Source organism: Enterobacter cloacae complex sp. OE43NF (assembly GCF_023544405.1).
Lineage (GTDB): Bacteria > Pseudomonadota > Gammaproteobacteria > Enterobacterales > Enterobacteriaceae > Enterobacter > Enterobacter cloacae.
This window is the reverse complement of sequence record NZ_JAMJFW010000027.1, coordinates 1-56,194: the sequence shown is the minus strand read 5'-3', so window position 1 is coordinate 56,194 and position 56,194 is coordinate 1. Positions and strand designations below refer to the sequence as shown.

Below are 56,194 nucleotides of genomic sequence, written 5' to 3'. Positions count from 1 at the left end.
AGGCGGTGGCGCAACCAAAGAGCGCGTAACCGAAGCGTTCAAAATCATTCTCTCTGACGACAACGTGAAAGCCGTTCTGGTGAACATCTTCGGCGGTATCGTACGTTGCGACCTGATCGCAGACGGCATCATCGGCGCGGTAGAAGAAGTGGGCGTTAACGTTCCGGTTGTTGTGCGTCTTGAAGGTAACAACGCTGAACTCGGCGCGAAAAAACTGGCTGACAGCGGCCTGAATATTATTGCAGCGAAAAGTCTGACGGATGCAGCTCAGCAGGTTGTTGCCGCAGTGGAGGGGAAATAATGTCAGTTTTAATCAATAAAGATACCAAGGTTATCTGCCAGGGCTTCACCGGTAGCCAGGGGACTTTCCACTCCGAGCAGGCGATTGCCTACGGTACGCAGATGGTTGGCGGCGTAACCCCAGGTAAAGGTGGCACCACGCACCTGGGCCTGCCGGTGTTCAACACCGTGCGTGAAGCCGTAGAAGCGACGGGCGCAACCGCGACCGTTATCTACGTTCCGGCACCGTTCTGCAAAGACTCCATTCTGGAAGCGATCGACGCAGGCATCAAACTGATCATCACCATCACTGAAGGTATCCCGACGCTGGATATGCTGACCGTGAAAGTGAAGCTGGACGAAGCGGGCGTGCGCATGATCGGCCCGAACTGTCCGGGCGTGATCACCCCAGGCGAATGCAAAATCGGCATCATGCCAGGTCACATTCACAAGCCGGGCAAAGTGGGTATCGTTTCCCGTTCCGGTACGCTGACCTATGAAGCGGTTAAGCAGACCACCGACTACGGCTTCGGCCAGTCCACCTGTGTGGGCATCGGCGGTGACCCAATCCCTGGCTCTAACTTCATCGACATCCTGAAGCTGTTCCAGGAAGATCCACAGACCGAAGCGATCGTCATGATCGGTGAGATCGGTGGTAGCGCGGAAGAAGAAGCGGCTGCTTACATCAAAGAACACGTAACCAAGCCAGTAGTCGGTTACATCGCAGGTGTGACGGCGCCGAAAGGTAAGCGTATGGGTCACGCAGGCGCGATTATCGCCGGTGGTAAAGGTACGGCTGATGAGAAATTCGCAGCGCTGGAAGCCGCAGGCGTGAAGACCGTTCGCAGCCTGGCGGATATCGGCGAAGCACTGAAATCCATCATTAAGTAAGTCCTCTCTGCGCCCTGAAAGGGGCGCGTTGAAATAAAAAATGTCCGTTTCGACATGGTTGGCCGCTGTAAAGCGGCCTTTTTTATTGCCTGCGTTTCGCCACGAGGGTGAATTTGTAATCGTCGGTATTGAACACGTTGCGGCTGTATTCGAAAACCCGGCCATCTTTCAGGAAACCGCGGGAGACTTTTTCCAGGATCGGTTTTGCCGGATCGAGCGCCAGCGCGGCAATCGCCTCTTCTGAGGGCATGACCGGCACCAGCTCCTGTTCACTGCGATCGATGACCAGCTTTTTGATCTGTTCAACGTAGTGGTATTTCGACTTTTCCATCACTTCCCAGGTGAGGTCGGGGAACATCGCCAGCGGCATCCAGGTTTCTTCCAGGTTTACCGGCTTCTGCTTGATGAAGCGTACGCGCTTGACGTGCCAGACCTTATCATCCTCGCCAATTGCCAGCGTAGCCGCGAGTCTTGTATCGGCTTTTACCACTTCAAAAATTTTAACGTCGCTGTGCGTATCAACGTTGCGATCCGCCAGTTTTTCGTAAAAGCCGGTGAGCTGGTAAATGTCGTAATTGACCCGCTCCTCTTTCACATATGAACCACTGCCCTGGATGCTTTCGATGATCTGTTCGTCGGCAAGCAGTTTCAGGGCCTGCCGGACGGTGACGCGGCTGACGCTAAACGCCTCCTGAAGGCTGGATTCCGTTGGTAGCGCGTCACCCGGTTTTAATTCTCCGGCGTTAATTTTTTCGCGGAAGACATCCGCTATCTGCCGGTATCGCGGTTTATTGCCCATTTTATCGCGCCTGATTAATACCTTTTCTGAGAATTATGCATTCAACTAATGATTTGTAAATAATACAACTTAAATACAAATGTTGATGTTAGTGAAAATGATCACATAAATGTATTATCCGCTCTGCCACAATCTTCCGCAGACTATAACGATGCAACTGTGAGGATCTCTATGAACCTGACGACCCTGACCGATCCGTGTGCTGTCTGCGTTCAGGCGCAGTTTTCCCGCCGTGATGAGGCAATACGTCAGCTCGCGATGCGGCTGGAGGCGCTGGGAAAAATCACTGACGCCGAGGCTTTTCTGGTGGACGTTTTTCAACGGGAATCGCTTGGCCCAACCGCGCTGGGTGAGGGGCTGGCTGTGCCCCATGGCAAATCGGCCACGGTAAAAGAGGCGGCATTTGCCGTCGCAACGCTGTGCGAGCCGCTGGAATGGGAAGGGGTGGACGGGCCGGAAGAGGTCACGCTCATTTTCCTGCTCGCGATCCCTCCGGCGGAGGCCGGATCAACACATATTGAGGTGTTAACGGCGCTCACGTCTCGCCTGGCGGATGACGATCTCAGGGCCCGCGTAATGGCGGCGACCACGGCAGAAGGTGTGCTGACCGCGCTGGACGCCGCGCCCGGGGAGCAGGCCGACGCCATCCAGGAGAGTACCCCGACTATTGTCTGCGTTACCGCCTGCCCGGCCGGGATTGCCCACACCTATATGGCGGCGGAGTACCTGGAAAAAGCGGGACGCAGGATGGGCGTCAACGTGGTGGTGGAAAAGCAGGGGGCGAACGGCATTGAGGGACGCCTCACGTCGCAGCAACTGCAGGAGGCCAGAGCATGTATCTTTGCCGCAGAAGTGGCGATCAAAGAGAGTGAACGCTTTGCGGGGATCCCCACCGTTTCCGTACCCGTTGCGGAGCCACTACGCCATGCTGAAGCGTTAATAGAACGTGCGCTGGCGTTAAAGCCTGCCGACGCTGCGCGTCATGCGACCGTCGATACCGAAACTAAAAAGAGTGTCAAAACCGAGCTCAAACAGGCGCTCCTGAGCGGCATCTCCTTTGCGGTGCCGTTGATTGTTGCTGGCGGTACAGTGCTGGCCGTGTCGGTATTGCTGGCGCAAATCCTGGGGCTGCAGCACTTATTCGATCAGGAAAATTCGTGGCTGTGGATGTACCGCAAGCTTGGCGGCGGCATGCTCGGCATGCTGATGGTTCCCGTTCTGGCGGCGTATACCGCTTACTCACTGGCGGATAAACCGGCGCTGACGCCGGGTTTCGCTGCTGGTCTGGCTGCCAATATGATTGGTTCCGGTTTTCTGGGTGCCATCGCAGGCGGGCTGATTGCGGGCTACCTGATGCGCTGGGTGAAAAATCACATTCGCCTCAGTAGCCGCTTCAACGGCTTCTTAACCTTTTATCTTTATCCGGTTATTGGCGTACTGGGCGCAGGCAGCCTGATGCTGTTTGTGATCGGCGAACCGGTGGCCTGGATAAACAACGCGCTCACCGCCTGGCTTAATGGTCTATCTGGCGCGAATGCGCTGCTCCTGGGCGCGATCCTTGGCTTTATGTGTTCGTTCGATTTGGGCGGGCCGGTCAACAAAGCCTCCTACGCGTTCTGCCTCGGGGCGATGGCCAACGGGGTGTATGGCCCCTATGCAATTTTCGCCTCCGTCAAGATGGTCTCGGCCTTTACCGTGACGGCGTCAACGATGCTGGCGCCGAGATTGTTTAAACCGTTTGAAATTGAAACCGGCAAATCAACGTGGCTGCTTGGCCTCGCGGGCATTACCGAAGGGGCAATACCGATGGCGATTGAAGATCCCCTCCGCGTCATTGGCTCATTTGTGCTGGGCTCCATGGTGACAGGGGCGATTGTTGGCGCGATAGGGATCGGCCTGTCCACGCCGGGCGCAGGCATTTTCTCGCTCTTTTTACTTCATGATGCAGGGCTGAGCGGTGTGGTTGCAGCGGCAGGCTGGTTTGGCGCGGCGCTGGTGGGGACCGCTATCTCCACATTTATTCTGCTGCTCTGGCGACGTCAGGCGGTCAAAACGGGCAAATACATCACTGAAGACGCCATACCGTAAAACGCACAACACAGGAAACGAAGATGAAAGCTGTATCTCGCGTTCATATCACGCCGCATATGCACTGGGACCGTGAGTGGTACTTCACCACCGAAGAGTCGCGTATTCTTCTGGTCAATAATATGGAAGAGATCCTGACCCGTCTGGAGCAGGACGAGGCCTATAAATATTACGTTCTCGACGGACAGACGGCAGTGCTGGAGGATTACTTTGCCGTCAAGCCCGAAAATCGCTCGCGGGTGAAGGTGCTTGTCGAGCGCGGAAAACTGATTATCGGCCCGTGGTATACCCAGACCGATACCACGATCGTCAGCGGCGAGTCGATTGTCCGCAACCTGATGTACGGTATTCGCGACTGTATGGCGTTCGGCGAGCCGCTGATGATCGGTTATCTGCCGGATTCGTTTGGGATGTCAGGCCAGCTTCCGCATATTTATAACGGGTTTGGCATTACCCGCACGATGTTCTGGCGCGGCTGTTCTGAACGACACGGTACCGATAAAACCGAATTTCTCTGGCAGAGCCAGGACGGCAGTGAAGTGACGGCACAGGTGCTGCCGCTGGGCTATGCGATTGGTAAGTACTTACCTGAGGATGAGGCCGGGCTACGAAAACGGCTCGACAGTTATTTCGAGGTCCTGGAAAACGCCTCCGTCACCAAAGAGATTTTGCTGCCCAACGGCCACGACCAGATGCCGCTGCAGCAGAACCTTTTTGCGGTGATGGAGAAGCTTCGTGAAATCTATCCGCAACGTCAGTTTGTGATGAGCCGCTTCGAGGAGGTGTTTGACCATATTGAGGCGCGGCGCGATGAACTGGCGACGCTGAAAGGGGAGTTTATCGACGGGAAATACATGCGCGTGCACCGGACAATCGGCTCCACGCGCATGGATATTAAAATCGCCCATGCGCGTATCGAGAATAAAATCGTCAACGTGCTTGAGCCGCTGGCGACGCTTGCCTGGACTCTCGGTTTCGACTATCACCACGGTCTGCTGGAGAAAATGTGGAAAGAGATCCTCAAGAATCACGCCCATGACAGCATCGGCTGCTGCTGCAGCGACAAGGTGCATCGCGAGATTGTCTCCCGCTTTGAGCTGGCGGAGGACATGGCAGACAACCTGGTGCGCTTCTATATGCGCAAGATTGTCGACAACATGCCGCAATCCGACGCCGATAAGCTGGTGATGTTCAACCTGATGCCCTGGCCGCGTGAAGAGGTGATGAACACCACGATTCGGCTGCGCGCCAGCCAGTTTCGTCTGCGTGATGAGAAAGGCAACGAGATCCCGTATTTCATTCGCAGCGCGCGCGAGCTCGACCCTGGTCTCATTGACCGGCAGATTGTCCATTACGGCAACTACGAACCGTTTATGGAGTTTGATATCCAGCTCAGCCAGATCCTGCCGTCGATGGGCTACCGTACGCTGTTTATTGAACCGCACGTAGCCGGAAAGGTGCTCTCTCCGGCGCAAAACACCGGTGCCTTACTGGAAAATGCCTTCTGGCAGATTGATATAAACGACGACGGTACGCTGCGTCTGCGCGACAAAGAATCCGGGCTGATTTACGACCGGGTACTGGAGATAGAAGAGAGTTCGGATGATGGCGATGAGTACGACTACTCGCCTTCACGGGAAGAGTGGAGACTCACTTCAGCACAGGGCGAGCATCAGGTTGACGTCATACACGAAGCCTGGCAGAGCAGGGCGGTGATCCGCCACCGTATTGCTGTACCGGCAAACCTCTCTGAACGCGCTGCACGTCAGCGAAAGGGTTCTCTTGAGGTGGCATTTGACATTACGCTCAGCCACAACAGCAGACGTATTGATGTGGCGGTGCGTCTGGATAACCAGGCGGATGACCACCGCGTTCGGGTGCTGATCCCCACACCGTTTACGACTCAGCATGTGCTTGCGGATACGCAGTTTGGCACCATTACTCGCCCCGTGCAGGACGCTGCGATGCAACGCTGGCAGGAAGAGGGCTGGAAAGAAGCGCCCGTTCCTGTCTGGAATTTGCTCAACTATGCCGTGCTGCAGGAAAAGCGAAACGGGCTTGCGCTGTTTACAGAAGGACTACGTGAATTTGAAGTGGTGGGCGATACCAAAAAAGCCTTTGCGCTGACTCTGCTGCGCGGCGTGGGGTTACTCGGAAAAGAAGATTTGCTGTTGCGCCCTGGCAGACCTTCGGGGATTAAGATGCCCGTCCCGGATTCCCAGATGCGTGGTCCGTTAACCTGCCGTTTTAGCCTGTTCAGTTTCAGTGGCACCCCTGAAAGCACGGGTGTCGCGCAGCAGGCTAAGGCGTGGTTAACGCCGGTGCAGTGCTATAACAAGATCCCCTGGGATGCGATGAAATTAAACCGTGCGTCGTTCACCACGCCGGAAAGTTACAGTCTGCTGGCGCTTTCCCCGACGGGATGCGTGCTCAGCGCGCTCAAAAAAGCGGAAGATCGTGATGAACTTATTCTTCGCCTGTTCAACCCTTCGGAGTCCAGCGTCTGCGAGACGACGTTATCCGTTAACCCGGCGTTGAAACGGTGCGGCGAAACGGACCTGAATGAACGGTTACTGGATGCTCGTGAAGAGCAGGGGATTACCGGCACGTTCAGACCGGGGCAGTCACGAACCTTTAGCATTCTTCTTGCCTGAAAAACGAAAAAAGGCTGCCAAGTGCAGCCTTTTTTCATTAAATAGTCACGCTACGGTGTTAACTTATAGAGCGTGAAAAGTAAATTAAATGTAATTTCGAAGGGTTGCAGTCAAACTCTGGAAAAATAACCTGGCCCGACTACGCTTTAAGGATTGCCCCGCGTCGAAAAGGTGTTTTTCTTTTGCGTTAATTAAAATCACTTCTGTTTATATTTTTTCCCTTCTTCGATAACCAATCACAGCTTTGTATGCACATATCGTTAACATGGTTTTCACCATTCTTACCGCGTTTAAACATGGTTAACATCGGTCGTTGTTTTTGATTTAAATCAAAGTTTAATCCTTGGAAAAAGGTGCTTAAAAGCGCTAAATTGTCCCCGATCAAAATGGTCGAAAAGTGGTAATTTTGCTATAAATTGATCGCCGTCGAAAAACGTAAATATGATTCAATAAAAACCTGTTTATTGTAAGGGTTTTGCAGCGTATTATATTTGCGGGACCAATTTGAGTTTTTTATTAACGTATTTGTAACCTTTCATCACTGCTTTTTCATTCTGTAGAGAATAGGCAACGAAGAAGGGGAGCAGATAACTTTGTATTGGGGCATGCGTGTGGATCCTTTTCCTGGGGTTCACTCTCGGAGTCTTCATGCGATGAGCAAGGAGTCATAATGTTAGACGTAGTCGAACTGTCGCGCTTACAGTTTGCCTTGACCGCGATGTACCACTTCCTGTTTGTGCCGCTGACGCTCGGTATGGCGTTCCTGCTGGCCATCATGGAAACGGTATACGTTCTGTCCGGCAAACAGATTTATAAAGATATGACCAAGTTCTGGGGCAAGTTGTTTGGTATCAACTTCGCACTGGGCGTGGCTACCGGTTTGACCATGGAGTTCCAGTTCGGGACTAACTGGTCATATTATTCCCACTATGTAGGGGATATCTTCGGTGCGCCGCTGGCCATTGAAGGTCTGATGGCCTTCTTCCTCGAATCCACCTTTGTAGGTCTGTTCTTCTTCGGCTGGGACCGTCTGGGCAAAGTCCAGCATATGGCGGTGACCTGGCTGGTGGCATTAGGGTCTAACCTGTCCGCGCTGTGGATCCTGGTGGCAAACGGCTGGATGCAGAACCCGATTGCGTCTGATTTCAACTTCGAAACCATGCGTATGGAGATGGTCAGCTTTGCCGAGCTGGTCCTGAACCCGGTTGCTCAGGTTAAATTCGTCCACACCGTGGCCTCTGGCTATGTGTGCGGCGCGATGTTCATTCTGGGCATCAGCTCCTACTATATGCTGCGTGGTCGTGACTTCGCCTTCGCTAAACGTTCCTTTGCTATCGCTGCAAGCTTCGGTATGGCTGCCATCCTCTCCGTTATCGTGCTGGGTGATGAATCCGGTTATGAAATGGGTGACGTACAGAAAACCAAGCTCGCCGCAATCGAAGCTGAATGGGAAACCCAACCGGCCCCGGCTGCCTTTACCCTGTTCGGTATTCCGGACCAGGACGCCCAGGAAAACCGCTTCGCCATTCAAATTCCTTATGCGCTGGGTATCATCGCCACCCGTTCTGTTGACAAACAGGTGACGGGGCTGAAAGAGCTGATGGAGCAGCACGAAGGCCGTATCCGTAACGGTATGAAAGCCTACGCTCTGCTGGAACAGCTGCGTGCCGGTTCTACCGACCAGGCCGTTCGTGACCAATTCAACGACGTGAAGAAAGATCTGGGCTACGGTCTGCTGCTGAAACGCTATACCCCGAACGTCTCCGACGCGACGGAAGCGCAGATCCAGATGGCAACCAAAGACTCTATTCCACGCGTAGCGCCACTCTACTTTGCATTCCGCATCATGGTAGGCTGCGGCATCATCATGCTGCTGATCATTGCGGCGTCCTTCTGGTCTGTGATTCGTAACCGCATCGGCGAGAAAAAATGGCTGCTGCGTACGGCGCTGTATGCTATCCCGCTGCCGTGGATCGCAATTGAGTCCGGCTGGTTTGTTGCGGAGTATGGACGTCAGCCATGGGCGATTGGTGAGGTGCTGCCAACGGCGGTGGCCAACTCCTCGCTGACAGCAGGCGATCTGATCTTCTCAATGCTGCTGATCTGTGGTCTCTACACCCTGTTCCTGGTAGCTGAACTGTTCCTGATGTTCAAGTTCGCGCGCCTTGGCCCAAGCAGCCTGAAAACCGGTCGCTATCACTACGAGCAGTCCGGTGTGACTACTCAGCCGGCACGCTAAGACAGGAGTCATCAAATGATCGATTATGAAGTATTGCGTTTTATCTGGTGGCTGTTGATCGGTGTTCTGCTGATCGGTTTTGCTGTCACGGATGGTTTCGACATGGGGGTGGGGATGCTCACCCGTTTCCTCGGTCGTAATGACACCGAGCGTCGAATCATGATCAACTCCATCGCCCCGCACTGGGACGGTAACCAGGTGTGGCTGATCACCGCAGGCGGCGCGCTGTTCGCTGCCTGGCCGATGGTTTACGCGGCTGCGTTCTCCGGTTTCTACGTGGCGATGATTCTGGTTCTGGCGTCTTTATTCTTCCGTCCGGTCGGTTTTGACTACCGTTCCAAGATTGAAGACACCCGCTGGCGTAACATGTGGGACTGGGGCATCTTCATTGGTAGCTTCGTTCCACCGCTGGTGATTGGTGTGGCATTCGGTAACCTGCTGCAGGGTGTACCGTTCCACATGGACGAGTACATGCGTCTTTACTACACCGGTAATTTCTTCCAGCTGCTGAATCCGTTTGGTCTGCTGGCAGGCGTAGTCAGTGTGGCGATGATCATCACCCAGGGCGCAACCTATCTGCAGATGCGTACTGTTGGTGAGCTGCATCTGCGTTCTCGTGCAACGGCTCAGGTTGCTGCCCTGATCACACTGGTCTGCTTCGCGCTGGCAGGTGTTTGGGTGGTCTACGGTATTGATGGTTACGTGGTGACGTCTGCGATTAACCACGTCGCGCCGTCTAACCCGCTGACCAAAGAAGTGGCGCGTGAGGCCGGTGCATGGCTGGTGAACTTCAACGCGATGCCTGTGCTGTGGGCTATTCCGGCGTTGGGTGTGTTGCTGCCGCTGCTGACGGTTCTGACGTCTCGTCTGGAAAAAGGCGCTCTGGCGTTCGTGTTCTCATCACTGACGCTGGCGTGCATCATCCTGACTGCAGGTATCGCTATGTTCCCATTCGTGATGCCATCCAGCACCATGCTGAATGCTAGCCTGACCATGTGGGATGCAACCTCCAGCCATATGACGCTGAACTTAATGACTTATGTTGCTTGCGTGTTCGTTCCGATTGTTCTGGCCTACACCATCTGGTGTTACTGGAAAATGTTCGGTCGTATCACTAAAGAACATATCGAAAGCAACACCCACTCTATGTACTAAGTAAGGAGCTGAATATGTGGTATTTCGCATGGATTTTAGGGACGCTTCTTGCCTGTGCTTTTGGTGTCATCACTGCCCTGGCGCTTGAGCACGTTGAAGCGACCAAAGCGGGTGAAGAAAAACACTAATGAATATTATCGCAACGTTATATGCGGTAATGGATAAGCGCCCGTTACGGGCGCTTTCTTTAGTGATGGCATTACTGCTGGCAGGGTGTATCTTCTGGGACCCTTCGCGTTTTGCAGCGAAGACCAGCGAGCTTGAGATCTGGCACGGTTTTCTCATTATGTGGGCGGTGTGCGCAGGTGTGATCCACGGCGTAGGCTTTCGTCCGAAAGCGATTCACTGGCAGGGCATTTTCTGCCCGCTTATCGCCGATATCGTGCTGCTTGCTGGATTGATTTTCTTCTTCTTCTGAATAAGAAATGTCCGTTAACCATATGGGCTTACCCGAGCCCATAAAAATTTACTCTCCGTTTACTTTCTCCCATTCCAAACCATCATTCCCGCGCGTATAGTAGCGAAGTTTAAAGCATAAACTTTTGTTGCATTACCGGGATGTAAAGTGAATACAACGCTGTTTCGATGGCCGGTTCGTGTCTATTACGAAGATACCGATGCCGGTGGTGTGGTTTACCACGCCAGCTACGTTGCTTTTTATGAACGGGCACGCACAGAGATGCTGCGCCATCATCACTTTAGTCAACAGGTACTGTTGGCTGAGCGAGTTGCCTTTGTGGTACGCAAGATGACGCTTGAGTATTTTGCGCCTGCCAGACTCGACGATATGCTCGAAGTCCAAACTGAAATTACATCAATGCGCGGAACCTCGCTGGTTTTCACGCAGCGGATAGTCAATGCAGAGAACACCGTACTGAACTCAGCTGAAGTACTGATTGTCTGTGTTGATCCAACCATAATGAAGCCTCGTGCGCTTCCTAAGTCTATTGTCGCGGAGTTTAAGCAGTGACTGACATGAATATCCTTGATTTGTTCCTGAAGGCAAGCCTTCTGGTTAAACTTATCATGCTGATTTTGATTGGTTTTTCAATCGCATCCTGGGCCATCATCATCCAGAGAACGCGTATTCTCAATGCGGCTGGCCGTGAAGCGGAAGCGTTTGAAGATAAGTTCTGGTCGGGTATCGAACTGTCCCGTCTGTATCAGGAAAGTCAGGGTCGTCGCGATAGTCTCGCTGGCTCCGAACAAATTTTCTACAGCGGATTCAAAGAGTTTGCCCGTCTGCATCGCGCGAACAGCCATGCACCTGAAGCGGTGGTGGAAGGAGCCTCGCGTGCGATGCGTATCTCCATGAACCGCGAGCTGGAAAATCTTGAAACGCACATTCCCTTCCTGGGAACGGTGGGGTCCATCAGCCCGTATATCGGCCTGTTTGGTACGGTGTGGGGGATCATGCATGCCTTTATCGCGCTGGGCGCAGTGAAGCAGGCGACGTTGCAGATGGTTGCACCGGGTATTGCAGAAGCACTGATTGCAACCGCTATCGGTCTGTTTGCGGCAATCCCGGCGGTGATGGCTTACAACCGTCTGAACCAGCGCGTGAATAAACTGGAACTGAACTACGACAACTTCATGGAAGAGTTCACCGCGATTCTGCACCGTCAGGCGTTTACCAGCACCGAGAGCAACAAGGGGTAAACCATGGCCAGATCGCGTGGACGAGGTCGTCGCGAGCTCAAGTCCGAAATCAATATCGTTCCGCTGCTGGACGTACTGCTGGTGTTGCTGCTGATCTTTATGGCGACAGCGCCCATCATTACCCAGAGCGTGGAAGTTGATCTGCCGGATGCGACAGAATCACAGGCGGTAAGCACCAATGACGATCCTCCGGTCATCATTGAGGTTTCCGGCGTAGGGCAATACAGCGTCGTGGTAGAGAAAGATCGTATGGATCAGCTACCGCCGGAGCAGGTGATTGCTGAAGCGCAACGACGCCTGGAGTCAAATCCGAAAACGGTCTTCTTAATCGGTGGGGCGAAAGATGTGCCTTACGATGAAATTATTAAAGCGCTGAACTTGCTACATAGTGCGGGTGTTAAGTCGGTTGGCTTAATGACTCAGCCTATTTGATCATCCGCGTAGTTTTTGGGAACCGATAGTGTCAAAGGCAACCGAACAGAACGACAAGCTTAAGCGAGCGATAATCGTCTCCGCAGTGCTGCATGTGATCCTTTTTGCAGGGCTGATCTGGAGTTCGTTCGACGAGCATATTGATGCATCAGGCGGCGGTGGCGGTTCTTCTATCGACGCCGTCATGGTGGATCCCGGTGCGGTCGTGCAGAACTATAACCGTCAGCAACAGCAGCAGGCGAGTGCAAAACGGGCTGAAGAGCAGCGAGAAAAACAGGCGCAACAGCAAGCGGAGGAACTGCGTGAAAAGCAGGCCGCCGAGCAGGAACGTCTGAAGCAGCTTGAGAAAGAACGTTTGCAGGCGCAGGAAGCCGCGAAAGAGCAGGCACAACAGCAGAAGCAAGCCGAAGAGGCCGCGAAGAAAGCCCAGGAACAGCAAAAGCAGGCGGAAGAGGCGGCAGCGAAAGCCGCAGCGGATGCCAAAGCACAGGCTGATGCCCAGGCGAAATTAGCGGCAGAAGCGGCGAAGAAAGCCGCTGCCGACGCCCAGAAGAAAGCGGAAGCGGAAGCCGCGAAGAAAGCCGCCGCTGATGCTCAGAAGAAAGCGGAAGCAGAAGCCGCGAAAAAAGCCGCTGCTGATGCTCAGAAGAAAGCGGAAGCCGAAGCCGCGAAAAAAGCTGCTCAGGAAGCCGAGAAGAAAGCGGCTGCCGAGGCTGCGAAGAAAGCCGCCGCTGCCGAGAAAGCTGCCGCAGAAAAAGCCGCCGCTGCTGAAAAAGCGGCTGCGGAGAAGAAAGCTGCCGCCGAGAAAGCGGCTGCCGACAAAAAAGCTGCAGCTGAGAAGGCTGCTGCCGATAAAAAAGCGGCTGCTGAAAAAGCTGCAGCGAAAAAGGCTGCTGCAGAGAAAGCTGCTGCCGCTGCGGGCGTTGACGATCTGCTGGGCGATCTCAGTTCCGGTAAGAATGCGCCGAAAACAGGCGGTGGGGCGAAGGGGAGTGGTCAGCCGTCTAAAGACAGTGGTACTTCGGGTGCCAACGGTGGTGCGACGGGGGCGGATATCAGCGCTTACGCTAAGCAGATTCAGGTGGCTATTCAGAGTCGCCTGTTTGATGCAGGCCTTTATCAGGGTAAACAGTGCGTGCTGCATATCAACCTTGCGCCAGACGGCCGGTTGAAAAATGTGACGTCTGAAGGGGGCGATCCTGCGCTTTGTCAGGCAGCATTGGCCGCAGCAAGATCGGCGAACATTCCTAAACCGCCTAGTGAGGCTGTTTATGAAAAGATAAAAGATGCCAAACTGGACTTTAAGCTGTAATCGACTCTCCTTACGGAAGTATGGAAAACAGTCTATTGTCGTAACCAGGGTTTAGTAGTTTTGTCTATTTGGGTTTGTTAACATTCTGCTAAATTATCGTGGGTAAGGTTACCCAGATAAGGGAGATATGATGAAGCAGGCATTACGTGTAGCATTTAGTTTCTTAATGCTGTGGGCAGCTGTACTGCACGCAGAAGTACGTATCGAGATCACCCAGGGGGTGGACTCGGCACGCCCAATCGGTGTAGTTCCATTCCAGTGGGCTGGCCCTGGTGCGGCGCCTGAAGATGCCGGCGGCATCGTGGCAGCTGACCTGCGTAACAGCGGTAAATTCAACCCGTTAGATCGTTCTCGTCTGCCTCAGCAGCCGGGTAGCGCGCAGGAAGTTCAGCCTGCCGCGTGGTCTGCACTGGGCATTGATGCCGTGGTTGTGGGTCAGGTTACCCCTAACCCGGACGGCTCTTACAACGTGGCCTGGCAGCTGGTGGATACCGGTGGTGCACCGGGTACCGTTCTGGCTCAGAACTCTTACAAGGTCACTAAACAGTACCTGCGCTATGCGGCTCACGCTGCCAGCGATGCGGTATTCGAAAAACTGACCGGTATTAAAGGTGCGTTCCGTACCCGTATCGCCTATGTGGTACAGACCAACGGCGGCCAGTTCCCGTATGAGCTGCGCGTCTCTGACTACGACGGTTACAACCAGTTCCTGGTGAAACGCTCTTCTCAGCCGCTGATGTCTCCAGCCTGGTCTCCGGACGGATCTAAACTGGCTTACGTGACCTTCGAAAGCGGTCGTTCTGCGCTGGTTATCCAGACGCTGGCTAACGGTGCTGTTCGTCAGGTGGCGTCGTTCCCACGTCACAACGGTGCGCCTTCGTTCTCGCCGGACGGCTCTAAGCTGGCCTTTGCGCTGTCCAAAACCGGTAGCCTGAACCTGTACGTGATGGACATTGGTTCTGGTCAGATCCGTCAGGTGACGGATGGTCGCAGCAACAACACGGAACCATCCTGGTTCCCGGACAGCCAGAACCTGGCGTTTACCTCTGACCAGGCAGGCCGTCCGCAAATCTATAAAGTGAACATCAACGGCGGGGCTCCGCAGCGTATCACCTGGGAAGGCTCTCAGAACCAGAACGCAGATGTGAGCAGCGACGGTAAATTTATGGTAATGGTCAGCTCCAACGGTGGGCAGCAGCACATTGCCAAACAAGATCTGGTAGCGGGTGGCGTCCAAGTTCTGTCGTCAACGTTCCTGGATGAAACGCCAAGTCTGGCACCTAACGGCACTATGGTAATCTACAGCTCTTCTCAGGGGATGGGATCTGTGCTGAATCTGGTTTCTACAGATGGGCGTTTCAAAGCGCGTATTCCGGCAACTGATGGACAGGTAAAATCCCCTGCCTGGTCGCCGTATCTGTAAATAATAATTAATTGATTACTAAAGGAATCATAGAAATGCAACTGAACAAAGTGCTGAAGGGGCTGATGATCGCTCTGCCTGTAATGGCAATCGCAGCGTGTTCTTCTAACAAGAACGCCAGCAATGACCAGAGCGGCGAAGGCATGATGGGTGCCGGCACCGGTATGGACGCGAACGGCAATGGCAACATGTCCTCTGAAGAGCAAGCGCGTCTTCAGATGCAGCAGCTGCAGCAGAACAACATCGTTTACTTCGATCTGGATAAATACGACATCCGTTCTGACTTCGCTGCGATGCTGGATGCTCACGCTAACTTCCTGCGTAGCAACCCGTCTTACAAAGTCACCGTAGAAGGTCACGCGGACGAACGTGGTACTCCAGAGTACAACATCTCCCTGGGTGAACGTCGTGCTAACGCTGTTAAAATGTACCTGCAGGGTAAAGGCGTTTCTGCTGACCAGATCTCCATCGTTTCTTACGGTAAAGAAAAACCTGCAGTACTGGGTCATGACGAAGCGGCGTACGCCAAAAACCGTCGTGCCGTACTGGTTTACTAAGAGAATTGCATGAGCAGTAACTTCAGACATCATCTGTTGAGTCTGTCGTTACTGGTTGGAATAGCGGCCCCCTGGGCCGCTTTTGCTCAGGCACCAATCAGTAGTGTCGGCTCAGGCTCGGTGGAAGACCGGGTCACTCAACTCGAGCGTATCTCTAACGCTCACAGTCAGCTTTTAACCCAACTCCAGCAACAACTTTCCGATAACCAAACTGATATCGACTCCCTCCGTGGTCAGATTCAGGAGAGCCAGTATCAGCTTAACCAGGTTGTGGAACGTCAAAAGCAGATCTTGCTGCAGATTGATAGCCTGAGCAGCGGGGGGGCAGCAGCGCAACCAGCAGCGGGCGATCAAAGCGGAGCGGCCACAGACGCGCCAGCGCCTTCAGCCGATGCCTCTGCTGCGACAGGGGCGCCTGTGCAGAGCGGTGACGCGAACACGGATTACAACGCGGCCATTGCACTGGTACAGGATAAATCGCGCCAGGATGATGCTATCGTTGCGTTTCAGAACTTCGTTAAGAAGTACCCGGATTCCACTTACCAGCCAAACGCAAATTACTGGCTGGGTCAGTTGAATTACAACAAGGGTAAAAAAGACGATGCGGCGTTTTATTTCGCTTCTGTGGTGAAAAATTACCCGAAATCGCCAAAAGCGCCTGATGCAATGTTTAAGGTCGGCGTGATCATGCAGGACAAAGGTGATACTGCGAAAGCCAAAGCGGTTTATCAGCAGGTGGTTGCAAAATTCCCGGGCACGGAAGGGGCCAAACAGGCGCAAAAACGTCTGAGTTCGATGGGATGATTATCGCATGACCAGAAATCGCGTTATTTCTGGTCATGCAGCATGATTACTAAGCAGTTAAGTGATCTTCATCGAAATTTTTGTTGCGCAGAATTCTTAAATCAGTAATATATGCCGCCGTTGCCACGGGATATCAAACAACGTGAAAGCAGCGTAAAAGTGGGTCGTTAGCTCAGTTGGTAGAGCAGTTGACTTTTAATCAATTGGTCGCAGGTTCGAATCCTGCACGACCCACCACTTAAAGCAGTTCTGGCAGTACAGAGTGGGTGATTAGCTCAGTTGGTAGAGCATCTCCTTTACACGGAGGGGGTCGGCGGTTCGAGCCCGTCATCACCCACCACTCGGGTCGTTAGCTCAGTTGGTAGAGCAGTTGACTTTTAATCAATTGGTCGCAGGTTCGAATCCTGCACGACCCACCACTTCAAACGTGGAACCGAGTAAAATCTTCGAAGTCAGCACCCGAATGGGTCGTTAGCTCAGTTGGTAGAGCAGTTGACTTTTAATCAATTGGTCGCAGGTTCGAATCCTGCACGACCCACCACTTCGAAGAAAAATCCCGCAAGGGGTCGTTAGCTCAGTTGGTAGAGCAGTTGACTTTTAATCAATTGGTCGCAGGTTCGAATCCTGCACGACCCACCAATGTTAAAAAGCGCCCTAAAGGCGCTTTTTTGCTATCTGCAATACAACAAATGCTCCGCACATCTATTCCCGGTGACTTTTCACTCCAGATTCGCTATCTTGTTTAGTATACAAAACACAATTGCCCTGCGTTTTGCTATGTCAGGCAAAAGAAAGGCAATATTGTTAAGCCAGTAAAACGAGAAGCCATAATGAGCGTGATGTTTGATCCTGAAGCCGCAATCTATCCCTTCCCGCCGAAGCCTGTTCCGCTGAGCATGGATGAAAAGCAGTTCTACCGTGAGAAAATCAAGCGTCTTCTCAAAGAGCGAGATGCCGTGATGGTGGCACATTACTACACCGACCCGGAAATCCAGCAGCTGGCGGAAGAGACCGGAGGCTGTATTTCTGACTCTCTGGAGATGGCGCGCTTTGGTGCAAAACATCCTGCTTCCACGCTCCTGGTTGCGGGGGTGCGTTTTATGGGGGAAACGGCAAAAATCCTTAGCCCTGAAAAAACCATCCTGATGCCAACGCTGAACGCGGAGTGTTCACTGGATCTCGGCTGTCCGATTGACGAATTCTCGGCCTTCTGCGATGCCCATCCTGACCGGACCGTGGTGGTGTACGCCAATACGTCGGCTGCAGTGAAAGCGCGCGCAGACTGGGTTGTTACGTCGAGCATCGCCGTTGAACTGATTGAGCACCTGGACAGCCTGGGTGAGAAGATTATCTGGGCACCCGACCGCCATCTGGGAAGCTACGTCCAGAAGCAGACCGGGGCAGACGTGCTCTGCTGGCAGGGCGCCTGCATCGTTCATGACGAGTTCAAGACGCAGGCACTGTCCCGCATGAAGGCGCTTTACCCTGATGCCGCTATTCTTGTTCATCCTGAATCACCGCAGTCGATTGTCGACATGGCCGATGCCGTGGGTTCAACCAGCCAGCTTATTAATGCTGCCAGAACGTTGCCGCATAAGCAGCTTATCGTGGCGACCGATCGCGGTATCTTCTACAAGATGCAGCAGGCCGTCCCGGAGAAAGAGCTCCTCGAAGCGCCAACCGCAGGCGAGGGGGCCACGTGCCGCAGCTGTGCGCACTGTCCGTGGATGGCGATGAACGGCCTGAAAGCGATTGCCGAGGGGTTAGAAACCGGCGGTGCGGCGCATGAAATCCATGTGGATGCCGCTCTGCGTGAAGGCGCGTTAGTTCCACTTAACCGCATGCTGGATTTTGCGGCTACACTACGTACTTAATTCACTACGTCCCGGGGAAAAGATGGATTTTTTTAGCACACAAAACATTCTGGTTCATATACCGATTGGTGCAGGTGGCTATGACCTGTCATGGATTGAGGCCGTTGGCACGCTGGCGGGATTACTCTGTATCTGGCTCGCAAGCCTGGAGAAGATCAGCAATTACGCGTTCGGGCTCATTAACGTTACGCTGTTTGCGATTATCTTCTTCCAGATCCAGCTCTACGCAAGCTTGCTTTTGCAGCTGTTCTTTTTTGCGGCCAATATCTACGGGTGGTACGCGTGGTCGCGGCAGAACAGCCAGCAGGAGGCCGAGCTGCAGATCCGCTGGTTACCCTTGCCGAAAGCCATCGCCTGGTTTGTCGCGTGTGTGGTCGCCATTGGTTTAATGACGGTCTACATCAACCCGGTATTTGCTTTCCTGACCCGTATTGCTGTGGCGGCCATGTCCGGCATCGGGTTACAGGTGACAATGCCAGTGCTTCAGCCGGATGCTTTCCCGTTCTGGGATTCCTGCATGATGGTGCTGTCCATTGCGGCGATGATCCTGATGACCCGTAAATACGTTGAGAACTGGCTGCTGTGGGTCATCATCAATGTCATCAGCGTGGTGATTTTCGCCCTGCAGGGCGTCTATGCGATGTCTCTGGAATATCTGCTGTTGACCTTCATTGCCCTGAACGGAAGCCGGATGTGGATTAACAGCGCGCGTGAGCGAGGCTCTCACGCGCTCTCCAATTAATGGTGATGATGATGTGAATGGTCGGACTGCGCCTCATTCAGGTGGCAATCCGGCCCGTTACAGGGCTGGTACTCCATCTGGATGGTCGCGTGACCAATTTCATAGTGATGTTCAAGAAAGTGCTGGATGCGTTCGAGCAGCGCATCGTGGTCGTGCGGCGGGATCACCTGGACGTGCAACGTCATAACCGGTTTCTCGCCCACCAGCCAGACATGCACGTGGTGGACGTTACGTACTTCAGGAACTGAACGATGCAGATTACGCTTTAACTCGGCGATATCCACAGAGGCGGGGGCCCCCTCCAGCAACTCATTGACGCTCTCCTTCAATAGCCGCCAGGCGCTGCGTAACACCAGACACGAGACCAGTACAGAAAGAATAGGGTCGACAGGCGTCCAGCCGGTGTAGAGGATCACCAGTGCGGCAACTATGGCTCCCACCGAGCCCAGTAAATCTCCCATCACATGCAGAGCCGCGGCGCGTACGTTAAGGTTCTTTTCACCACTGCCGCGATGCAAAATCCAGAAGGCCAGAAGATTGGCAAGCAGCCCCGCCACGGCGATCGCCATCATTGTCATCCCGGCGACCGGCTGAGGGTGTCTGAAGCGCTGAATGGCCTCCCAGACGATAAGAAGGGTAATGACCACCAGCGCAATCGCATTAACAAACGCGGCAAGCGTCGTCAGCCTCAGCCAGCCGAACGTATGGCGTGCATTAGGAGGACGACGGGCAAACTGTACGGCCAGGAGGGCAAAAAGCAGCGCTGCTGCATCGGTAAGCATATGTCCGGCGTCAGCCAGCAGCGCCAGGGAGCCGGAGATCAAACCGCCGATGACCTCAATAATCATGAAGGTGGCGGTAACGCCGAAGGCCAGCAGCAAGCGTTTAGCGTTGTCGTCGCCGGAGGCGTGGGAATGTGTGTGAGCCATGTTATCTTTCCTGATTCGTTATTGTTATTAGTGTAGCGTTTTTAATAAGTTACTCAAAAAGAAAGGAGAGCCTGAGCTCTCCTTTCGCAGTTAAATCAATAACCGGTTACTGGGTTGTACCATCCGTTTTGGTATTGGCATCATCGCCCACTTTGTCATTCGCGTCCGGGCAACGGCCGTCTTTACACATTGTGTTTTTGTGAACCTCATCCTTGCTCATATTGTCATGATTCATGGTGCCGGAGTCGGTACCATCAGGGTGCAGCATCGTGCCGCCGGTGTTGGTGTTCCCGTTATTAATTTGGCTGTTATCGACATTGTTCGGGGCGACATTCTGTTTGGCATCAGGGGCCACCTGGCCTGCTGACGCAGCCGCGTTAGCATCGCCGTTACCCGATGAGCTCGTTTCAGCCGCAAGAACGCTGCCGCTTGCCAGGGTGAGGGTTGCCGTCAGGAAGAGAGTTGCCAGTTTCGTCATTTTCATCATGGTGCTCCTGTTCTTGTCGTTACGCTGGATAACATTCTCCAACAGTGCATCTTTTTCAGAGGCGAAAGATCCCGCCAGACGGACTTACGTCAGTAGGGAATCGCGTTTAATAAAGCAAAAATGGTTGTTACAGTTAAAAAGCTTAGGTTAGATCTCGTTTTTCGCTATTTTGTGGCGATTTTTAGGCGAATTCCAGGAATTATCTGCGTGAAGTGTAAAACCGTGTTTACACTTCCTGGTCGACAAGATAGATTGAAAGGATTGCTTTCATTACAAAAGATATGGCAGAGCTGGAAAGAAGATGAATTATCAGAACGACGATTTACGCATTAAAGAGATCAATGAGTTATTACCTCCTGTAGCACTCCTTGAGAAATTCCCCGCCACTGAAAATGCCGCAAACACGGTTTCTCATGCTCGTAAAGCGATCCACAAGATCCTGAAAGGTAATGACGATCGTCTTCTGGTGGTGATTGGCCCGTGCTCAATCCACGATCCTGCCGCGGCAAAAGAGTATGCCGCGAGACTGCTTAAGCTGCGCGAAGAGCTTAAAGATGAGCTGGAAATTGTGATGCGCGTGTACTTTGAAAAGCCGCGCACCACCGTTGGCTGGAAAGGGCTGATTAACGATCCGCATATGGACAACAGCTTCCAGATTAACGACGGCCTGCGTATTGCGCGCAAGCTGCTGCTGGAGATTAACGACAGTGGCCTGCCTGCCGCCGGTGAGTTCCTGGATATGATTACGCCACAATATCTGGCAGACCTGATGAGCTGGGGCGCCATTGGCGCGCGTACCACTGAATCTCAGGTTCACCGTGAACTGGCGTCCGGCCTCTCTTGCCCGGTGGGGTTTAAAAACGGTACCGATGGCACCATCAAAGTCGCTATTGATGCCATCAATGCGGCAGGGGCACCACACTGCTTCCTGTCCGTGACCAAATGGGGTCACTCTGCCATTGTTAACACCAGCGGTAACGGTGACTGCCATATCATTCTGCGCGGCGGTAAAGAGCCTAACTACAGCGCAAAACATGTCGCGGAAGTGAAGGTCGGGCTGGAAAAAGCCGGGTTGCCGCCTCAGGTGATGATCGACTTCAGCCACGCCAACTCCAGCAAGCAGTTTAAAAAGCAGATGGAAGTCGGCGCAGATGTTTGTCAGCAGATTGCTGGCGGCGAGAAAGCGGTGATAGGGGTGATGATTGAAAGCCATCTGGTTGAGGGTAACCAGAACCTCGAAGGCAGCGAGCCGCTGGTCTATGGCAAGAGCGTGACGGATGCCTGCATTGGCTGGGAAGATACCGACGCCATCCTGCGTCAGCTGGCGAATGCGGTAAAAGCCCGTCGCGGTTGATTCTTCCGGCACTAATAAAAAAGCGCGGAAGGCTCCGCGCTTTTTTTATGCCCGGCGAAAATTACTTCGCTTTACCCTGGTTCGCAACAGCCGCGGCTTTCGCTGCGATCTCATCCGCGTTACCCAGATAGTAGTGTTTGATTGGCTTGAAGTTTTCGTCGAACTCATACACCAGCGGTACGCCAGTCGGGATGTTCAGTTCGAGGATCTCGTCTTCACCCATGTTGTCCAGGTATTTCACCAGCGCGCGCAGGGAGTTACCGTGAGCGGCGATGATCACGCGCTCACCGCTTTTCAGGCGTGGCAGAATGGTTTCGTTCCAGTAAGGAACAACGCGGTCGATGGTCAGCGCCAGGCTCTCGGTGGTTGGCAGCTCAGCGTCGGTCAGTTTCGCGTAACGCGGGTCGTGGCCCGGATAGCGCTCGTCATCTTTGGTCAGCTCTGGTGGGGTGACCGCGAAGCCGCGACGCCACTGTTTAACCTGCTCGTCACCGTACTTCTCAGCGGTTTCGGCTTTGTTCAGACCCTGCAGCGCACCGTAGTGACGCTCGTTCAGTTTCCAGGATTTCTCAACCGGCAGCCAGGCCTGATCCAGCTCGTCCAGCACGTTCCACAGGGTGTGGATGGCACGTTTCAGCACAGAGGTGTAAGCAAAATCAAAGCTGAAGCCTTCTTCTTTCAGCAGTTTACCTGCTGCTTTTGCTTCGCTTACGCCTTTCTCAGACAGATCAACGTCGTACCAACCGGTGAAGCGGTTTTCGTTGTTCCACTGGCTTTCGCCGTGGCGCACCAGAACCAGCTTAGTAATAGCCATCTCTTACTCCTCAAGCATTTTTAGAATGATAACAATTCTCATTATATTGCCGTGGCCGTGCCAGCAGCAACGCTTAACCCTAACCATAGCGAAAATAGTCTCTGAGTGTAAGGTGCTTGTGAATCCAGGGTTATGATTTTGTCTGCGATTGGCGCTATTTTCAGCAAGGCGTGCAGAAAAAAGCCCTCCAGGGGAGGGCTGACGATGTTGCGGCCGGAGGTTAAGCGTGCGGAGTAAAATGATACTCGGTGACGCTGACGTACTCTTCACCCGGGCGCAGCACACAGTCCGGCTGTGGCCATTCGGGATGGTTCGGGCTGTCCGGCAGGAACTCGCTTTCCAGCGCCAGACCTTGCCAGTCGCTGTACTCGCCGTGCTCTCGTGCGGTTGTCCCGCCAAGATAGTTACCGGAGTAGAATTGCAGGGCAGGGGCGCTGGTGTAGACCGTCATCTGCAGTTTTTCATCCGCAGACCAGACCTGTGCAGCAGGCTGTTTCACATCGCCTTGTGCCTGCAGCAGGAACGCGTGGTCGTAACCTTTCACCTTGCGCTGATCGTCATCGCTCAGGAAATCCTGGGCGATGGATTTTGCGTTGCGGAAGTCAAAGCTGGTACCTTCCACGGGCTTCAGACCCTGATACGGAATGCCCATCTCGTCCACCGGCAAATAGGCATCCGCAAGGATCTGCAGCTTATGGTTACGCACATCGCACTGATTACCGTCCAGATTGAAGTAGGCGTGGTTGGTCAGGTTGACCGGACACGGCTTATCGGCCGTCGCACGGTATTCAATGGCGATACGGTTGTCGTCGGTCAGCGTAAAGCGTGCAAACGCGGTAAGGTTACCCGGGAATCCCTGGTCGCCATCCAGCGAGTCAAGTGAAAACAGCACTTCCCGGTCGTTTTGCTGGACAATTTTCCAGCGGCGTTTGTCAAATCCTTCCGGTCCACCATGCAGCTGGTTCTCACCCTGGCTTGGCAGCAACGTGTAGCGAACACCGTCGAGCTCAAAACGGCTTTTCGCAATGCGGTTCGCATAGCGCCCGACGGACGCGCCAAGATAGGCGGCCTGGTTGATATACTGCTCAGGCGAGGCGCAGCCGAGAAGGGTTTCGCGCACGCTGCCGTCTGGCATTGGTACGCGGGCGGAAAGTAGGGTGGCACCCCAGTCCATGAGCGTAACAACCATCCCCGCGCTGTTGCGCAGGGTTAACAGGCGATACGGCAGACCATCCGGTGCGAGGGTTGGCGTTTCGTTTAGCACTGTCCGGCTCCTTGTGATGCTTTACAAACATAGAACGTTTCTTTAATGCCCGTTTTGGCTTCGTACTGTTTCTCCACCGCCGACTGGACGGCCGGGACGAGATCTTCCGGCACCAGAGCGACGATGCAGCCACCAAAACCACCGCCCGTCATGCGTACACCGCCTTTATCGCCGATGACTGCTTTGACAATCTCCACCAGGGTGTCGATTTGCGGAACGGTGATTTCGAAGTCATCGCGCATGGAGGCGTGGGACTCTGCCATCAGTTCCCCCATACGTTTCAGGTCTCCTTTTGCCAGCGCGGAAGCGGCTTCAACGGTTCGGGCGTTTTCGGTCAGCACATGACGAACGCGTTTTGCCACTACCGGATCCAGCTCGTGCGCCACTTTGTTGAATTCATCAAGCGTCACGTCGCGCAGGGCCGACTGCTGGAAGAAGCGTGCGCCGGTTTCGCACTGCTCGCGGCGGGTGTTGTACTCGCTGCCCACCAGCGTACGTTTAAAGTTGCTGTTGATAATCACGACCGCGGCACCCTTTGGCAGGGGAACGGCTTTGGTTCCAAGCGTTCGGCAGTCAATCAGTAACGCATGCTCTTTTTTGCCCAGCGCGGAGATAAGCTGGTCCATGATGCCGCAGTTGCAGCCCACAAACTGATTCTCCGCTTCCTGGCCGTTCAGTGCGATTTGCGCCCCGTCCAGCGGCAGATGGTACAGCTGCTGGAAGACGGTTCCCACCGCCACTTCCAGGGATGCCGACGAGCTTAAACCGGCCCCTTGTGGCACGTTGCCGCTGATGACGAGATCTGCACCGCCAAAATTCTTGTTACGCTTTTGCAGATGTTTCACCACGCCGCGCACATAGTTGGACCACTGCTGGCTGTCGTGGATAACAATCGGGGCATCGAGGGAAAACTCGTCTATCTCATTACTGTAATCCGCCGCAATCACGCGCACTTTGTGGTCATCGCGCTTTGCGCAGGCGATCACCGTCTGGTAATCAATGGCACAGGGCAGAACAAAACCGTCGTTGTAGTCGGTGTGTTCACCAATCAGGTTTACGCGGCCAGGTGCCTGGATAACGTGGGTGGCAGGGTAGCCAAATTTTTCAGCAAACAGGGATTGTGTTTTATCTTTCAGACTCATTTATTAGACTCCTGATTCGCGATAATGGACATCGCTAACGGCACGCAGGCGTTCTGCGGCCTGTTCTGCCGTCAGGTCACGCTGGGTTTCCGCCAGCATTTCATAGCCCACCATAAATTTACGCACCGTCGCAGAACGCAGCAGCGGCGGATAGAAATGGGCATGCAACTGCCAGTGTTGATTCTCTTCGCCGTTAAACGGTGCGCCGTGCCAGCCCATTGAGTACGGGAAGGAGCACTGGAACAGATTGTCGTAACGGCTGGTCAGCTTTTTCAGCGCCAGCGCAAGATCGTCACGCTGTGGGTCGCTGAGATCCGTAATGCGCTGAACATGTGCTTTAGGCAGCAGCAGCGTTTCAAAGGGCCACGCCGCCCAGTACGGTACAACGGCCAGCCAGTGTTCCGTTTCGACCACAGTACGGCTACCGTCGGCCAGTTCACGCCGGGTGTAGTCCACCAGCATCGGGGAGCCGTTTTCCGCGTAATAGGCTTTTTGCAGGCGATCTTCTCGTTCGGCTTCGTTGGGCAGGAAACTGTTCGCCCAGATCTGCCCGTGTGGATGCGGGTTAGAGCAGCCCATCGCGGCGCCTTTATTTTCGAATACCTGCACCCACGGATAAGTCTGGCCCAGCTCCGCAGTTTGTGCCTGCCAGGTGCTCACCACCTCTTTCAGCGCATCAACACTAAGCTCCGGTAGCGTTTTGCTGTGATCGGGCGAGAAGCAGATCACGCGGCTGGTTCCCCGGGCGCTTTCACAACGCATCAGCGGATCATCGCTCTGCGGCGCGTCCGGCGTGTCGGTCATGAGCGCGGCAAAATCGTTGGTGAAAACGAAGGTGCCTTTGTAGTCCGGGTTTTTATCTCCCGTTACGCGGGTGTTGCCCGGACACAGGAAGCAGTCCGGGTCGTGCTGTGGCAGCGTCTGTTTTGCAGGCGTCTCTTGCGCCCCCTGCCAGGGGCGCTTGGCGCGATGCGGAGACACCAAAATCCATTGCCCGCTAAGCGGGTTAAAACGACGATGCGGATGATCGACGGGATTGAATGAAGTCATGACGGATCCTTAGTCCGGATAACCTTGTGGGTGGCGAGACTGCCAGTGCCAGGTATCCTGTGCCATTTCATCCAGCGTGCGGGTAACACGCCAGTTAAGCTCTTTATCGGCTTTGGTTGCATCAGCCCAGTATGCCGGGAGGTCTCCTTCGCGGCGGGGGGCGAAGTGATAGTTGACCGGCTTACCGCAGGCTTTGCTGAAAGCGTTAACCACATCCAGCACGCTGCTGCCAATACCGGCGCCGAGGTTGTAAATATGCACGCCCGGTTTGTCGGCCAGCTGCTGCATTGCCGCCACGTGGCCGTCGGCCAGATCCATAACGTGGATGTAATCACGCACGCCGGTGCCATCTTCAGTTGGATAGTCATTGCCGAACACCGCCAGCGACTCGCGGCGGCCCACCGCCACCTGTGCGATATACGGCATCAGGTTATTCGGAATACCCTGCGGATCTTCACCCATATCGCCTGACGGATGGGCGCCGACCGGGTTGAAGTAGCGCAGCAGGGCGATGCTCCACTCCGGTTGTGCTTTTTGCAGGTCGGTCAGGATCTGTTCCACCATCAGTTTGCTTTTGCCGTACGGGCTTTGTGGCGTACCGGTGGGGAAGCTTTCAACGTAAGGAATTTTGGGCTGATCGCCGTAGACGGTGGCGGATGAGCTAAAGATGAAGTTTTTGACGTTCGCCGCGCGCATGGCGGAGATAAGACGCAGGGTACCGTTGACGTTGTTGTCGTAATACTCAAGCGGCTTCGCGACCGACTCACCGACCGCTTTCAGGCCAGCGAAGTGGATCACCGTTTCAATGGCGTGGTCGTGGAGGATCTCGGTCATCAACGCTTCATTGCGGATGTCACCTTCGACGAAAGTCGGCTGTTTTCCGCCAAGACGTTCAATCACAGGCAGCACGCTGCGCTTACTATTGCACAGGTTGTCGAGGATGATGACATCATGACCGTTTTGCAGCAGTTGCACACAGGTATGACTTCCTATGTAACCGCTACCACCTGTTACCAGAACTCGCATATTTCGCTCCATTAGGCTTATGGTATGTAATAACCATAGCATAACAGAGACGTGAAAAGTGTGACATGGGATAAATTAGTGGAATCGTTTACACTGTTTTTCAAACCCGCTTTTTTTTGATCCAGTCGCATTGTAGATCAAACAGATAAAGAAGTATCACTGCAGGTTATCTGAAAAGCGGAGGGCGGCACCCTCCGGAAGTTAATCGATTTTGCTCAGCAGGTAGCGATAGTGCTCACCGTCCGGGATAAACTCCAGACGGTGCGTGATGCAGGCCGGTGCGTCTTCAGCATGATGTGAGACAAACAGTAACTGGGTCTCACCTTCGCCAATCAGCACATCCACAAAGCGACGGATCAGCTGGCGGTTCAGCGGATCCAGCCCCTGAAGCGGCTCATCGAGGATCAGCAGGGTCGGGTGTTTCACCAGCGCCCGGACGATCAATGCCAGACGCTGCTGCCCCCAGGACAGACTGTGAAACGGCGCATCAGCGACCCGGTTGTCCATCCCCAGAATATCCAGCCACTGCTGGGCCAGCTTGTGCTGTTTGTCCGATACCGCCTGATAAATACCGATGGAATCAAAGTACCCGGAGAGGATCACATTGCGTACGGTGGTGCTGACCCGGTAATCCAGATGCAGGCTGCTGCTGACATAGCCGATATGCTTTTTGATATCCCAGATGGTTTCACCGCTTCCGCGACGGCGGCCAAACAGGGTCAGATCGTTACTGTAGCCCTGCGGGTGATCGCCGGTGATCAGACTCAGCAGCGTCGATTTCCCCGCGCCGTTGGGACCGACAATCTGCCAGTGTTCGCCCGGGTTAACCGTCCAGCTGAGATGATTCAGGATCGGACGATCGTCATAAGAGACCACCCCGTCACGCAGCACAATCCGCGGCTGATTGGGATCTAAAGCGAGACGTACCGAAGGGGCATCGGGTTCGGGCAGGGTAATGCCGTCGAGCTTTTCGCTGTGCGCCAGTTGGGCAATCAACGCCTGCTTTAGCAGTACCGATTTTTCGCCGGTTTCGGTAAGGCTGCAGTCCGCCAGCACCCCGGCGTTCTGCACAAAATCCGGGATTTCATCAAAACGGTTAAGCACCAGCACAAGGGTGTAGCCCTGCTGGTTAAGCGAGGCCAGCAGGTCCGCCAGTTGGGCGCGGGACTGCACGTCCAGACCGTCGAACGGCTCATCCAGGATTAACAGCTCAGGTTCGCTCATCAGCGCCTGGCAGAGCAGCGTTTTACGCGTCTCGCCGGTAGAAAGGTATTTGAAGCGGCGGTTGAGAAGGGCGGTGATGCCAAACTGCTCCGCCAGCTGCTGACAACGGGCAGGATTGTTGACTTCATCCTGAATAATTTCTGCCGTTGTGCGGCCCGTGTCTTCTTCGCCCGGGCTGAGGAGGTCCGTGTTGTTACGCTGCCATTCATCGCTCACCAGCTTCTGCAACTGTTCAAACGACAGGCGCGTCGTACGCGTAAAATGGCTCTGGCGTTCACCTTTAAGCAGGGTGAGCTCTCCGGCCAGCGCTCGGGCCAGCGCGGACTTGCCGCTTCCGTTGGTGCCCACAAATGCCCAGCTTTCACCCGCATGGAGTGTTAAATCTGGCAGCGTCAGCGTTCGGGTATCGCCAAGACGAAACGTACCTTGCGAAATATGCAATGATGACATGATTTATCCCATTTTTTGCAGCATCAGATGTCAGGGATACTCACTGTCGACACGCTTGTCAATCTGCTCAGCACAATGTGGCGATAATTACCCGGTCTGCGTTGAAATATGCGGTGACTACAGCACCTTCTTCTAATTCGTGCGCCTCGCTCAGGGCAACCGTCGCGCACAGCACCTGGCCGTCCGGCAGGGTCATCAGGACCTCACACTGCGCTTCACCACGTTCAATGTGCTGGATGGTGCCCTGCAGCTGGTTGTCTGCCGCTTTGGCGCGTTCGGCATCGCGCGTCACTGCGACCCACGGCGCTTTCAGCAACACCAGCACCTCCTTGCCTTCATCCAGCCCCAGACGCTCTCCGCTTTGGGCGGTAATCGCGGCTTTCAGGCGGGTGGTACCGTCGGCAAGCAGGATCTCGATATGTTGCTGGACCTGCCCGTTATCGCGCGCGGTGACCGTGCCAAACCACTGGTTGCGGGCGCTGGTCTGGAGTGAGAAGCGAGAAATGGCGGCTAACAGGCTGTCCAGCGGGAGGTTATCATCGTCACTTAGCACATCGAACGCTTTCTGCTGGATATGGGCCAGCAGGTCATAAAGCTGAATCAGACGCTGGCCGTAGCGGGTCAGCACGGCGCCACCGCCCCCTTTGCCGCCCGTGGCTCGCTCAACCAGCATCTGCTCGCTCAGGGTATTCATGTCGTTGATCGCGTCCCAGGCGCTTTTATAACTAATGCCCGCGTTCTTTGCCCCCTGGCTTATTGAACCCGTTTGTTCTATTTGTTTAAGCAGGGCGATACGTCGCGGATCGGCGAAAAGCTTCTGCTGAAGTCGTAGGGTAAGGAGAATTTCAGCCTGCATAACGGAGTGTCCTGACAAAAGGGCTATTGTGAACCAAATGGCACAGGGCGCAAAGGGGACCGCACAAAAGGGGATGTTTTTCTTACTTTTCAGGGTAGAATAAGCCGTCCACAATATCTGGAGAAAACCATGTTAGAGTTGTTGAAAAGTCTGGTATTCGCCGTGATCATGGTACCAGTAGTGATGGCCATCATCCTCGGTGCCATCTACGGCCTGGGTGAAGTGTTCAACGTCTTTTCGAACATTGGTCACAGAGACCGCGCTAAAAAGCAGCACTGATTCCCCACAAAACGCCCGGCTTGCCCGGGCGTTTTGCTCTCAAGTATTTTTCGTCATCGCCGATATGATTTAAAGCATCCGGTAATTGTACCTCTTGATCGGTACGATTTAACGCTGGGATATCTCCGGCGTTGTCGTTATATTATTGCGTATATAACGAAACTCACAGGAGCTACAGATGGCACGTACAGGGGTACGCTTTTTCGCAGGGGCAACGCTGGCACTTTCGCTGACCGGACACGCGCTGGCCGACGAAGGTAAAATTACGGTTTTTGCGGCGGCGTCGCTGACGAATGCGATGCAGGATATTGCTGCTGCGTATAAAAAAGAGAAGAACGTCGACGTCGTCTCCTCTTTTGCGTCTTCGTCTACACTGGCGCGCCAGATAGAAGCGGGGGCACCGGCCGATCTGTTCATCTCTGCCGATCAGAAATGGATGGATTACGCCGTTGATAAGAAAGCCGTGGATACGACAACCCGCGAAACGCTGCTGGGGAATAGCCTTGTCGTGGTCGCGCCAAAAGCCAGTCCGCAGGGTGACATCACCATCAACAAAGAGACTCACTGGACGCGTCTTCTGAACGGTGGCCGGCTGGCAGTGGGCGATCCGGACCATGTACCGGCTGGGATTTACGCGAAAGAGGCCCTGCAGAAACTGGGCGCGTGGCAGACACTGTCATCAGATCTGGCGCCGGCGGAAGATGTACGCGGTGCGCTGGCGCTGGTGGAGCGCAATGAGGCTCCGCTGGGCATTGTCTACGGCTCGGATGCCGTTGCCAGCAAGGGGGTCAAAGTGGTTGGCACGTTCCCGGAAGACGCCCACAAAAAAGTGGAATATCCTGTTGCGATTGTTGATGGACATAAAAATGCGACCGTGACGGCCTTCCAGGCGTACCTGAAGGGGCCGGAAGCGTCCGCAATCTTTAAACGTTATGGATTTACGACTCACGAATGATATTGACCGATCCTGAATGGCAGGCTGTACTGCTGAGCCTGAAAGTCTCTTCCCTGGCGGTTGCGCTAAGTTTGCCCTTTGGGATCTTCTTTGCCTGGTTGCTGGTGCGCTGTAAGTTTCCCGGCAAAGCGCTGCTTGACAGCGTTCTCCATCTTCCGCTGGTGTTGCCGCCCGTCGTGGTGGGATATCTGCTGCTGGTGTCCATGGGCCGACGCGGGTTTATCGGCCAATGGCTGTACGACTGGTTCGGGCTGACCTTTGCCTTTAGCTGGCGCGGTGCGGTGCTGGCCGCGGCGGTGATGTCATTTCCGCTGATGGTGAGGGCTATCCGCCTGGCGCTGGAAGGGGTGGATATCAAACTGGAACAGGCCGCCCGCACGCTGGGTGCCGGGCGCTGGCGCGTCTTTTTCACCATTACGCTACCGCTCACGCTGCCGGGCATTATTGTCGGTACGGTACTGGCCTTTGCCCGTTCGCTGGGTGAATTCGGTGCCACCATTACCTTTGTTTCGAACATCCCCGGTGAAACGCGGACGATCCCTTCGGCCATGTATACGCTGATACAGACGCCGGGTGGCGAAGGTGCTGCGGCGCGTCTGTGCGTTATCTCAATTGTGCTGGCGCTGATATCGCTGCTGGTCTCTGAATGGCTGGCGCGACTCAGCCGCGAGCGGATGGGGAAATAGTTATGCTGGAACTCCATTTCACCCAGACGCTGGGAAACCACACCCTTACACTGGACGAGACGCTGCCTGCCACCGGCATCACCGCCATCTTTGGGGTCTCCGGCGCCGGGAAAACCTCGCTCATTAATGCGATCGGTGGCCTGACACGTCCTCAGGCAGGGCGCATTGTGCTGAATAATCGCGTCCTGAATGACGTTGAAAACAAGATTTACCTGACGCCGGATAAACGGCGCATTGGCTATGTGTTTCAGGATGCGCGGTTATTCCCGCACTACAGCGTGCGCGGGAATCTGCGTTACGGCATGGCCAAAAGCATGGCCGCGCAGTTTGACAAGCTGGTGGCGCTGCTGGGCATTGAGCCACTGCTTGACCGGTTGCCTTCCTCGCTCTCCGGCGGTGAGAAACAGCGGGTGGCGATAGGGCGCGCGTTGCTCACCGCCCCCGAACTCCTGCTGCTTGATGAGCCGCTGGCCTCGCTGGATATTCCGCGCAAACGTGAACTCCTGCCGTATCTCCAGCGCCTGGCGCGTGAAATCAAGATCCCGATGCTGTACGTCAGCCACTCCCTGGATGAAATTCTGCATCTGGCGGATAACGTACTGGTGCTGGAAAACGGCAGCGTAAAGGCGTTTGGCAATCTTGAAGAGGTCTGGGGCAGTAGCGTCATGCACCCGTGGCTGCCCCGGGAGCAGCAGAGCAGTATCCTGAAGGTGAGCGTGCTGGAGCACCACCCGCATTACGCGATGACCGCCCTGGCATTGGGCGACCAGCACCTGTGGGTGAATAAAATCGACAAGCCCCTGCAGTCGGCGCTGCGTATTCGTATTCAGGCGTCGGATGTCTCTCTGGTTTTACAGCCTCCGCTGCAGACCAGTATCCGAAATATCCTGCGCGCGAAGGTCGCCGAGTGTTTTGATGATAACGGTCAGGTAGAGGTGCAGCTTGAGGTGGGGAGCAGGACGCTCTGGGCACGGATCAGCCCGTGGGCCAGGGATGAGTTAGGGATCAAACCTGGCCTGTGGCTTTACGCGCAAATCAAGAGCGTCTCCATTACCACCTGATTACAGCAGGTGGGTATAAATATACTGCGCGATGCTGTCGGTGGTGTTATCGCCAATCACCACGTTAGCGCGCGCTTTCACCGCGTCATCGGCATTGCCCATTGCCACGCCCGTTCCGGCGGCTTCCAGCATGCTGATGTCGTTGTAGTTATCGCCAAAGGCGATCACATCCTGCATTGACCACCCCTGAGACTGCACGAACTGCGTCAGGCGTTTACCTTTGCTGTTGCCTTTACGGGCGATATCCACCTGGTCATGCCAGGACCATTCGCACTCCAGACCCAGCGCCTCTTCAACGTGTTTCGCGAAGGTATTCAGTTTGGTGGTATCTTCATCGGTCAACGCGAATTTCCAGATAGCCTCAACATCCTGAGCCGCCTGGCGCAGGGAAGAGACCTGGGTAAAGACCGGACGCTGCGCTTCTGGCAGAGACTGAGCCCAGTTGGTGGTGCGGATTACGTGGCCGGTCGGGCGCTCATAGACCATCGCATTATCGACATACATCAGGCCGTGGATCGCATGTTCATCCAGTAGATCAATTAACTGCAATGCCTGGGGAACCGGCAGTGGGTCGGATTCTAAAACCTTTTTTGCTTGATAATCATACAAATAAGTGCCATTACAACAAATTGCAGGTGTATCTAACGCCAGTGCCTGATAAAAAGGGTGAATGGCAACGTGATGTCGACCCGTTACGATAAGGAGTTGATATCCCACTTCTTGCGCGCGTTTAAGCGCTTGAAGGGAGGAGGGGAGAAGGGTTTTTTGCGGCGTCAGTAAGGTACCGTCTAAATCCAGAGCAATCACACGCGAGGTCATTTGTTTTTCCGGGTTAATATTGAATTTACGATCTGATGGGATGGTACACCGAGAGGCGAACGCGTCAAAATTCCCGTCGACAATTCAGCATTCACCGTCAAAAGTTAACTACTTTCATGCGCAGTGAGGAGTGAATATTCATGAAACAAACCGTTTATACCGCCAGTCCTGAAAGCCAGCAGATCCACGTCTGGCGTTTAAATGCCGAGGGGACCCTCACGCTGGTGCAGGTTGTTGATGTGCCAGGTCAGGTACAACCAATGGCGATCAGCCCGGATAAACGTTTCTTGTACGTGGGTGTGCGCCCGGAGTTTCGCGTGCTGGCCTACCGCATCTCTCCGGATGACGGCGCGCTGACTTACACTGCGGAAGCGCCATTGCCGGGTAGCCCAACCCACATCTCAACCGATCGCCAGGGCAACTTTGTTTTCAGCGGCTCCTATAACGCGGGCTGTGTCAGCGTGACGCGTCTGGAAGAGGGCATTCCGGTCGAAACCGTGGATGTGGTGGAAGGGCTGGAAGGCTGCCACTCGGCGAATATCTCCCCGGACAACCGCACACTGTGGGTACCGGCGCTGAAGCAGGATCGTATCTGCCTGTTTACCCTGAGCGACGATGGTCACCTGGTGGCGCAGAATCCGGCTGAAGTGACCACCGTAGAGGGGGCAGGCCCGCGTCATATGGTCTTCCATCCAAACCAGCAGTACGCCTACGTGGTCAACGAGCTGAACAGTTCAGTGGACGTCTGGGAACTGAAAGATCCTAACGGGCAGATTGAGTGCGTGCAGACGCTGGATATGATGCCGTCTGACTTCTCGGATACCCGCTGGGCGGCGGATATTCACATTACGCCGGATGGTCGCCATCTCTACGCCTGTGACCGTACTTCCAGCCTGATCACCATCTTTAGCGTCTCGGAAGACGGCAGCGTGCTGGCAGTAGAAGGCTTCCAGCCGACGGAAACGCAGCCGCGTGGCTTTAATATCGATCACAGCGGTAAATATCTGATTGCAGCGGGGCAGAAGTCTCACCACATCGCCCTGTACGAAATCAAAGGCGAGCAGGGCCTGCTGGAAGAGAAAGGGCGCTATGCGGTAGGCCAGGGGCCAATGTGGGTAGTGGTAAACGCTCACTAAGCGGCTTAAAACAAAAAACCTCGCGAACGCGAGGTTTTTTTATGCCCGATGGTACTGCATTAACGGACAGGCCGGGTAAGGCGAAGCCGCCACCCGGCAAAACAGATTACTGCTTCGGCTCAGCAACCACTTTGCTACCCAGACCGCGGTTGTTGTATTCCCACATGCGGTTGAAGTTAGCGTCGTTCAGGTTGCGCTGCACGTTTCCTTTATCGTCCACGGAACCGGTATTGCCGGAGAATGGACGTTTGGAGATGGCGGCGTCAGCCCATGGTTTTGCCACGTTGAAACCTTCGTTGATAACGCTGTCGCGGATCACAACCTGACCGTTGGTTGCAGAGTCCACGTCCAGGGAGCGACCCAGCTGCGCCACGCCGTCACCGGAGGCGTTGAAGCGGCTGTTGACGGCGAGGAAGCCATAGAACAGGTTAGACTGTGTCGCTGGCGCAAAGACATAACCTTCCTGCTGGGTACGTGAGTTCACGACGCGGAAATCGGTGTTATCAAATACCACCGCGCCACGACCGGAGACCATATCCACATCACCTTCGATGTAGCTGTTGGTCACCAGCGTACGGGTCAGACGGTTATTCTGCAGGGTGTTCTGTACGCCGCTGTTGGTCACGAAGAAGGTGTTCTGACGACCCAGAATATTCACGTTGTTGATCTGCACTTTGTCGCCATCGCTACGCAGCGCCACGGCCTGGTGGTTACCCGCATCAACGCTGTCGCCCAGGGTGTTCTGAATGGTCAGGTTCTGCAGCTGCAGACCGTTGTTCTGAGACCAGACGACCGCAGAACACATCACGCCAATGGTAGCGGCACGCTTGCTCTGGCAGTTATCAAACATATACCAGGCCGGTTTGCCCGGCATGTATTTACCCGCCGGGTTGACCAGGTGACGCCAGGTGGTGCTGTCCATTTCGGAATCAATCGCCAGACCAATTTTAACGTCGATGGCTTTTTCGCCCAGACCGTAAAGGGTGATGCTGCCCGGTGCTGCCGGAATGTAAACGGTACCTTCATATTCACCTGGCATGATCGCGATGTACTGGCGAGATGCGCTGTGTTTGGTGATGGCAGCGTCAACCGCAGCCTGAATAGAGGTATGCGTCACGCCCTGCGCCCCTGCCGGACCCACAACAAAGTTTGGCTGCTTCGGCAGGTTAATAGAAGACGGCGTCCACGGCGCAGCGTTTGGATCCATCGCGGAGAAGTAGTGCGCGCGATCGAAGTTTTTCGCTTCATCAGCGGACAAAATCGGACGGGACGCGGTGCCTGGCGCGACCTGCTCAGAAGGTCGCTGATCCGGTGGCGTTGAACTGCATGCGGATAATGTCACGCCAAAGGCGAGTGCCAACGCCAGACGGGAAATCCTGGAAATGTTCAAGGTGAAGCTCCTGGGTATGCAAGTCTTAAACGAGATAGACGAAATAGCCTGCTTTTTTATACTAAGTTGAGCGAAACGGGAAGATAAAAAGGGGAAAAGTTGCATTTTTCGCCCGCAGGGGGCGGGAAAGTCGTCACAAATAAATAACATTTTCATAAAGGCGGTTGACAGCAGCCAGCAGATGAAAATAAATGTCTATACAATCCATGACAAGTGAAAGGCTTATGCTGCAACTTCATCCCGACGATGTGATATGGCGAAATGCGCGACTGGCGACAATGGTTCCTGGTGAAGAATCGTATGGCCTGCAAGCGCATCATGCCCTTGTGGTGCGCGGTCAAACCCTTCTGGCCGTCATTCCTGAAGCAGACCTCCCTTCCGGGCATGATAAATGCGTCGATCTCGGTGGACGCCTGGTCACGCCGGGTCTTATCGACTGCCATACCCACCTGGTGTTTGGCGGCAATCGCGCGGCGGAGTGGGAGCAGCGTCTCAACGGTGTCTCCTATCAGACCATCAGCGCACAGGGGGGCGGAATTAACGCCACCGTCTCGGCAACCCGCGACAGTTCGCCGGAAAATTTGCTTACACTGGCGCAGCAGCGGCTGGAGCGGTTAATGAATGAAGGGGTGACCACCCTGGAAATCAAATCCGGCTACGGTCTTAACGCCGCGGCTGAAGAAAAAATGCTGCAGGTCGCACGCCAGCTCAGCCTGAGTAATCCGGTTGAGATCAGCCCAACCCTGCTGGCGGCACATGCGGTTCCGGCGGAATACCGCCACGATCCAGACGCGTACCTCACACTGGTGTGCGAGCAGATCATGCCCGAACTGTGGCAAAAAGGGCTGTTCGAAGCGGTGGATGTTTTTTGTGAAAACGTCGGCTTCACGCCAGCACAAACCGAGCGGCTTTTCCTGGCCGCCCGCGCACGGGGTATTCCGGTGAAAGGGCACGTGGAGCAACTTTCTAACCTGGGCGGTGCGGCGCTGGTCAGCCGATTTAAAGGGTTATCTGCCGATCATATCGAATACCTGGATGAGGAGGGTGTTCAGGCCATGGCGCAAAGCGGCACGGTCGCGGTACTGCTGCCCGGCGCGTTCTATTTTCTTCAGGAGCGTCAGTGTCCACCGGTTGAACAGCTCCGGGCGCAGGGCGTACCGATGGCGGTCGCCACGGATTACAACCCCGGCACCAGCCCGTTCGCGAGCATTCATCTGGCCATGAACATGGCCTGCGTACAGTTTGGCCTGACGCCTGAAGAGGCCTGGGCTGGCGTCACGCGACATGCCGCGCAAGCGCTGGGGCGTGGAACAACACACGGGCAGTTAAAGGCCGGTTTCATGGCTGATTTTATCGTCTGGGATGCAGACCATCCGGTAGAAATGGTTTACGAGCCGGGACGCAATCCGCTGTATCAACGCATTTTCCGGGGGGAGGCAGTATGAGTTGGCAGCCCGTTGCTAAGACCGTCTGGCAGGGGCGCGACGACAGCGCCGAGGCCAGCAACGCAAAACGTATTTTTCAGACCATACGCCAGCCGTCGCAATTTACCCCGGTTTCATCCGCGATTGCGCTGATAGGCTTTGCCTGTGATGAAGGAGTAAGGCGTAATCAGGGCAGGCAGGGGGCGGCGCAGGCTCCCGACGTGCTGCGTAAGGCGCTGGCGAACATGGCAACGCATTCCGGCCACGAACGGCTGGTGGACATGGGGTCGGTTTACGTTGAGGATGACCAACTGGAAGAGGGACAACAGGCACTGAGCGATGCCGTGGTCACCTGTCAGCAGGCTGGCATGCGTACGCTGGTGTTGGGCGGCGGACATGAGACCGCCTGGGCCCACGGCCGTGGTATTCTTGAGGCGTTCCCGAATGAGCGCGTGGCGGTCATCAACCTGGATGCGCATCTTGATTTGCGCAAGGCCGAACGGGCCACCTCCGGCACCCCGTTTCGTCAGCTGGCGAACTACTGTGCTGACCACGCGCGGGAATTTCAGTACGCCTGTTTTGGCATCAGCCGCGCGGCGAACACCCAGGCGCTGTTTGACGAGGCTGAACGGCTTAACGCCACGCTGGTGGACGATCTGCATTTCCACCGGGATGCGCTATCAGCCCTGGAACAGGTGCTGGCGCAGGCCGATCGTGTTTACCTCACCATTGATCTGGACGTTCTACCCGCAGCCGAGATGCCCGCCGTGTCAGCCCCCGCGGCGTTAGGCGTGCCTGCGCGGGATCTCCTGCCCGCGATCGAGCGCATTTGCCGTAGCGGAAAACTGCAGGCCGCCGATCTGGTAGAATTTAACCCTCACTACGATCGGGACGGACAGGGGGCGAAGCTTGCCGCCCGTCTGGCCTGGCAAATTGCTCACTGGTGGGCATAACAATATTTAAGGAGTCACGATGTTCTCACGCTCACCTCAGCCGCCATCCGGCTCTCCCGCGCCTTTCTACGAAAAGGTGAAGCAGACGATCAGCGAAAAAATCGCCACCGGCGTCTGGCGGCCGCATGACCGCATTCCCTCTGAAGCCGATCTGGTGGCGCAGTTTGGTTTTAGCCGGATGACCATCAACCGGGCGTTACGCGAGCTAACCGACGAAGGCCTGCTGGTGCGTCTGCAGGGGGTCGGGACGTTTGTGGCGGAGCCGAAAGGACAATCAGCGCTGTTTGAAATCCGCAGCATTGCGGACGAGATAGCGTCGCGAAACCATCAGCACCACTGCGAAGTGCTGGTGCTTGAAGAGACGCAGGCCAGCGCCGAGCAGGCTGCGGTACTGAACGTCAAGGAGGGAACCCGGATCTTCCATTCCGTAATGGTGCATTTCGAAAATGACGTGCCGGTGCAGATTGAGGATCGCTGCGTAAACGCCGAACGGATACCGGACTATCTGGACCAGGATTACACTCAAACCACGCCGCATGCCTTTCTCTCGCTTGTCGCACCGCTGACGGAAGGGGAGCACATTGTGGAAGCGGTGCGCGCGACGCCGCAGGAGTGCGAGCTGCTGCGTATCAAAGAGCACGATCCCTGCCTGCTGATCCGCCGCCGCACCTGGTCATCCGCGCAGATTGTGTCGCATGCAAGACTGCTGTTCCCCGGTAGCCGCTATCGGTTGCAGGGCCACTTTATGTCATAAGTTTTAAAAGCGTGATAGCTAACGCAATATAACAAAATTGTATCTTTTTTGTTAAATCTGACCTTGTGTGTGCTTGTCTATACAAGTATATCTAAATGCATCATCTGTCCCGTATGAGGAGCACACAATGTCGTCAGGTAAATACCGTCAGCAGGATGTCCGCGCCGCGCGCGGCACCACCCTTACCGCCAAAAGCTGGCTCACCGAAGCACCACTGCGCATGTTGATGAACAACCTTGATCCTGAGGTTGCGGAAAACCCCCACGAACTGGTGGTGTACGGCGGCATTGGCCGCGCCGCGCGCAACTGGGAATGCTATGACGCCATTGTTAAGGCCCTGACCGAACTGGAACACGACGAAACCCTGCTGGTGCAATCCGGCAAGCCAGTCGGTGTGTTTAAAACCCATAAAAACGCGCCGCGCGTTTTGATTGCCAACTCTAACCTGGTCCCACACTGGGCGACCTGGGAACACTTTAACGAACTGGATGCCAAAGGGCTGGCGATGTATGGCCAGATGACCGCGGGTAGCTGGATCTACATTGGCAGCCAGGGGATTGTGCAGGGCACCTATGAAACCTTCGTCGAAGCCGGTCGTCAGCACTACAACGGCTCGCTGAAAGGCCGCTGGGTACTGACCGCGGGTCTGGGTGGCATGGGCGGTGCACAGCCGCTGGCCGCGACGCTGGCTGGCGCCTGCTCGCTGAACATTGAGTGCCAGCAGAGCCGCATCGATTTCCGTCTGCGTACCCGCTATGTTGACGAACAGGCCGACAGCCTCGATGACGCGCTGGCGCGTATCAAAAAATACACCGCGGAAGGTAAAGCGGTATCGATAGCGTTGTGCGGCAACGCGGCAGAGATCCTGCCGGAACTCGTGGCCCGTGGCGTTCGCCCTGACCTCGTCACCGACCAGACCAGCGCCCACGATCCGCTGCACGGCTATCTGCCAAAAGGCTGGACGTGGGAAGCCTACCAGCAAAAAGCCGAAACCGATCCTGAAGGCACGGTACTGGCCGCTAAGCGTTCGATGGCAGAACACGTCTCCGCCATGCTGGCGTTCAGCGAGATGGGCATTCCGACCTTCGATTACGGCAACAACATCCGCCAGATGGCAAAAGAGATGGGCGTCAGCAACGCCTTTGATTTCCCGGGATTTGTCCCAGCCTATATTCGTCCGCTGTTCTGTCGCGGTATCGGCCCGTTCCGCTGGGTGGCCCTGTCCGGCGACCCGGAAGATATCTACAAAACCGATGCCAAAGTGAAGGAAATTGTCGCGGACGATGAACACCTGCACCACTGGCTGGATATGGCCCGCGAGCGCATTAACTTCCAGGGCTTGCCGGCGCGTATCTGCTGGGTCGGGCTGGCGTGGCGGCAAAAGCTGGGTCTGGCTTTTAACGAAATGGTGCGCAGCGGCGAAGTGTCAGCCCCGATTGTGATTGGTCGCGACCATCTGGATTCTGGCTCCGTCGCCAGCCCGAACCGTGAAACCGAAGCCATGCGCGACGGCTCAGACGCGGTCTCCGACTGGCCGCTGCTGAATGCCTTACTCAACACCGCCAGCGGCGCGACCTGGGTATCGCTGCACCACGGTGGCGGCGTGGGAATGGGCTTCTCCCAGCATTCCGGGATGGTTATCGTCTGTGACGGAACGGATGAAGCCGCCGCGCGTATCGCACGCGTGCTGCACAACGACCCGGCAACCGGCGTGATGCGTCACGCAGATGCGGGTTACGAGATTGCTATTGAATGTGCCACAGAGCAGGGACTTAACCTGCCGATGATCCCTGCCACACAAGGAAAGCATGAATGAACGCGTTAACACTCACTCCCGGCTCGCTCACGCTCAAACAGCTGCGTCATGTCTGGCGTCAGCCGGTCACCCTTTCGCTGGATGAAAGCGCCCATGCCGCCATTAACGACAGCGTGGCCTGCGTTGAAGCCATTATTGCCGAAGGGCGTACCGCCTACGGTATCAACACCGGTTTTGGTCTGCTGGCGCAGACGCGCATTGCCACGCACGATCTGGAAAATCTCCAGCGTTCGCTGGTGCTTTCCCATGCCGCAGGCGTTGGCCAGCCGCTGGACGACGAGATTGTCCGTCTGATGATGGTGCTCAAAATTAACAGTCTGGCGCGCGGCTTTTCCGGCATTCGTCTGAGCGTGATCCAGGCCCTGATAGCGCTGGTGAACGCGGAAGTCTATCCGTGGATCCCCGCCAAAGGCTCCGTTGGCGCCTCCGGCGATCTCGCCCCGCTGGCGCATATGTCGCTGCTGTTGTTGGGGGAAGGTCAGGCGCGCTGGCAGGGAGAGTGGCTCCCGGCAAAAGAGGCGCTGAAAAAGGCCGGATTAGCGCCAATCACCCTTGCGGCAAAAGAGGGGCTGGCGCTGCTTAACGGCACGCAGGCCTCCACGGCCTTTGCGCTGCGCGGTCTGTTTGAAGCCGAAGATCTGTTCGCCTCGGCCGTGGTGTGCGGTGCGCTGACCACGGAGGCGGTGCTGGGCTCGCGTCGTCCGTTTGACGCGCGTATTCATGACGTACGTGGCCAGCGCGGGCAAATTGACGCTGCCGCGATGTATCGCCATCTGCTGACGGAGACCAGTGAGATTGCTGATTCGCACCATAACTGTGACAAGGTACAGGATCCGTACTCGCTGCGCTGTCAGCCGCAGGTGATGGGCGCGTGTCTGACGCAGCTGCGCCAGGCCGCAGAAGTGTTGCTGGTGGAAGCCAACGCGGTGTCCGATAACCCGCTGGTGTTCGCCCAGGAAAACGAGGTGGTCTCCGGCGGTAACTTCCACGCCGAGCCCGTGGCGATGGCGGCGGATAACATCGCGCTGGCGATTGCCGAAGTGGGCGCCTTGTCCGAGCGGCGAATTGCGCTGATGATGGATAAGCATATGTCCCAGCTGCCACCGTTCCTGGTGCGCAACGGCGGGGTGAATTCAGGCTTTATGATTGCCCAGGTGACGGCCGCAGCGCTGGCGAGCGAAAACAAAGCGCTGTCGCATCCGCACAGCGTGGACAGCCTGCCAACCTCTGCCAACCAGGAAGACCACGTCTCAATGGCTCCGGCAGCCGGACGTCGTCTGTGGGAGATGGCCGCCAATACCCGTGGCGTGCTGGCAGTGGAATGGCTGGCGGCGTGTCAGGGGATCGATCTGCGTGAAGGGCTGAAGTCCAGCCCGCTGCTGGAGCAGGCACGTCATGCGCTGCGTGAGCACGTATCGCATTACGATGATGACCGCTTCTTTGCGCCGGATATTGATAAGGCGATGCAGCTTCTGGAAGAGGGGCGTCTGGTGGGGTTGCTGCCTTCGGTGCTGTGATTTTTTGCCCGGTGGCGCTGCGCTTACCGGGCCTACGAATCCGAAATGTAGGCCGGGTAAGGCGTAGCCGCCACCCGGCTTTTTTTTACGAATACATCGCCGTAATCGACGCGCTCTCCAGCGAATGGAAATGCACATTAAACCCTACCATCGCGCCGCTCGCCCCTTCGTCGACCTCAATCTTCTCTACATCCAGCGCGTGAACCGTGAAGATATAGCGGTGCGTTTCCCCTTTTGGCGGCGCTGCGCCACCGTAACCGGCTTTCCCAAAATCGGTGCGCGTCTGAATGGCGCCTTCCGGCAGGGCGACCAGGTCGGAGCCGGAACCCTGCGGCAGAACGCGCGTATCGGCGGGCAGGTTGGCCACAACCCAGTGCCACCAGCCGGAGCCGGTTGGCGCATCCGGGTCGTAGCAGGTGACCACAAAGCTTTTGGTGCCCGCCGGCACATCGTCCCATGCCAGGTGCGGAGAGATATTATCTCCCTGATACCCCATCCCGTTGAAGACGTGGCGTTCAGGCAGTTTTTCGCCGTCGCGCAGATCTTTACTGATGATTTTCATACGGTTTGCCCTCGTTATTCACTCGTTCAGGAAGTGTAACGCATAGGGTCAAATCGTGAAATGCGCCGGAATGTTAACGGCTTCAACCACCGCGGCGGTTAACGTGCGTAGCTGTTCAGCCGTGATGATATACGGTGGCATCAGGTAGATAAGTTTGCCGAAAGGCCGCACCCAGACCCCCCGCTCTACAAAGAAGCGCTGCAATGCCGCCATATTCACCGGATGGGTGGTCTCAATCACGCCGATGGCACCCAGCACGCGCACGTCCGCCACGAAATTCGCCCCCGAGGCGGCACTGAACTCTTCTTTCAGTTGCGCCTCAATCGCCGCAACCTGCGTTTGCCACTCGCCGTTTTGCAGGAGCGCGAGACTTTCGTTTGCCACCGCGCAGGCCAGCGGATTACCCATAAAGGTCGGGCCATGCATAAAGCAGCCCGCTTCGCCGTCGCTGATGGTGTCGGCCACCTGACGGGTAGTGAGGGTGGCGGAGAGCGTCATGGTGCCGCCGGTCAGCGCTTTCCCCAGGCACAGGATATCCGGTGTGATATCCGCATGTTCGCAGGCAAACAGCTTACCCGTGCGGCCAAATCCGGTGGCGATCTCATCGGCAATCAGCAGGATGCCCTCGCGGTCACACATTTTACGAATGCGTTTTAACCACTCGGGATGGTACATGCGCATCCCACCAGCACCCTGAACAATCGGTTCGAGGATCACGGCGGCAATCTCATGGCGGTGGGCAGCCATCAGCCGCGCAAAGCCGACCATGTCCATTTCATTCCACTCGCCGTCAAAACGGCTCTGCGGGGCCGGGGCAAACAGGTTTTCCGGCAGGTACCCCTTCCACAGGCTGTGCATGGAGTTATCCGGATCGCACACCGACATCGCGCCAAAGGTATCGCCGTGGTAGCCGTTGCGGAAGGTCAGGAATCGCTGACGGGATTCCCCCCTGGCATGCCAGTACTGCAGCGCCATTTTCATCGCCACTTCCACCGCCACCGAGCCGGAGTCGGCAAGGAACACGCACTCCAGCGCATCGGGCGTCATCGCCACCAGACGACGGCAGAGATCAACCGCCGGTTGATGGGTAATGCCGCCAAACATCACGTGCGACATCTGGTCAATCTGCGCTTTCATCGCGGCATTCAGACGCGGGTGGTTGTACCCGTGAATGGCCGCCCACCAGGATGACATACCGTCAACAAGCGGCTCGCCGCTGGCAAGGTGCAGTTCGCAGCCGTGGGCCGAGGCCACCGGGTAGACCGGAAGCGGGCGGGTCATGGAGGTGTAAGGGTGCCAGATATGCTGCTGGTCGAAGGCGAGATCGTCCTGGGTCATAATCGACTTGTAAACCATTTTGAAAAGTTTTAGGTTTACGAGTATAAACCGAACCGAAAATTAACAAAACCCTTTGGAGAAGCCCCATGGCTCACCACGCACGCTGGACGATGTCGCAAGTCACTGAATTATTCAATAAACCTTTCCTGGAGCTGATGTTCGAAGCCCAACAGGTGCATCGTCAGCACTTCGATCCGCGCCATGTTCAGGTCAGTACGCTGCTGTCGATCAAGACCGGTGCCTGCCCGGAAGATTGCAAATATTGCCCGCAGAGCGCGCGCTATAAAACCGGGCTGGAATCCGAACGTCTGATGGAAGTGGAGCAGGTGCTCGACTCCGCGCGTAAGGCGAAAAACGCGGGCTCTACCCGTTTCTGCATGGGGGCGGCATGGAAAAACCCGCACGATCGCGACATGCCGTACCTGGAGCAGATGGTGAAAGGGGTCAAAGAGATGGGGCTGGAAGCCTGTATGACCCTCGGCACGCTGAACGAAGAGCAGGCGCAGCGCCTGTCTGCTGCAGGGCTGGATTATTACAACCACAACCTCGACACCTCACCAGAGTTTTACGGCAACATCATCACCACCCGTACCTATCAGGAGCGTCTGGATACGCTGGACAAAGTGCGCGAAGCGGGCATCAAAGTATGCTCGGGCGGGATTGTGGGGCTGGGCGAGACGGTGAAAGATCGCGCCGGTCTGCTGCTGCAACTGGCGAACCTGCCGACCCCGCCGGAAAGCGTGCCAATCAACATGCTGGTGAAGGTCAAAGGCACGCCGCTGGCGGATAACGAGGATGTCGATGCGTTTGATTTTATCCGCACCATCGCGGTCGCGCGCATCATGATGCCAACCTCATACGTCCGCCTTTCTGCCGGTCGCGAACAGATGAACGAGCAGACGCAGGCGATGTGCTTTATGGCTGGCGCTAACTCCATCTTCTACGGCTGCAAGCTGCTGACCACGCCGAACCCGGAAGAGGACAAAGACGTCCAGCTGTTCCGTAAGCTGGGGCTGAACCCGCATCAGACCGAGGTGCTGGCGGGAGATAACGAGCAACAGCAGCAGCTGGAGCAGCAGATTTTCAACGCCGATACCGAACAGTTCTACAACGCGGCATCCGTATGACCTGGCAGGCTCGTATTCAATCCGCGCTGGAAGAGCGCCGGGCGCGGGACGCTTTTCGCGTTCGCAGGGTAGTGGAAAACGGTGCAGGCCGTTTTCTGACCCACGCCCGGCGGCAGTACTGTAATTTTTCCAGCAATGATTATCTCGGCCTGAGCCAGCATCCGGCGATTGTTCGCGCCTGGCAGCAGGGGGCGGAACACTACGGCGTGGGCAGCGGCGGTTCGGGGCACGTCAGCGGCTATACGACAGCGCATCAGGCGCTGGAAGAGACGCTTGCCGACTGGCTGGGCTATCCGCGCGCGCTGCTGTTCATCTCCGGCTTTGCCGCCAATCAGGCGGTGATTGCCGCGCTGATGGGCAAGGACGATCGTATCGCCGCGGACCGCTTAAGCCACGCCTCTTTGCTGGAGGCGGCGAGTCTCAGCCCGGCACAGCTGCGGCGCTTTGCCCACAACGATGCGCTTTCGCTCGCCACGCTGCTGGATAAACCCTGTGCCGGACAACAGCTGGTGGTGACGGAAGGGGTGTTTAGCATGGATGGCGACAGCGCGCCGCTTCGTGCGCTGTCTGACGTTGCGAAACAGCAAAACGCCTGGCTGCTGGTGGATGATGCCCACGGTATTGGCGTGATGGGTGAGGACGGTCGCGGTAGCGCCAGTCAGCAAGGCGTGAAGCCGGAACTGCTGATCGTCACCTTTGGCAAAGGCGTTGGCGTGAGCGGGGCCGCCGTGCTGTGCAGCGAGTCCGTCGCCGATTATCTGTTGCAGTTCGCCCGACATCTGATTTACAGCACCAGTATGCCGCCTGCGCAGGCGGTGGCGCTCTCTGCCTCGCTGGAGGTGATCCGCGGTGAAGAGGGGGCTGAACGGCGCGCGCGTCTGGCAGAACATATTCAGCGTTTCCGTCAGGGTCTGGATCGGCTTCCTTTCCAAAGCACCGATTCGCAGAGCGCCATCCAGCCCGTTATCGTGGGGGAAAACAGCCGCGCGCTCGCGCTGGCACAAACGCTGCGCGAACGGGGAATGTGGGTCACGGCCATCCGTCCGCCCACCGTGCCGCCGGGTACGGCGCGTCTGCGTTTGACGCTGACGGCGGCGCACAAAGCAGAAGATATCGATGCGCTGCTGGAGGCTCTCCATGTCGCCAGTCAATAAACAGGCCATTGCGGCGGCGTTTGGCCGGGCTGCACGCATTTATTCGCAGCATGATGAGCTTCAGCGTCAGAGCGCTCAGGGGCTGCTTGAGCTACTCGGTGCGCGTCGTTTCCGGTACGTACTGGATGCCGGATGTGGCCCCGGCGGCAACAGCCGCTACTGGCGCGACGCCGGAAGCCACGTCACCGCACTCGATCTCTCTGAGCAGATGCTGGACGAGGCGCGACAGCAACAGGCGGCTGACCGCTATCTGACTGGCGATATTGAGTCGCTTCCGCTGCCGGATGCGCAGTTCGATCTGGTGTGGAGTCACCTGGCGGTACAGTGGTGCAGTAGCCTTTCGCAGGCGTTAAACGAGCTGTATCGCGTGGCGTGTCCGGGCGGAAAGGTGGCCTTTACCACCCTGCTGGAAAGCTCGCTGCCCGAGCTGAATCAGGCATGGAAAGCGGTAGACGAACAGCCGCACGCCAACCGCTTTTTAGCGTATGAACAGGTGACGGACGCGCTGACGGGCTGGCGCTATCAAAGCCAGGTGCAGACCATCACGCTGAACTTTAGCGATGCGTTCAGCGCCATGCGCTCGCTGAAGGGCATTGGCGCTACGCATCTGCATGCCGGGCGCGAGAGAAAACCGCTCACGCGCGGGCAATTGCAGCGCCTGGAGCTGGCCTGGCCGCAGCGGCGGGGCACTTTCCCGCTCTCTTATCAACTCTTTCATGGGATTATCGAACGTGACTGAACGTTATTTTGTCACCGGAACGGATACCGAAGTGGGTAAAACGGTGGCCAGTTCCGCGCTGTTGCAGGCGGCTCGTCTGCAGGGCAAAACCACCGCCGGGTACAAGCCCGTCGCCTCCGGAAGTGAGATGACGGCACAGGGGTTACGCAATACCGACGCGCTGGCGCTGCAGCGTAATAGCACGCTGCCGCTGGACTATGCGGCGGTGAATCCTTATACCTTTGCCGAGCCGACGTCGCCGCACATTATCAGCGCCGACGAAGGCCGCCCCATCGCGTTTTCCGTGCTCTCGGACGGCCTGCGCGCACTGGAACGCCAGGCTGACTGGGTGCTGGTGGAAGGCGCAGGGGGGTGGTTTACGCCGCTGTCGGACGAACTGACGTTTGCGGACTGGGTCCAGCGCGAGCAGCTTCCGGTGATCCTCGTGGTCGGGGTGAAGCTCGGCTGTATCAACCACGCCATGTTAACGGCACAGGCCGTTCAGCAGGCTGGGCTGCGTCTGGCGGGCTGGATAGCCAACGACGTGGTCGCACCCGGTAAGCGTCATCAGGAGTATCTGGCCACGCTCAGGCGAGTGCTTCCCGCGCCGTTCCTTGGGGAGATCCCATGGCTTGCGGACGGTGCTGAGCACGCCGACACCGGACATTACCTCGACCTCAGTGCCTTGCTTCCCGCGACATCCAGTGGGCAATAAGCTCGTCATCCAGCTCGGTAACGTGGCCCTGGGCCACGTTACGCCCGCGATACAGCATACAGAAGCGATCCACTACCCGGCGGATAAACGACAGCTGCTGCTCGGCTAATAACACCGTCATCCCCAGCTCACGATTAAGCCTCGCCAGCAGATGGCCCAGCTTCTGAGCAAAGCTGTACCCTGCGCCCTGCAGCGGCTCATCCAGAATCAATACCCGCGGTCGGTTGACCAGCGCGTTAGCCAGCGCCAGCTGATACTGATCGTCCGGGGAGAGCCCGTTCGCCCGAATCTGTCGCAGCGCCCATAGCTGCGGGAACAGGTCATAAACATCGCTTTTTGCACGCGTGTCCGTTGCCCCTGTCGCCCGCATGGCGATGTGCAAGTTTTCCTCGATGGTCAGTTGCGAAAAAATCCGTCGGTCCTGTGGCACGTAGCCAATCCCCGGCAGCGCGCGTTGATCCGGTGCCTGACGCAGTAAATCACAGGGCGGGGCACCGGCTTCGTGCCAGACGATGGTTCCGCTCTGCACCGGTAACGCGCCGGTGATGCAGTTGATGAGGGTGGTTTTTCCCATGCCGGGCAGGCCAATCACCCCTGTGCATAAGCCCTGCGGTAAATCCAAATCGACATTCCATAGCGTATGTTGGTTTCCGTAAAACTGATTGACTGCACGCAGACTCAACATCTTTCTCTCCTTAAAAATGTATGTGGGTGAGGCTCGTTAATGAATCTGCAAATCTCCTGCCAGAACCGTTGAACTGATTAAAAAAGAGGCTTTTTTAGGATAATGCCGTCGCAAAACGACCGATCGATAAGCGGATTGCACTGTCTCAGTGCCAGAACTGTTAGCGGTGGTGCAGGGACTGAAATGGCTGAATTGTGAGCAAGATCTCATTGGTTGGTTATGAATAACGCAACGGTTGATTGGCAAAAATTAGCGATAAAAATTTTTTGTCACCGCCTCGTGGGAAAAACCGGGAATTTGCTGAGCGGCAGTCTGTATGGGCTGGACGCAGTTATCCACTATTCCTGTGGATAACCATGTGCATTAGAGTTAGAAAACACGCGATAAGCGAGAGAAGACGCGGGTTACGCCCAAATTGACGCGAAACGCGGCTCTGGAAAATATCCTTTAAGATTTAACTGGTTAGATAAAATCAATTGCCGTCATAAAAGTGTCACCGGTTGCCATAAAACTACCATTACCTGGCTTGACAAATGTTAAAAATGAAAATGTTCTGGGGATAACCGGGTAGGGCTGGTGTTTTATGTCGTCTCAGTCGAAATTTTGACCGGGAATACGCTAATCCTTCGGGTGCTATGCTAAATATCGTGACACGCTACTGGTTTTACATCCAGTGTTTTTTACTGGCATTCCTGGCCACAACGAGTAAAATTACTCACCTGCCGCTTTTTACATCACCAGGTTGTCGCCCATGAGTAAACCGTTCAAACTGAATTCTGCTTTCCGTCCTTCTGGCGACCAGCCTGAGGCGATCCGTCGTCTTGAAGAGGGGCTGGAAGATGGGCTGGCACACCAGACGCTGCTGGGGGTGACCGGTTCGGGTAAAACCTTCACCATCGCCAACGTCATCGCGGATCTGCAACGCCCCACCATGGTGCTGGCGCCCAACAAAACGCTGGCGGCGCAGCTGTATGGCGAGATGAAAGAGTTCTTCCCGGAGAATGCCGTCGAGTATTTCGTCTCGTATTACGATTACTACCAGCCAGAAGCCTATGTGCCGAGCTCTGACACCTTCATCGAGAAAGATGCCTCGGTGAACGAACACATTGAGCAGATGCGTCTCTCGGCGACGAAGGCGCTGCTGGAGCGTCGTGATGTGGTGGTGGTCGCGTCGGTGTCTGCCATCTACGGTCTGGGCGACCCGGATCTCTACCTCAAGATGATGCTGCACCTGACGCAGGGGATGATCATCGATCAGCGCGCGATTTTGCGCCGACTGGCGGAGCTGCAGTACACCCGTAACGACCAGGCGTTCCAGCGCGGTACGTTCCGCGTGCGCGGCGAGGTTATCGACATCTTCCCGGCGGAATCGGACGACATTGCCCTGCGCGTTGAGCTGTTTGACGAAGAGGTGGAACGCCTGTCGCTGTTCGACCCGCTCACCGGCCACGTCGAGTCCGTTATTCAGCGTTACACCATCTACCCGAAAACGCACTATGTAACGCCACGCGAGCGTATTGTGCAGGCGATGGAAGAGATCAAAGAGGAGCTGGCGGAACGCCGTAAGGTGCTGCTGGCGAACAATAAACTGCTGGAAGAGCAACGCCTGAGCCAGCGTACCCAGTTCGATCTGGAGATGATGAACGAGCTGGGCTACTGCTCCGGCATCGAAAACTACTCCCGTTTCCTCTCCGGTCGTGGGCCGGGCGAGCCGCCGCCGACGTTGTTTGACTACCTTCCGGCGGACGGGTTACTGGTGATCGACGAATCCCACGTCACGATCCCGCAGATCGGCGGGATGTATCGCGGTGACCGCGCGCGTAAAGAGACGCTGGTTGAGTACGGCTTCCGTCTGCCGTCGGCGCTGGACAACCGTCCGATGAAGTTTGAAGAGTTTGAAGCGCTGGCACCGCAAACCATTTACGTTTCGGCGACGCCGGGCAACTACGAGCTGGAGAAATCGGGCGATGAGGTGGTTGACCAGGTGGTTCGTCCGACAGGGCTGCTGGATCCGGTGATCGAAGTCCGTCCGGTTGCGACGCAGGTGGACGATCTGCTCTCCGAGATCCGCGCCCGTTCGGCAATCAACGAGCGCGTGCTGGTCACCACGTTGACCAAACGTATGGCGGAAGACCTGACCGAATATCTGGAAGAACACGGCGAGAAGGTGCGTTATCTGCACTCGGATATCGATACCGTGGAGCGTATGGAAATTATCCGCGACCTGCGTCTGGGCGAGTTTGACGTGCTGGTGGGGATCAACCTGTTGCGAGAGGGTCTGGATATGCCGGAAGTCTCGCTGGTGGCAATCCTCGACGCCGACAAAGAGGGCTTCCTGCGTTCAGAGCGCTCGCTGATCCAGACCATTGGCCGCGCCGCGCGTAACGTCAACGGTAAAGCGATTCTCTACGGCGATAAAATCACCCCGTCGATGGCGAAAGCGATTGGCGAAACGGAACGCCGTCGCGAGAAACAGCAGCGCTACAACGAAGAGCATGGCATTACGCCGCAGGGTTTGAACAAGAAGGTGGTGGATATTCTGGCGCTGGGTCAGAACATTGCGAAGACCAAAGCGAAAGGACGCGGCAAGGCGCGTTCCGTGGTGGAGGAAGATACCGTCGCGCTGACGCCGAAAGCGCTGCAGCAGAAAATCCACGAGCTGGAAGCGCAGATGATGCAGCACGCCCAGAACCTGGAGTTCGAAGAGGCAGCGCAAATTCGCGACCAGCTGCATCAGCTGCGGGATCTTTTCATCGCCGCATCTTAAAAGCAGCGTGTTTTCGCCCTCTCCCTGTGGGAGAGGGCCAGGGTGAGGGCATCAGGCCGCACAAAACGAGCCTAACCCAACTCCTGAATCGCCTTCTCCAGCGCGTCACGCAACAAGTGACGGTCATGACGGTATTTGATATCGCTGGCCTCCAGCGGCTCCTGCACCACCACGCGATCGCCAATGCCCGTTACATCCACTTTCGGCCCGACCACAACACCGTCGATGATTTTTTTACCGACGTACTGCTCCATCAGCTCCAGTTTATCCGCCAGCGACAGGCTGGCCGCTGCCGGACTCAATTCGCGGCCTAAATTACCGATGTACACCATCGGGGCGGGCGTTCTGCGCAGGGCCTGCGCCAGCTCTTTCACCAGTAAAATCGGCATCAGGCTGGTGTAAAAACTGCCCGGGCCAATCAGGATCAAATCCGCCTCGGCGATGGCCTCAACCGCTTCGCGCGTGGCGGGAACGGCCGGGTAAGTCATCAGCTCTTTCGGCGGCAGCGTAAGCTGATCAATATTCACTTCGCCGTACACTTCATGGCCTTCCACGTCGATGGCCATCAAATCGACCGGTTGTTCAGACATCGGGATCAGGAACGCATCCACTTTGAGCAGATTGCGGATGAGATTGATCGCTTCCAGCGGGCGCACGCTCAGGTGATCCAGCGCTTTAAGCATCAAATTTCCAAGGTTATGCCCGGAAAGCTCCCCGTTACCGCCAAAACGGTACTCAAACATCGCCGAGGCGACGCTCGGTTCGGTAATTAACTGATTCAGGCAATTACGCATATCGCCCCAGGCAATGCCGCCTTCTGCGCGTCGGATCCGCCCCGTCGATCCGCCGTTATCCGTTGTTGTTACTATCCCTGTCAGTCTTGAGCCAAGGGATGACAAAGAGGACATCACCCGGCCCAGACCATGGCCTCCACCCAGTGCCACCACCCGGTCAAGATCCGCAAAAGTGCGATTGCGCATACTTATTCCTTATCACGTTCGATCTGCGTAACAGTAACCTAACTACCCCTAAAAGACGATGCCTCAGCCAGGGCAAAATGACGTATATCAATGCGAATCTGCTGTTTTGGCGTATTCTGTAACGAAAATGCACGATCAGGTCGCTATATACATGTTTATATAGCGTTAAGCGGTAATGGCGAAAGGGTGATTTACGCGCTACTATCGCCATAACCACGTTTTCAAATTTGAAAACATACACTCTAGCCCTGGTGCCTGTGTCGAAAGATATGGCGCCCTGGCCGTGGCAACTATGCCACCAGGGTACAGAAAGAAATGACTGTGCCTCCCGTATCTGGAAAGGTGTACATGGCTTCACAACTTACTGATGCTTTCGCGCGTAAGTTTTACTACTTACGTCTGTCGATTACCGATGTGTGCAACTTCCGTTGCACCTACTGTCTGCCCGACGGCTACAAACCGGGCAGCGTCACCAATAACGGCTTTCTCTCCGTGGATGAAGTTCGCCGCGTTACGCGCGCGTTCTCGGCACTCGGCACGGAAAAAGTGCGTCTGACCGGCGGAGAACCTTCGCTGCGCCGTGACTTCCCCGACATTATTGCCGCCGTGCGTGAAAACGAACGCATCCGTCAGATTGCGGTGACCACCAATGGCTACCGCATGGCGCGCGATGTCGCAACCTGGCGTGATGCGGGCTTAACGGCCATTAACGTCAGCGTGGACAGCCTGGATGCCCGTCAGTTTCATGCCATTACCGGCCAGGATAAATTCCAGCAGGTGATGGACGGTATTGATGCTGCGTTTACCGCCGGGTTCGATAAGGTCAAAGTCAACACCGTGCTGATGCGTGATGTAAACCATCATCAGCTGGACACCTTCCTGGCGTGGATCAAATCCCGCCCCATTCAACTGCGGTTTATTGAACTCATGGAGACGGGCGAGGGCAGCGAGCTGTTCCGCCGCCACCATATCTCCGGCATGGTGTTGCGCGATGAGCTGCTTAAACGCGGCTGGATCCACCAGATCCGCCAGCGAAGCGACGGCCCGGCGCAGGTCTTTTGTCACCCGGATTACGAAGGGGAGATTGGGCTTATCATGCCTTACGAGAAAGATTTCTGCGCCAGCTGTAACCGCCTGCGCGTCTCCTCGGTGGGCAAACTGCATCTGTGTCTGTTCGGGGATGGCGGCGTTAACCTTCGCGATCTGCTGGAAGACGATGCGCAACAGGCCGCGCTGGAAGCGCGTATTTCTGAGGCGCTGACGCATAAAAAACAGACCCACTTCCTGCATCAGGGCAACACCGGCATTACTCAGAACCTGTCATACATTGGCGGGTAATCAGGCTTAAGAAGGAACCAGAAGATGAGTCAGGTCAGCGCGGAATTTATCCCGACACGTATTGCCATCCTTACCGTTTCCGACCGTCGTGGCGAAGAGGATGACACCTCCGGCCACTGGCTGCGCGAAGCCGCCCATGACGCCGGGCATAAGATCGTTGATAAAGCGATCGTCAAAGAGAACCGCTATGCCATACGCGCGCAGGTCTCCCAGTGGATTGCCAGCGATGAAGTGCAGGTGGTGTTGATCACCGGCGGCACCGGTTTTACCGCAGGCGACCAGGCGCCAGAGGCGCTTATCCCGCTGTTTGACCGCGAGGTAGAAGGCTTCGGCGAAGTGTTCCGCATGCTGTCGTTTGAAGAGATTGGTACCTCGACGCTGCAGTCACGTGCGGTGGCGGGCATGGCGAACAACACACTGATATTCGCCATGCCGGGCTCGACCAAAGCCTGCCGCACCGCGTGGGACAACATTATCGCCCCGCAGCTGGATGCCCGTACCCGTCCGTGTAATTTTCATCCCCATTTAAAGAAATAAGCTATGTCGCAACTGACCCACATTAACGCCGCTGGCGAAGCGCATATGGTGGACGTTTCTGCCAAGGCCGAAACGGTCCGCGAGGCGCGTGCCGAAGCGTTCGTTACCATGCTGCCAGACACCCTGGCGATGATTATCGACGGCAGCCACCATAAGGGTGATGTCTTTGCCACTGCCCGCATCGCCGGGATCCAGGCGGCGAAACGCACCTGGGACTTAATTCCGCTCTGCCACCCGCTGATGCTCAGCAAGGTGGAGGTCAATCTTCAGGCCCAGCCAGAGCACAACCGCGTGCGCATCGAATCGCTGTGTCGTTTAACCGGTAAAACGGGCGTGGAGATGGAAGCGCTGACGGCGGCGTCCGTTGCCGCGCTGACTATCTACGATATGTGCAAAGCGGTGCAGAAAGATATGGTGATTGGCCCGGTTCGTCTGCTGGCGAAAAGCGGCGGCAAATCCGGTGATTTTAAGGTGGACAGCCATGATTAAGGTGCTCTTTTTTGCCCAGGTGCGTGAACTGGTGAATACCGACAGCCTGACGCTGGAAGCGACGTTTAAAGACGTTGCCGCACTGCGTGCGCATCTGGCGGCGCAAAGCGACCGTTGGGCGCTGGCGCTGGATGAAGGGAAGCTGCTGGCCGCCGTCAACCAGACGCTGGTGGAGTTTACCCATCCGCTGGAGGCAGGTGATGAAGTGGCCTTCTTCCCACCGGTGACGGGGGGTTAAGATGGCTGATACGCGAATTCTGGTTAGCCCTGAGCGCTTTAACGTCGGTACGGAATATCACTGGCTGGCAGAGCGCGATGGAGACGGTGCTGTTGTGACCTTCACCGGTAAAGTGCGTAACCATAACCTTGGCGACAGCGTAAAAGCGCTGACGCTGGAACACTATCCGGGCATGACCGAGAAATCTCTGGCTGCGATCGTCGAAGAGGCGCGAGGCCGCTGGCCGCTCGGGCGTGTGACGGTTATCCACCGCATCGGTGAGATGTGGCCGGGCGAGGAGATCGTTTTCGTGGGGGTGACCAGCGCCCATCGCGGCAGCGCGTTTGCCGCCGGGGAGTTCATCATGGATTACCTGAAAACCAAAGCCCCGTTCTGGAAACGTGAAGCGACGCCGGAGGGGGAGCGGTGGGTTGAATCGCGCGACAGCGACAAACAGGCCGCCAGCCGTTGGTAACAGGTTTATGTGGATGTGTTAGTCTTAACGTGTGTGTCTACTTAATCAGGAGTGAATCATGGACCGATTTCCGCGTTCCGATTCGATAGTACAGCAGACCCGTAGTGGCCTGCAGACGTATATGGCTCAGGTTTATGGCTGGATGACGGTGGGCTTACTGCTTACCGCATTTATCGCGTGGTATGCGGCCAATACCCCTGAACTGATGATGTTTATCTTTTCCAGCAAAATCACCTTCTTTGGGCTGATCATTGCGCAACTGGCACTGGTGTTTGTGCTCTCCGGTCTGGTACAGAAGCTGAGTGCCGGGATGGCGACCACCCTGTTTATGCTCTATTCGGCACTGACGGGGCTGACGCTTTCCAGCATTTTCATCGTCTATACCTACTCCTCCATCGCCAGCACCTTTGTGGTCACCGGCGGGATGTTTGGTGTGATGAGCCTGTACGGTTACACCACCAAACGTGACCTCAGCGGTCTTGGCAACATGCTGTTCATGGGGCTGATCGGGATTGTGCTGGCGTCGCTGGTGAACCTGTGGCTGAAGAGCGACGCGCTGATGTGGGCGGTGACCTATATCGGGGTGGTGATTTTCGTTGGCTTAACCGCCTACGACACCCAGAAGCTGAAAAACATCGGCGAGCAGATTGACGTGCGTGACAGTTCCAACCTGCGTAAATACTCAATTCTGGGTGCCCTGACGCTGTATCTGGACTTCATCAACCTGTTCCTGATGCTGCTGCGTATTTTCGGCAACCGTCGTTAAATACAGCCCCTCACCCTAACGGTGCGGTTTTT

General features: G+C 55.9%; 55 protein-coding genes, 5 tRNA genes and 1 riboswitch (1 of these 61 cut by a window edge). Of the genes, 44 read left to right on the top strand and 16 right to left on the bottom strand.

Annotated elements, in window-relative coordinates:
• Nucleotides 1-301, top strand: the 3' portion of a protein-coding gene (sucC, locus tag M8370_RS14135; RefSeq protein ID WP_006809579.1) for an ADP-forming succinate--CoA ligase subunit beta. It extends 866 nt beyond the left edge of the window; the window shows 301 of its 1,167 coding nt (coding positions 867-1,167); its start codon lies beyond the left edge, outside the window; its stop codon occupies nt 299-301.
• A complete protein-coding gene (sucD, locus tag M8370_RS14130) occupies nt 301-1,170 on the top strand; it encodes a succinate--CoA ligase subunit alpha (RefSeq protein ID WP_008501094.1) in 870 nt (289 codons plus the stop codon). The genes sucC and sucD overlap by 1 nt, the downstream gene beginning before the upstream one ends.
• Nucleotides 1,171-1,252: 82 nt before the next feature.
• Here sucD and M8370_RS14125 read toward each other — a convergent pair whose 3' ends face one another.
• Complete coding sequence (locus M8370_RS14125; protein WP_013097539.1) at nt 1,253-1,969, bottom strand: GntR family transcriptional regulator; 717 nt, start codon at nt 1,967-1,969, stop codon at nt 1,253-1,255.
• 171 nt (nt 1,970-2,140) lie between these two features.
• On the opposite strand from M8370_RS14125, the gene mngA reads away from it, so the two are divergent.
• The 20 genes from mngA (at nt 2,141) to pnuC (ending at nt 18,908) form a co-directional block, all read left to right on the top strand.
• The gene (gene mngA / locus M8370_RS14120; RefSeq protein ID WP_250021212.1) at nt 2,141-4,057 is read left to right on the top strand and encodes a PTS 2-O-a-mannosyl-D-glycerate transporter subunit IIABC; all 1,917 of its coding nucleotides are present in this window, start codon (nt 2,141-2,143) and stop codon (nt 4,055-4,057) included.
• Between the two features lie 23 nt (nt 4,058-4,080).
• Nucleotides 4,081-6,711, top strand: a complete 2,631-nt coding sequence (mngB, locus tag M8370_RS14115) for a mannosylglycerate hydrolase (protein ID WP_250021211.1) — start codon at nt 4,081-4,083, stop codon at nt 6,709-6,711.
• Nucleotides 6,712-7,381: 670 nt separating this feature from the next.
• On the top strand, nt 7,382-8,950 hold the full coding sequence (gene cydA / locus M8370_RS14110; protein ID WP_013097536.1) for a cytochrome ubiquinol oxidase subunit I: 1,569 nt from the start codon (nt 7,382-7,384) through the stop codon (nt 8,948-8,950).
• A 15-nt stretch (nt 8,951-8,965) separates the two neighbouring features.
• Nucleotides 8,966-10,105, top strand: coding sequence for a cytochrome d ubiquinol oxidase subunit II (cydB, locus tag M8370_RS14105; protein WP_013097535.1), 1,140 nt, complete (start codon nt 8,966-8,968; stop codon nt 10,103-10,105).
• A gap of 14 nt (nt 10,106-10,119) precedes the next feature.
• Nucleotides 10,120-10,233: a cytochrome bd-I oxidase subunit CydX gene (gene cydX / locus M8370_RS14100; RefSeq protein WP_003858598.1), complete on the top strand. Its 114-nt coding sequence runs from the start codon at nt 10,120-10,122 to the stop codon at nt 10,231-10,233.
• On the top strand, nt 10,233-10,523 hold the full coding sequence (gene ybgE / locus M8370_RS14095) for a cyd operon protein YbgE (protein ID WP_038418916.1): 291 nt from the start codon (nt 10,233-10,235) through the stop codon (nt 10,521-10,523). Before cydX ends, ybgE begins: the two co-directional genes overlap by 1 nt.
• Nucleotides 10,524-10,670: 147 nt before the next feature.
• A complete protein-coding gene (gene ybgC, locus M8370_RS14090; protein WP_003858593.1) occupies nt 10,671-11,075 on the top strand; it encodes a tol-pal system-associated acyl-CoA thioesterase in 405 nt (134 codons plus the stop codon).
• Nucleotides 11,072-11,764, top strand: coding sequence for a Tol-Pal system protein TolQ (gene tolQ, locus M8370_RS14085; protein ID WP_013097532.1), 693 nt, complete (start codon nt 11,072-11,074; stop codon nt 11,762-11,764). The genes ybgC and tolQ overlap by 4 nt, the downstream gene beginning before the upstream one ends.
• A gap of 3 nt (nt 11,765-11,767) precedes the next feature.
• Nucleotides 11,768-12,196, top strand: a complete 429-nt coding sequence (tolR, locus tag M8370_RS14080) for a colicin uptake protein TolR (RefSeq protein ID WP_003858589.1) — start codon at nt 11,768-11,770, stop codon at nt 12,194-12,196.
• Between the two features lie 28 nt (nt 12,197-12,224).
• Complete coding sequence (gene tolA, locus M8370_RS14075) at nt 12,225-13,508, top strand: cell envelope integrity protein TolA (protein ID WP_038418917.1); 1,284 nt, start codon at nt 12,225-12,227, stop codon at nt 13,506-13,508.
• A 130-nt stretch (nt 13,509-13,638) separates the two neighbouring features.
• A complete protein-coding gene (tolB, locus tag M8370_RS14070; RefSeq protein WP_013097529.1) occupies nt 13,639-14,931 on the top strand; it encodes a Tol-Pal system beta propeller repeat protein TolB in 1,293 nt (430 codons plus the stop codon).
• Nucleotides 14,932-14,966: 35 nt separating this feature from the next.
• Nucleotides 14,967-15,488 (top strand): peptidoglycan-associated lipoprotein Pal, encoded by a 522-nt coding sequence (gene pal / locus M8370_RS14065; RefSeq protein WP_006177214.1) that lies wholly within the window; start codon nt 14,967-14,969, stop codon nt 15,486-15,488.
• Between the two features lie 9 nt (nt 15,489-15,497).
• Entirely contained in the window at nt 15,498-16,292 is a 795-nt protein-coding gene (gene cpoB, locus M8370_RS14060) for a cell division protein CpoB (protein ID WP_013097528.1), read from the top strand.
• A gap of 161 nt (nt 16,293-16,453) precedes the next feature.
• Nucleotides 16,454-16,529: transfer RNA gene (locus tag M8370_RS14055), tRNA-Lys, on the top strand.
• Between the two features lie 27 nt (nt 16,530-16,556).
• A tRNA-Val gene (locus M8370_RS14050) sits at nt 16,557-16,632 on the top strand.
• A 3-nt stretch (nt 16,633-16,635) separates the two neighbouring features.
• Nucleotides 16,636-16,711 (top strand) — tRNA-Lys (locus M8370_RS14045).
• 46 nt (nt 16,712-16,757) lie between these two features.
• Nucleotides 16,758-16,833, top strand: a tRNA-Lys gene (locus M8370_RS14040).
• A gap of 22 nt (nt 16,834-16,855) precedes the next feature.
• Nucleotides 16,856-16,931: transfer RNA gene (locus M8370_RS14035), tRNA-Lys, on the top strand.
• 191 nt (nt 16,932-17,122) lie between these two features.
• Entirely contained in the window at nt 17,123-18,166 is a 1,044-nt protein-coding gene (gene nadA / locus M8370_RS14030; protein ID WP_029882503.1) for a quinolinate synthase NadA, read from the top strand.
• A 22-nt stretch (nt 18,167-18,188) separates the two neighbouring features.
• A complete protein-coding gene (gene pnuC, locus M8370_RS14025) occupies nt 18,189-18,908 on the top strand; it encodes a nicotinamide riboside transporter PnuC (RefSeq protein ID WP_058650392.1) in 720 nt (239 codons plus the stop codon).
• Here the strand turns inward: pnuC and zitB are convergent.
• Entirely contained in the window at nt 18,905-19,837 is a 933-nt protein-coding gene (gene zitB, locus M8370_RS14020) for a CDF family zinc transporter ZitB (RefSeq protein WP_013097525.1), read from the bottom strand. The two genes, pnuC and zitB, sit on opposite strands and share 4 nt — an antisense overlap.
• Nucleotides 19,838-19,943: 106 nt before the next feature.
• Nucleotides 19,944-20,321 carry a YbgS-like family protein gene (locus M8370_RS14015; RefSeq protein WP_020685076.1) on the bottom strand — a complete coding sequence of 126 codons (378 nt, stop codon included), beginning with the start codon at nt 20,319-20,321 and terminating at the stop codon, nt 19,944-19,946.
• A 304-nt stretch (nt 20,322-20,625) separates the two neighbouring features.
• Between M8370_RS14015 and aroG the strand changes: the two genes are divergently transcribed.
• Nucleotides 20,626-21,678 (top strand): 3-deoxy-7-phosphoheptulonate synthase AroG, encoded by a 1,053-nt coding sequence (aroG, locus tag M8370_RS14010; RefSeq protein WP_013097523.1) that lies wholly within the window; start codon nt 20,626-20,628, stop codon nt 21,676-21,678.
• A gap of 61 nt (nt 21,679-21,739) precedes the next feature.
• Here the strand turns inward: aroG and gpmA are convergent, their stop codons facing one another.
• The 7 genes from gpmA to modE all read right to left on the bottom strand — a co-directional run bounded on the left by gpmA (nt 21,740) and on the right by modE (nt 29,504).
• Nucleotides 21,740-22,492 carry a 2,3-diphosphoglycerate-dependent phosphoglycerate mutase gene (gpmA, locus tag M8370_RS14005; protein WP_008501111.1) on the bottom strand — a complete coding sequence of 251 codons (753 nt, stop codon included), beginning with the start codon at nt 22,490-22,492 and terminating at the stop codon, nt 21,740-21,742.
• A gap of 220 nt (nt 22,493-22,712) precedes the next feature.
• Nucleotides 22,713-23,756 (bottom strand): galactose-1-epimerase, encoded by a 1,044-nt coding sequence (gene galM, locus M8370_RS14000; protein ID WP_149896560.1) that lies wholly within the window; start codon nt 23,754-23,756, stop codon nt 22,713-22,715.
• Nucleotides 23,750-24,898 carry a galactokinase gene (galK, locus tag M8370_RS13995; RefSeq protein WP_250021210.1) on the bottom strand — a complete coding sequence of 383 codons (1,149 nt, stop codon included), beginning with the start codon at nt 24,896-24,898 and terminating at the stop codon, nt 23,750-23,752. The genes galM and galK overlap by 7 nt, the downstream gene beginning before the upstream one ends.
• 3 nt (nt 24,899-24,901) lie before the next feature.
• Complete coding sequence (gene galT / locus M8370_RS13990) at nt 24,902-25,948, bottom strand: galactose-1-phosphate uridylyltransferase (RefSeq protein ID WP_250021209.1); 1,047 nt, start codon at nt 25,946-25,948, stop codon at nt 24,902-24,904.
• A 9-nt stretch (nt 25,949-25,957) separates the two neighbouring features.
• The gene (gene galE, locus M8370_RS13985; RefSeq protein ID WP_023622345.1) at nt 25,958-26,974 is read right to left on the bottom strand and encodes a UDP-glucose 4-epimerase GalE; all 1,017 of its coding nucleotides are present in this window, start codon (nt 26,972-26,974) and stop codon (nt 25,958-25,960) included.
• Between the two features lie 201 nt (nt 26,975-27,175).
• On the bottom strand, nt 27,176-28,648 hold the full coding sequence (modF, locus tag M8370_RS13980; protein WP_023622344.1) for a molybdate ABC transporter ATP-binding protein ModF: 1,473 nt from the start codon (nt 28,646-28,648) through the stop codon (nt 27,176-27,178).
• A gap of 67 nt (nt 28,649-28,715) precedes the next feature.
• On the bottom strand, nt 28,716-29,504 hold the full coding sequence (gene modE / locus M8370_RS13975; protein WP_250021208.1) for a molybdenum-dependent transcriptional regulator: 789 nt from the start codon (nt 29,502-29,504) through the stop codon (nt 28,716-28,718).
• 129 nt (nt 29,505-29,633) lie between these two features.
• On the opposite strand from modE, the gene M8370_RS13970 reads away from it, so the two are divergent.
• From M8370_RS13970 to modC, 4 genes are all read left to right on the top strand, one after another.
• Nucleotides 29,634-29,783 (top strand): AcrZ family multidrug efflux pump-associated protein, encoded by a 150-nt coding sequence (locus M8370_RS13970; RefSeq protein WP_013097516.1) that lies wholly within the window; start codon nt 29,634-29,636, stop codon nt 29,781-29,783.
• Nucleotides 29,784-29,961: 178 nt separating this feature from the next.
• Nucleotides 29,962-30,738 carry a molybdate ABC transporter substrate-binding protein gene (gene modA / locus M8370_RS13965; protein WP_023621276.1) on the top strand — a complete coding sequence of 259 codons (777 nt, stop codon included), beginning with the start codon at nt 29,962-29,964 and terminating at the stop codon, nt 30,736-30,738.
• Nucleotides 30,735-31,424 (top strand): molybdate ABC transporter permease subunit, encoded by a 690-nt coding sequence (gene modB / locus M8370_RS13960; protein WP_013097514.1) that lies wholly within the window; start codon nt 30,735-30,737, stop codon nt 31,422-31,424. Before modA ends, modB begins: the two co-directional genes overlap by 4 nt.
• A 2-nt stretch (nt 31,425-31,426) precedes the next feature.
• Nucleotides 31,427-32,485 carry a molybdenum ABC transporter ATP-binding protein ModC gene (modC, locus tag M8370_RS13955; RefSeq protein WP_029882496.1) on the top strand — a complete coding sequence of 353 codons (1,059 nt, stop codon included), beginning with the start codon at nt 31,427-31,429 and terminating at the stop codon, nt 32,483-32,485.
• On the opposite strand, the gene M8370_RS13950 is transcribed toward modC, so the two are convergent.
• A complete protein-coding gene (locus tag M8370_RS13950) occupies nt 32,486-33,304 on the bottom strand; it encodes a pyridoxal phosphatase (RefSeq protein WP_095907525.1) in 819 nt (272 codons plus the stop codon).
• A gap of 140 nt (nt 33,305-33,444) precedes the next feature.
• Between M8370_RS13950 and pgl the strand changes: the two genes are divergently transcribed.
• Nucleotides 33,445-34,440 (top strand): 6-phosphogluconolactonase, encoded by a 996-nt coding sequence (pgl, locus tag M8370_RS13945; RefSeq protein WP_013097511.1) that lies wholly within the window; start codon nt 33,445-33,447, stop codon nt 34,438-34,440.
• 106 nt (nt 34,441-34,546) lie between these two features.
• Here the strand turns inward: pgl and M8370_RS13940 are convergent, their stop codons facing one another.
• Entirely contained in the window at nt 34,547-35,830 is a 1,284-nt protein-coding gene (locus tag M8370_RS13940) for a putative acyl-CoA thioester hydrolase (RefSeq protein WP_038418926.1), read from the bottom strand.
• A 224-nt stretch (nt 35,831-36,054) separates the two neighbouring features.
• Here M8370_RS13940 and hutI point away from each other — a divergent pair, with 224 nt between their 5' ends.
• The 5 genes from hutI to hutH all read left to right on the top strand — a co-directional run bounded on the left by hutI (nt 36,055) and on the right by hutH (nt 42,294).
• The gene (gene hutI, locus M8370_RS13935) at nt 36,055-37,275 is read left to right on the top strand and encodes an imidazolonepropionase (protein WP_250021213.1); all 1,221 of its coding nucleotides are present in this window, start codon (nt 36,055-36,057) and stop codon (nt 37,273-37,275) included.
• Nucleotides 37,272-38,207: a formimidoylglutamase gene (gene hutG / locus M8370_RS13930; protein WP_250021207.1), complete on the top strand. Its 936-nt coding sequence runs from the start codon at nt 37,272-37,274 to the stop codon at nt 38,205-38,207. The genes hutI and hutG overlap by 4 nt, the downstream gene beginning before the upstream one ends.
• A 19-nt stretch (nt 38,208-38,226) precedes the next feature.
• Nucleotides 38,227-38,961 carry a histidine utilization repressor gene (locus M8370_RS13925; RefSeq protein ID WP_013097507.1) on the top strand — a complete coding sequence of 245 codons (735 nt, stop codon included), beginning with the start codon at nt 38,227-38,229 and terminating at the stop codon, nt 38,959-38,961.
• 127 nt (nt 38,962-39,088) lie between these two features.
• Nucleotides 39,089-40,777: a urocanate hydratase gene (hutU, locus tag M8370_RS13920; RefSeq protein ID WP_013097506.1), complete on the top strand. Its 1,689-nt coding sequence runs from the start codon at nt 39,089-39,091 to the stop codon at nt 40,775-40,777.
• Complete coding sequence (gene hutH / locus M8370_RS13915; RefSeq protein ID WP_038418932.1) at nt 40,774-42,294, top strand: histidine ammonia-lyase; 1,521 nt, start codon at nt 40,774-40,776, stop codon at nt 42,292-42,294. Before hutU ends, hutH begins: the two co-directional genes overlap by 4 nt.
• Before the next feature lie 85 nt (nt 42,295-42,379).
• Here the strand turns inward: hutH and M8370_RS13910 are convergent, their stop codons facing one another.
• Together M8370_RS13910 and bioA are read right to left on the bottom strand one after the other, a co-directional pair.
• Nucleotides 42,380-42,856 carry a kinase inhibitor gene (locus M8370_RS13910; protein WP_013097504.1) on the bottom strand — a complete coding sequence of 159 codons (477 nt, stop codon included), beginning with the start codon at nt 42,854-42,856 and terminating at the stop codon, nt 42,380-42,382.
• Between the two features lie 48 nt (nt 42,857-42,904).
• Nucleotides 42,905-44,212, bottom strand: a complete 1,308-nt coding sequence (bioA, locus tag M8370_RS13905) for an adenosylmethionine--8-amino-7-oxononanoate transaminase (protein WP_250021206.1) — start codon at nt 44,210-44,212, stop codon at nt 42,905-42,907.
• A 68-nt stretch (nt 44,213-44,280) separates the two neighbouring features.
• Here bioA and bioB point away from each other — a divergent pair, with 68 nt between their 5' ends.
• The 4 genes from bioB to bioD are packed head-to-tail and all read left to right on the top strand — an operon-like array spanning nt 44,281 to nt 47,908.
• Nucleotides 44,281-45,321, top strand: coding sequence for a biotin synthase BioB (gene bioB / locus M8370_RS13900; protein ID WP_014831141.1), 1,041 nt, complete (start codon nt 44,281-44,283; stop codon nt 45,319-45,321).
• Entirely contained in the window at nt 45,318-46,475 is a 1,158-nt protein-coding gene (gene bioF, locus M8370_RS13895) for an 8-amino-7-oxononanoate synthase (protein WP_250021205.1), read from the top strand. Before bioB ends, bioF begins: the two co-directional genes overlap by 4 nt.
• The gene (gene bioC, locus M8370_RS13890; protein WP_250021204.1) at nt 46,459-47,214 is read left to right on the top strand and encodes a malonyl-ACP O-methyltransferase BioC; all 756 of its coding nucleotides are present in this window, start codon (nt 46,459-46,461) and stop codon (nt 47,212-47,214) included. Before bioF ends, bioC begins: the two co-directional genes overlap by 17 nt.
• On the top strand, nt 47,207-47,908 hold the full coding sequence (gene bioD / locus M8370_RS13885; protein WP_020685271.1) for a dethiobiotin synthase: 702 nt from the start codon (nt 47,207-47,209) through the stop codon (nt 47,906-47,908). Before bioC ends, bioD begins: the two co-directional genes overlap by 8 nt.
• Here bioD and M8370_RS13880 read toward each other — a convergent pair.
• The gene (locus M8370_RS13880) at nt 47,871-48,593 is read right to left on the bottom strand and encodes an ABC transporter ATP-binding protein (RefSeq protein ID WP_013097498.1); all 723 of its coding nucleotides are present in this window, start codon (nt 48,591-48,593) and stop codon (nt 47,871-47,873) included. The genes bioD and M8370_RS13880 overlap by 38 nt on opposite strands.
• A 751-nt stretch (nt 48,594-49,344) precedes the next feature.
• Here M8370_RS13880 and uvrB point away from each other — a divergent pair.
• Nucleotides 49,345-51,360, top strand: a complete 2,016-nt coding sequence (uvrB, locus tag M8370_RS13875; RefSeq protein WP_013097496.1) for an excinuclease ABC subunit UvrB — start codon at nt 49,345-49,347, stop codon at nt 51,358-51,360.
• Nucleotides 51,361-51,431: 71 nt separating this feature from the next.
• Here the strand turns inward: uvrB and yvcK are convergent, their stop codons facing one another.
• The gene (gene yvcK / locus M8370_RS13870) at nt 51,432-52,340 is read right to left on the bottom strand and encodes a uridine diphosphate-N-acetylglucosamine-binding protein YvcK (protein ID WP_013097495.1); all 909 of its coding nucleotides are present in this window, start codon (nt 52,338-52,340) and stop codon (nt 51,432-51,434) included.
• 226 nt (nt 52,341-52,566) lie between these two features.
• Nucleotides 52,567-52,701, top strand: a riboswitch (molybdenum cofactor riboswitch).
• On the opposite strand from yvcK, the gene moaA reads away from it, so the two are divergent.
• The 6 genes from moaA to M8370_RS13840 all read left to right on the top strand — a co-directional run bounded on the left by moaA (nt 52,689) and on the right by M8370_RS13840 (nt 56,162).
• A complete protein-coding gene (moaA, locus tag M8370_RS13865; protein WP_058680904.1) occupies nt 52,689-53,678 on the top strand; it encodes a GTP 3',8-cyclase MoaA in 990 nt (329 codons plus the stop codon). (Overlaps the previous riboswitch by 13 nt.)
• A gap of 24 nt (nt 53,679-53,702) precedes the next feature.
• Nucleotides 53,703-54,215, top strand: a complete 513-nt coding sequence (moaB, locus tag M8370_RS13860) for a molybdenum cofactor biosynthesis protein B (RefSeq protein ID WP_013097493.1) — start codon at nt 53,703-53,705, stop codon at nt 54,213-54,215.
• Nucleotides 54,216-54,218: 3 nt separating this feature from the next.
• Nucleotides 54,219-54,704 carry a cyclic pyranopterin monophosphate synthase MoaC gene (moaC, locus tag M8370_RS13855; RefSeq protein WP_013097492.1) on the top strand — a complete coding sequence of 162 codons (486 nt, stop codon included), beginning with the start codon at nt 54,219-54,221 and terminating at the stop codon, nt 54,702-54,704.
• Nucleotides 54,697-54,942: a molybdopterin synthase sulfur carrier subunit gene (moaD, locus tag M8370_RS13850; RefSeq protein WP_038984997.1), complete on the top strand. Its 246-nt coding sequence runs from the start codon at nt 54,697-54,699 to the stop codon at nt 54,940-54,942. Before moaC ends, moaD begins: the two co-directional genes overlap by 8 nt.
• A gap of 1 nt (nt 54,943) precedes the next feature.
• On the top strand, nt 54,944-55,396 hold the full coding sequence (gene moaE, locus M8370_RS13845) for a molybdopterin synthase catalytic subunit MoaE (protein WP_250021203.1): 453 nt from the start codon (nt 54,944-54,946) through the stop codon (nt 55,394-55,396).
• 58 nt (nt 55,397-55,454) lie between these two features.
• Nucleotides 55,455-56,162: a Bax inhibitor-1/YccA family protein gene (locus M8370_RS13840; protein WP_014831151.1), complete on the top strand. Its 708-nt coding sequence runs from the start codon at nt 55,455-55,457 to the stop codon at nt 56,160-56,162.
• Nucleotides 56,163-56,194 lie beyond the last annotated feature (32 nt).

What these genes read in the sequence shown, in the direction of transcription:
- modA (WP_023621276.1), top strand. Translation starts at nt 29,962, where the DNA reads ATGGCACGTACAGGGGTACGCTTTTTCGCAGGGGCAACGCTGGCACTT.
- bioA (WP_250021206.1), bottom strand. Translation starts at nt 44,212, where the DNA reads ATGGTTTACAAGTCGATTATGACCCAGGACGATCTCGCCTTCGACCAG.
- modC (WP_029882496.1), top strand. Translation starts at nt 31,427, where the DNA reads ATGCTGGAACTCCATTTCACCCAGACGCTGGGAAACCACACCCTTACA.
- galK (WP_250021210.1), bottom strand. Translation starts at nt 24,898, where the DNA reads ATGAGTCTGAAAGATAAAACACAATCCCTGTTTGCTGAAAAATTTGGC.
- modE (WP_250021208.1), bottom strand. Translation starts at nt 29,504, where the DNA reads ATGCAGGCTGAAATTCTCCTTACCCTACGACTTCAGCAGAAGCTTTTC.
- moaD (WP_038984997.1), top strand. Translation starts at nt 54,697, where the DNA reads ATGATTAAGGTGCTCTTTTTTGCCCAGGTGCGTGAACTGGTGAATACC.
- yvcK (WP_013097495.1), bottom strand. Translation starts at nt 52,340, where the DNA reads ATGCGCAATCGCACTTTTGCGGATCTTGACCGGGTGGTGGCACTGGGT.
- hutI (WP_250021213.1), top strand. Translation starts at nt 36,055, where the DNA reads ATGCTGCAACTTCATCCCGACGATGTGATATGGCGAAATGCGCGACTG.
- zitB (WP_013097525.1), bottom strand. Translation starts at nt 19,837, where the DNA reads ATGGCTCACACACATTCCCACGCCTCCGGCGACGACAACGCTAAACGC.
- M8370_RS13950 (WP_095907525.1), bottom strand. Translation starts at nt 33,304, where the DNA reads ATGACCTCGCGTGTGATTGCTCTGGATTTAGACGGTACCTTACTGACG.
- mngA (WP_250021212.1), top strand. Translation starts at nt 2,141, where the DNA reads ATGAACCTGACGACCCTGACCGATCCGTGTGCTGTCTGCGTTCAGGCG.
- pgl (WP_013097511.1), top strand. Translation starts at nt 33,445, where the DNA reads ATGAAACAAACCGTTTATACCGCCAGTCCTGAAAGCCAGCAGATCCAC.
- hutH (WP_038418932.1), top strand. Translation starts at nt 40,774, where the DNA reads ATGAACGCGTTAACACTCACTCCCGGCTCGCTCACGCTCAAACAGCTG.
- M8370_RS13925 (WP_013097507.1), top strand. Translation starts at nt 38,227, where the DNA reads ATGTTCTCACGCTCACCTCAGCCGCCATCCGGCTCTCCCGCGCCTTTC.
- uvrB (WP_013097496.1), top strand. Translation starts at nt 49,345, where the DNA reads ATGAGTAAACCGTTCAAACTGAATTCTGCTTTCCGTCCTTCTGGCGAC.
- bioB (WP_014831141.1), top strand. Translation starts at nt 44,281, where the DNA reads ATGGCTCACCACGCACGCTGGACGATGTCGCAAGTCACTGAATTATTC.
- galE (WP_023622345.1), bottom strand. Translation starts at nt 26,974, where the DNA reads ATGCGAGTTCTGGTAACAGGTGGTAGCGGTTACATAGGAAGTCATACC.
- moaE (WP_250021203.1), top strand. Translation starts at nt 54,944, where the DNA reads ATGGCTGATACGCGAATTCTGGTTAGCCCTGAGCGCTTTAACGTCGGT.
- cpoB (WP_013097528.1), top strand. Translation starts at nt 15,498, where the DNA reads ATGAGCAGTAACTTCAGACATCATCTGTTGAGTCTGTCGTTACTGGTT.
- M8370_RS13880 (WP_013097498.1), bottom strand. Translation starts at nt 48,593, where the DNA reads ATGTTGAGTCTGCGTGCAGTCAATCAGTTTTACGGAAACCAACATACG.
- modB (WP_013097514.1), top strand. Translation starts at nt 30,735, where the DNA reads ATGATATTGACCGATCCTGAATGGCAGGCTGTACTGCTGAGCCTGAAA.
- aroG (WP_013097523.1), top strand. Translation starts at nt 20,626, where the DNA reads ATGAATTATCAGAACGACGATTTACGCATTAAAGAGATCAATGAGTTA.
- modF (WP_023622344.1), bottom strand. Translation starts at nt 28,648, where the DNA reads ATGTCATCATTGCATATTTCGCAAGGTACGTTTCGTCTTGGCGATACC.
- M8370_RS13970 (WP_013097516.1), top strand. Translation starts at nt 29,634, where the DNA reads ATGTTAGAGTTGTTGAAAAGTCTGGTATTCGCCGTGATCATGGTACCA.
- bioF (WP_250021205.1), top strand. Translation starts at nt 45,318, where the DNA reads ATGACCTGGCAGGCTCGTATTCAATCCGCGCTGGAAGAGCGCCGGGCG.
- hutU (WP_013097506.1), top strand. Translation starts at nt 39,089, where the DNA reads ATGTCGTCAGGTAAATACCGTCAGCAGGATGTCCGCGCCGCGCGCGGC.
- moaC (WP_013097492.1), top strand. Translation starts at nt 54,219, where the DNA reads ATGTCGCAACTGACCCACATTAACGCCGCTGGCGAAGCGCATATGGTG.
- moaA (WP_058680904.1), top strand. Translation starts at nt 52,689, where the DNA reads ATGGCTTCACAACTTACTGATGCTTTCGCGCGTAAGTTTTACTACTTA.
- tolB (WP_013097529.1), top strand. Translation starts at nt 13,639, where the DNA reads ATGAAGCAGGCATTACGTGTAGCATTTAGTTTCTTAATGCTGTGGGCA.
- pnuC (WP_058650392.1), top strand. Translation starts at nt 18,189, where the DNA reads ATGGATTTTTTTAGCACACAAAACATTCTGGTTCATATACCGATTGGT.
- hutG (WP_250021207.1), top strand. Translation starts at nt 37,272, where the DNA reads ATGAGTTGGCAGCCCGTTGCTAAGACCGTCTGGCAGGGGCGCGACGAC.
- M8370_RS13840 (WP_014831151.1), top strand. Translation starts at nt 55,455, where the DNA reads ATGGACCGATTTCCGCGTTCCGATTCGATAGTACAGCAGACCCGTAGT.
- M8370_RS14125 (WP_013097539.1), bottom strand. Translation starts at nt 1,969, where the DNA reads ATGGGCAATAAACCGCGATACCGGCAGATAGCGGATGTCTTCCGCGAA.
- galT (WP_250021209.1), bottom strand. Translation starts at nt 25,948, where the DNA reads ATGACTTCATTCAATCCCGTCGATCATCCGCATCGTCGTTTTAACCCG.
- tolR (WP_003858589.1), top strand. Translation starts at nt 11,768, where the DNA reads ATGGCCAGATCGCGTGGACGAGGTCGTCGCGAGCTCAAGTCCGAAATC.
- M8370_RS13910 (WP_013097504.1), bottom strand. Translation starts at nt 42,856, where the DNA reads ATGAAAATCATCAGTAAAGATCTGCGCGACGGCGAAAAACTGCCTGAA.
- pal (WP_006177214.1), top strand. Translation starts at nt 14,967, where the DNA reads ATGCAACTGAACAAAGTGCTGAAGGGGCTGATGATCGCTCTGCCTGTA.
- cydX (WP_003858598.1), top strand. Translation starts at nt 10,120, where the DNA reads ATGTGGTATTTCGCATGGATTTTAGGGACGCTTCTTGCCTGTGCTTTT.
- cydB (WP_013097535.1), top strand. Translation starts at nt 8,966, where the DNA reads ATGATCGATTATGAAGTATTGCGTTTTATCTGGTGGCTGTTGATCGGT.
- sucD (WP_008501094.1), top strand. Translation starts at nt 301, where the DNA reads ATGTCAGTTTTAATCAATAAAGATACCAAGGTTATCTGCCAGGGCTTC.
- M8370_RS14015 (WP_020685076.1), bottom strand. Translation starts at nt 20,321, where the DNA reads ATGAAAATGACGAAACTGGCAACTCTCTTCCTGACGGCAACCCTCACC.
- bioC (WP_250021204.1), top strand. Translation starts at nt 46,459, where the DNA reads ATGTCGCCAGTCAATAAACAGGCCATTGCGGCGGCGTTTGGCCGGGCT.
- cydA (WP_013097536.1), top strand. Translation starts at nt 7,382, where the DNA reads ATGTTAGACGTAGTCGAACTGTCGCGCTTACAGTTTGCCTTGACCGCG.
- ybgE (WP_038418916.1), top strand. Translation starts at nt 10,233, where the DNA reads ATGAATATTATCGCAACGTTATATGCGGTAATGGATAAGCGCCCGTTA.
- mngB (WP_250021211.1), top strand. Translation starts at nt 4,081, where the DNA reads ATGAAAGCTGTATCTCGCGTTCATATCACGCCGCATATGCACTGGGAC.
- gpmA (WP_008501111.1), bottom strand. Translation starts at nt 22,492, where the DNA reads ATGGCTATTACTAAGCTGGTTCTGGTGCGCCACGGCGAAAGCCAGTGG.
- moaB (WP_013097493.1), top strand. Translation starts at nt 53,703, where the DNA reads ATGAGTCAGGTCAGCGCGGAATTTATCCCGACACGTATTGCCATCCTT.
- nadA (WP_029882503.1), top strand. Translation starts at nt 17,123, where the DNA reads ATGAGCGTGATGTTTGATCCTGAAGCCGCAATCTATCCCTTCCCGCCG.